The sequence below is a fragment of the Novosphingobium aerophilum genome (genome assembly GCF_014230305.1).
Classification (GTDB): Bacteria; Pseudomonadota; Alphaproteobacteria; order Sphingomonadales; family Sphingomonadaceae; genus Novosphingobium; species Novosphingobium aerophilum.
Genome location: NZ_JACLAU010000016.1, coordinates 1 through 56784, shown reverse-complemented (window position 1 = coordinate 56784; position 56784 = coordinate 1). Strand labels below are relative to the sequence as shown.

47 protein-coding genes and 1 riboswitch (1 of these 48 only partly in view) are annotated in these 56784 nt (G+C 69.0%); of the genes, 22 read left to right on the top strand and 25 right to left on the bottom strand.

The features are described 5' to 3' along the window. Together H7F49_RS11020 and H7F49_RS11015 are read right to left on the bottom strand one after the other, a co-directional pair. On the bottom strand, window positions 1-693 hold the 5' portion of the coding sequence (locus H7F49_RS11020; RefSeq protein ID WP_185683654.1) for an RluA family pseudouridine synthase. Its footprint begins 633 nt before the window's first position; 693 of the gene's 1326 nt are visible here — the first part of the coding sequence; the start codon lies at window positions 691-693; its stop codon lies off the left edge, out of view. Then, window positions 690-1112, bottom strand: a complete 423-nt coding sequence (locus H7F49_RS11015; protein ID WP_185683653.1) for a fluoride efflux transporter FluC — start codon at window positions 1110-1112, stop codon at window positions 690-692. Before H7F49_RS11015 ends, H7F49_RS11020 begins: the two co-directional genes overlap by 4 nt. Before the next feature lie 229 nt (window positions 1113-1341). On the opposite strand from H7F49_RS11015, the gene rpsU reads away from it, so the two are divergent. From rpsU to H7F49_RS10975, 8 genes are all read left to right on the top strand, one after another. After that, window positions 1342-1548, top strand: coding sequence for a 30S ribosomal protein S21 (rpsU, locus tag H7F49_RS11010; RefSeq protein ID WP_008070684.1), 207 nt, complete (start codon window positions 1342-1344; stop codon window positions 1546-1548). A gap of 112 nt (window positions 1549-1660) precedes the next feature. After that, complete coding sequence (locus H7F49_RS11005) at window positions 1661-2194, top strand: FKBP-type peptidyl-prolyl cis-trans isomerase (RefSeq protein WP_185683652.1); 534 nt, start codon at window positions 1661-1663, stop codon at window positions 2192-2194. Window positions 2195-2226: 32 nt separating this feature from the next. Next, complete coding sequence (gene gatC / locus H7F49_RS11000) at window positions 2227-2514, top strand: Asp-tRNA(Asn)/Glu-tRNA(Gln) amidotransferase subunit GatC (protein ID WP_185683651.1); 288 nt, start codon at window positions 2227-2229, stop codon at window positions 2512-2514. Window positions 2515-2671: 157 nt separating this feature from the next. Further along, entirely contained in the window at window positions 2672-4156 is a 1485-nt protein-coding gene (gatA, locus tag H7F49_RS10995) for an Asp-tRNA(Asn)/Glu-tRNA(Gln) amidotransferase subunit GatA (RefSeq protein WP_185683650.1), read from the top strand. A 91-nt stretch (window positions 4157-4247) separates the two neighbouring features. Beyond that, entirely contained in the window at window positions 4248-5750 is a 1503-nt protein-coding gene (gene gatB, locus H7F49_RS10990) for an Asp-tRNA(Asn)/Glu-tRNA(Gln) amidotransferase subunit GatB (RefSeq protein ID WP_185683649.1), read from the top strand. Window positions 5751-5829: 79 nt separating this feature from the next. Next, window positions 5830-6585 carry a hypothetical protein gene (locus H7F49_RS10985; protein ID WP_185683648.1) on the top strand — a complete coding sequence of 252 codons (756 nt, stop codon included), beginning with the start codon at window positions 5830-5832 and terminating at the stop codon, window positions 6583-6585. Next, window positions 6582-7781 carry a M48 family metallopeptidase gene (locus tag H7F49_RS10980; RefSeq protein ID WP_185683647.1) on the top strand — a complete coding sequence of 400 codons (1200 nt, stop codon included), beginning with the start codon at window positions 6582-6584 and terminating at the stop codon, window positions 7779-7781. The genes H7F49_RS10985 and H7F49_RS10980 overlap by 4 nt, the downstream gene beginning before the upstream one ends. Window positions 7782-7831: 50 nt before the next feature. Continuing rightward, window positions 7832-8383: a hypothetical protein gene (locus H7F49_RS10975; protein WP_185683646.1), complete on the top strand. Its 552-nt coding sequence runs from the start codon at window positions 7832-7834 to the stop codon at window positions 8381-8383. Between the two features lie 17 nt (window positions 8384-8400). Here the strand turns inward: H7F49_RS10975 and H7F49_RS10970 are convergent, their stop codons facing one another. The 3 genes from H7F49_RS10970 to H7F49_RS10960 all read right to left on the bottom strand — a co-directional run bounded on the left by H7F49_RS10970 (window position 8401) and on the right by H7F49_RS10960 (window position 13150). After that, the gene (locus tag H7F49_RS10970) at window positions 8401-9801 is read right to left on the bottom strand and encodes an alpha-amylase family glycosyl hydrolase (RefSeq protein WP_185683645.1); all 1401 of its coding nucleotides are present in this window, start codon (window positions 9799-9801) and stop codon (window positions 8401-8403) included. A 100-nt stretch (window positions 9802-9901) separates the two neighbouring features. Then, window positions 9902-10201, bottom strand: a complete 300-nt coding sequence (locus H7F49_RS10965) for a hypothetical protein (RefSeq protein WP_185683644.1) — start codon at window positions 10199-10201, stop codon at window positions 9902-9904. Between the two features lie 36 nt (window positions 10202-10237). Next, window positions 10238-13150, bottom strand: coding sequence for a M16 family metallopeptidase (locus tag H7F49_RS10960; protein ID WP_214647767.1), 2913 nt, complete (start codon window positions 13148-13150; stop codon window positions 10238-10240). A gap of 225 nt (window positions 13151-13375) precedes the next feature. On the opposite strand from H7F49_RS10960, the gene H7F49_RS10955 reads away from it, so the two are divergent. From H7F49_RS10955 to H7F49_RS10945, 3 genes are all read left to right on the top strand, one after another. After that, window positions 13376-14053, top strand: a complete 678-nt coding sequence (locus H7F49_RS10955; protein ID WP_328806677.1) for a DUF4197 family protein — start codon at window positions 13376-13378, stop codon at window positions 14051-14053. A gap of 125 nt (window positions 14054-14178) precedes the next feature. Next, window positions 14179-14808: a hypothetical protein gene (locus H7F49_RS10950; protein ID WP_185683642.1), complete on the top strand. Its 630-nt coding sequence runs from the start codon at window positions 14179-14181 to the stop codon at window positions 14806-14808. A 109-nt stretch (window positions 14809-14917) separates the two neighbouring features. Beyond that, complete coding sequence (locus tag H7F49_RS10945) at window positions 14918-15598, top strand: hypothetical protein (protein WP_185683641.1); 681 nt, start codon at window positions 14918-14920, stop codon at window positions 15596-15598. Window positions 15599-15616: 18 nt separating this feature from the next. Here H7F49_RS10945 and H7F49_RS10940 read toward each other — a convergent pair whose 3' ends face one another. Further along, a complete protein-coding gene (locus H7F49_RS10940; RefSeq protein ID WP_185683640.1) occupies window positions 15617-16174 on the bottom strand; it encodes a DUF7010 family protein in 558 nt (185 codons plus the stop codon). Between the two features lie 163 nt (window positions 16175-16337). Here H7F49_RS10940 and clpB point away from each other — a divergent pair, with 163 nt between their 5' ends. Further along, entirely contained in the window at window positions 16338-18917 is a 2580-nt protein-coding gene (clpB, locus tag H7F49_RS10935) for an ATP-dependent chaperone ClpB (RefSeq protein ID WP_185683639.1), read from the top strand. A gap of 119 nt (window positions 18918-19036) precedes the next feature. Here clpB and H7F49_RS10930 read toward each other — a convergent pair whose 3' ends face one another. After that, complete coding sequence (locus H7F49_RS10930; protein ID WP_235982092.1) at window positions 19037-22303, bottom strand: TonB-dependent receptor domain-containing protein; 3267 nt, start codon at window positions 22301-22303, stop codon at window positions 19037-19039. Window positions 22304-22931: 628 nt separating this feature from the next. On the opposite strand from H7F49_RS10930, the gene H7F49_RS10925 reads away from it, so the two are divergent. The 3 genes from H7F49_RS10925 to H7F49_RS10915 all read left to right on the top strand — a co-directional run bounded on the left by H7F49_RS10925 (window position 22932) and on the right by H7F49_RS10915 (window position 25203). Then, on the top strand, window positions 22932-23600 hold the full coding sequence (locus tag H7F49_RS10925; protein WP_185683638.1) for a TetR family transcriptional regulator: 669 nt from the start codon (window positions 22932-22934) through the stop codon (window positions 23598-23600). A gap of 26 nt (window positions 23601-23626) precedes the next feature. Next, window positions 23627-24514 carry an S-methyl-5'-thioadenosine phosphorylase gene (gene mtnP / locus H7F49_RS10920; RefSeq protein ID WP_185683637.1) on the top strand — a complete coding sequence of 296 codons (888 nt, stop codon included), beginning with the start codon at window positions 23627-23629 and terminating at the stop codon, window positions 24512-24514. A 227-nt stretch (window positions 24515-24741) separates the two neighbouring features. Then, a complete protein-coding gene (locus H7F49_RS10915) occupies window positions 24742-25203 on the top strand; it encodes a MarR family winged helix-turn-helix transcriptional regulator (RefSeq protein ID WP_185683636.1) in 462 nt (153 codons plus the stop codon). Window positions 25204-25250: 47 nt separating this feature from the next. Here H7F49_RS10915 and H7F49_RS10910 read toward each other — a convergent pair whose 3' ends face one another. The 7 genes from H7F49_RS10910 to H7F49_RS10880 all read right to left on the bottom strand — a co-directional run bounded on the left by H7F49_RS10910 (window position 25251) and on the right by H7F49_RS10880 (window position 32551). After that, the gene (locus tag H7F49_RS10910; protein WP_185683635.1) at window positions 25251-26252 is read right to left on the bottom strand and encodes a type II secretion system F family protein; all 1002 of its coding nucleotides are present in this window, start codon (window positions 26250-26252) and stop codon (window positions 25251-25253) included. Window positions 26253-26271: 19 nt separating this feature from the next. Next, on the bottom strand, window positions 26272-27243 hold the full coding sequence (locus tag H7F49_RS10905) for a type II secretion system F family protein (RefSeq protein WP_185683634.1): 972 nt from the start codon (window positions 27241-27243) through the stop codon (window positions 26272-26274). A gap of 38 nt (window positions 27244-27281) precedes the next feature. Beyond that, entirely contained in the window at window positions 27282-28550 is a 1269-nt protein-coding gene (locus tag H7F49_RS10900) for a pilus assembly protein CpaE (RefSeq protein WP_185683633.1), read from the bottom strand. Window positions 28551-28553: 3 nt separating this feature from the next. Continuing rightward, entirely contained in the window at window positions 28554-29195 is a 642-nt protein-coding gene (locus H7F49_RS10895) for a CpaD family pilus assembly protein (protein WP_185683632.1), read from the bottom strand. Between the two features lie 14 nt (window positions 29196-29209). Beyond that, complete coding sequence (locus tag H7F49_RS10890) at window positions 29210-30853, bottom strand: type II and III secretion system protein family protein (RefSeq protein WP_185683631.1); 1644 nt, start codon at window positions 30851-30853, stop codon at window positions 29210-29212. A gap of 100 nt (window positions 30854-30953) precedes the next feature. Continuing rightward, window positions 30954-31991: a Flp pilus assembly protein CpaB gene (gene cpaB, locus H7F49_RS10885; protein ID WP_185683630.1), complete on the bottom strand. Its 1038-nt coding sequence runs from the start codon at window positions 31989-31991 to the stop codon at window positions 30954-30956. 71 nt (window positions 31992-32062) lie between these two features. Beyond that, complete coding sequence (locus H7F49_RS10880; protein ID WP_185683629.1) at window positions 32063-32551, bottom strand: A24 family peptidase; 489 nt, start codon at window positions 32549-32551, stop codon at window positions 32063-32065. A gap of 161 nt (window positions 32552-32712) precedes the next feature. On the opposite strand from H7F49_RS10880, the gene H7F49_RS10875 reads away from it, so the two are divergent. The 3 genes from H7F49_RS10875 to H7F49_RS10865 all read left to right on the top strand — a co-directional run bounded on the left by H7F49_RS10875 (window position 32713) and on the right by H7F49_RS10865 (window position 35297). Beyond that, window positions 32713-33666 carry an alpha/beta hydrolase gene (locus H7F49_RS10875; RefSeq protein ID WP_328806674.1) on the top strand — a complete coding sequence of 318 codons (954 nt, stop codon included), beginning with the start codon at window positions 32713-32715 and terminating at the stop codon, window positions 33664-33666. Window positions 33667-33674: 8 nt separating this feature from the next. Continuing rightward, the gene (locus tag H7F49_RS10870; protein ID WP_185683628.1) at window positions 33675-34760 is read left to right on the top strand and encodes an NAD(P)/FAD-dependent oxidoreductase; all 1086 of its coding nucleotides are present in this window, start codon (window positions 33675-33677) and stop codon (window positions 34758-34760) included. Between the two features lie 141 nt (window positions 34761-34901). Then, window positions 34902-35297 carry a PilZ domain-containing protein gene (locus H7F49_RS10865; RefSeq protein WP_185683627.1) on the top strand — a complete coding sequence of 132 codons (396 nt, stop codon included), beginning with the start codon at window positions 34902-34904 and terminating at the stop codon, window positions 35295-35297. A gap of 50 nt (window positions 35298-35347) precedes the next feature. Here the strand turns inward: H7F49_RS10865 and lpdA are convergent, their stop codons facing one another. From lpdA to H7F49_RS10830, 7 genes are all read right to left on the bottom strand, one after another. Further along, on the bottom strand, window positions 35348-36754 hold the full coding sequence (gene lpdA / locus H7F49_RS10860) for a dihydrolipoyl dehydrogenase (RefSeq protein ID WP_185683626.1): 1407 nt from the start codon (window positions 36752-36754) through the stop codon (window positions 35348-35350). 255 nt (window positions 36755-37009) lie between these two features. Further along, complete coding sequence (odhB, locus tag H7F49_RS10855; protein ID WP_185683625.1) at window positions 37010-38257, bottom strand: 2-oxoglutarate dehydrogenase complex dihydrolipoyllysine-residue succinyltransferase; 1248 nt, start codon at window positions 38255-38257, stop codon at window positions 37010-37012. Between the two features lie 100 nt (window positions 38258-38357). After that, window positions 38358-41201, bottom strand: a complete 2844-nt coding sequence (locus H7F49_RS10850) for a 2-oxoglutarate dehydrogenase E1 component (RefSeq protein ID WP_185683624.1) — start codon at window positions 41199-41201, stop codon at window positions 38358-38360. Window positions 41202-41409: 208 nt separating this feature from the next. Beyond that, on the bottom strand, window positions 41410-42300 hold the full coding sequence (sucD, locus tag H7F49_RS10845) for a succinate--CoA ligase subunit alpha (RefSeq protein ID WP_185683623.1): 891 nt from the start codon (window positions 42298-42300) through the stop codon (window positions 41410-41412). A 41-nt stretch (window positions 42301-42341) separates the two neighbouring features. Continuing rightward, entirely contained in the window at window positions 42342-43304 is a 963-nt protein-coding gene (gene mdh / locus H7F49_RS10840) for a malate dehydrogenase (RefSeq protein WP_185683622.1), read from the bottom strand. Window positions 43305-43642: 338 nt separating this feature from the next. Further along, window positions 43643-43957, bottom strand: coding sequence for a hypothetical protein (locus H7F49_RS10835; protein WP_185683621.1), 315 nt, complete (start codon window positions 43955-43957; stop codon window positions 43643-43645). A 146-nt stretch (window positions 43958-44103) separates the two neighbouring features. Then, window positions 44104-45372 (bottom strand): cell wall hydrolase, encoded by a 1269-nt coding sequence (locus H7F49_RS10830; RefSeq protein ID WP_235982091.1) that lies wholly within the window; start codon window positions 45370-45372, stop codon window positions 44104-44106. A 574-nt stretch (window positions 45373-45946) separates the two neighbouring features. After that, a riboswitch (cobalamin riboswitch) is annotated at window positions 45947-46140 on the top strand. Window positions 46141-46239: 99 nt separating this feature from the next. Here H7F49_RS10830 and H7F49_RS10825 point away from each other — a divergent pair. The 4 genes from H7F49_RS10825 (at window position 46240) to H7F49_RS10810 (ending at window position 50772) form a co-directional block, all read left to right on the top strand. Continuing rightward, window positions 46240-48096: a TonB-dependent receptor plug domain-containing protein gene (locus tag H7F49_RS10825; protein ID WP_185683620.1), complete on the top strand. Its 1857-nt coding sequence runs from the start codon at window positions 46240-46242 to the stop codon at window positions 48094-48096. 98 nt (window positions 48097-48194) lie between these two features. Beyond that, complete coding sequence (locus H7F49_RS10820; protein ID WP_185683619.1) at window positions 48195-49028, top strand: ABC transporter substrate-binding protein; 834 nt, start codon at window positions 48195-48197, stop codon at window positions 49026-49028. Continuing rightward, on the top strand, window positions 49025-50005 hold the full coding sequence (locus tag H7F49_RS10815; RefSeq protein WP_185683618.1) for a FecCD family ABC transporter permease: 981 nt from the start codon (window positions 49025-49027) through the stop codon (window positions 50003-50005). The genes H7F49_RS10820 and H7F49_RS10815 overlap by 4 nt, the downstream gene beginning before the upstream one ends. Beyond that, window positions 50002-50772: an ABC transporter ATP-binding protein gene (locus H7F49_RS10810; RefSeq protein ID WP_185683617.1), complete on the top strand. Its 771-nt coding sequence runs from the start codon at window positions 50002-50004 to the stop codon at window positions 50770-50772. Before H7F49_RS10815 ends, H7F49_RS10810 begins: the two co-directional genes overlap by 4 nt. Window positions 50773-50779: 7 nt before the next feature. On the opposite strand, the gene H7F49_RS10805 is transcribed toward H7F49_RS10810, so the two are convergent. From H7F49_RS10805 to H7F49_RS10790, 4 genes are all read right to left on the bottom strand, one after another. After that, window positions 50780-50977, bottom strand: a complete 198-nt coding sequence (locus H7F49_RS10805) for a Flp family type IVb pilin (RefSeq protein ID WP_214647766.1) — start codon at window positions 50975-50977, stop codon at window positions 50780-50782. After that, window positions 50974-51936 (bottom strand): GGDEF domain-containing protein, encoded by a 963-nt coding sequence (locus tag H7F49_RS10800; RefSeq protein ID WP_214647765.1) that lies wholly within the window; start codon window positions 51934-51936, stop codon window positions 50974-50976. Before H7F49_RS10800 ends, H7F49_RS10805 begins: the two co-directional genes overlap by 4 nt. Before the next feature lie 212 nt (window positions 51937-52148). After that, the gene (locus H7F49_RS10795; protein ID WP_185683615.1) at window positions 52149-52448 is read right to left on the bottom strand and encodes a Flp family type IVb pilin; all 300 of its coding nucleotides are present in this window, start codon (window positions 52446-52448) and stop codon (window positions 52149-52151) included. A gap of 324 nt (window positions 52449-52772) precedes the next feature. Then, complete coding sequence (locus H7F49_RS10790; protein ID WP_185683614.1) at window positions 52773-56156, bottom strand: class I SAM-dependent DNA methyltransferase; 3384 nt, start codon at window positions 56154-56156, stop codon at window positions 52773-52775. Window positions 56157-56784: the final 628 nt, after the last annotated feature.

Genomic DNA, 56784 nt, shown 5'->3' with positions numbered 1-56784 from the left:
GCGGTAGCGGGTGCGGGCGGGCTGGCCGTGCTCGCTTTCGTCGACCATCATCTTCTCGCCGCCGGTCCCGGGCTGCTTGGCCAGCGGCAGTTCGATCAGGCCATCGCCGATCGAGGGCACGCCGACCACCAGCGCCCAGTAGATCTTGCGCGCCGAACGGCCCGAGAACCGCCTGGAGAAGAAGGCCGCACTGCCCGGGGTCGCCGCGATCAGCAGCACGCCCGAGGTGTCCTTGTCGAGCCGGTGGACCAGGCGCGGGCGCGGCCCGTCCTGGACATAGGCGTCCAGCAGGCCGTCGACATGTTCGTAAGTGCCGCTGCCGCCCTGGGTGGCGAGGCCCGGCGGCTTGTTCAGCACGATGGCCGAACGGTCGCGGTGGATCACCATCGAATCGGCCAGCGCGATCTGGTCCTCGGTCAGCTCGCGCTTGGGGCGGGTGCCCGACTTGCTCGCCTCGTTGCCGCCCGGCGGGACGCGCAGGACCTGTCCGGCGCTGAGCCGGTCGGCCGGATCGGCGCGCTTGCCGTCGACCCGGATCTGCCCGGTGCGCGCCCAGCGCGAGACGGTGGCGAAGCCGACCTGGGGCAGGTGGCGCTTGAACCAGCGGTCAAGCCGGACGCCCTCGTCATCGGGCTGGACGGTGAACTGGCGGACCTGGTCCGCGTTGCCGGGGTGAGGGCCGCGCGCGCTCATGCCAGCGTTCCCGTCGCCAGCCAGCGTGTCAGCCACAGGCCCGCAAACAGTGCGGCAAAGCCGGCCACCAGGGACAGCCCGACATAAAGCGCCGCCAGACCGAGGGCGCCACGCTCGACGAACAGGGCGAACTCCAGCGCGAAGGACGAGAAGGTGGTGTAGCCCCCCAGCACGCCGACCCCGAGCAGCAGGCGCCACCCTTCGCCCCCCTGGCCGTGGCGGGCGAGGAGCCCGACCAGCAGGCCCATGGCCAGGCTCCCCAGCACGTTGGCGGTGAGCGTCGCCCAGGGGAAGGCCGTGCTGGCGGCGGGCCCGGCCAGCAGCCAGGCGCGCCCGGTGAGGTAGCGCAGCCAGGCTCCGGCCGCGCCGCCCGAGGCGACCAGCAGGGAGGACAGGGCGAAGGAGGGAGTGGAATTCATCTGCCGGCCCTTAGCGAGGCTTTGCCCAAGATGCCACTTTCTTGGCGTGGCTTGGCCATTTCTCCCGGCGCGCGTGCTTGCCAAGGACCGACTCCCCTGCTAACGGCCCGCTTCTTCGAACCGGTCCCGCGAGGATTCGGGGCGGTTTGTATTGGCATTCACAAGGTGCTCCCCCGCGCGCTGAACCAGCGGGGTTCTCGCCTTCCGATCTGTTGAGGTGTGTCGGTTTATGCAAATTCTCGTTCGCGACAACAATGTCGATCAGGCTCTCCGTGCGCTCAAGAAGAAGCTGCAGCGTGAGGGCGTGTACCGCGAGATGAAGCTGCGCCGTCACTACGAAAAGCCCTCGGAAAAGCGCGCCCGCGAAAAGGCTGCCGCCGTGCGCCGCGCCCGCAAGCTTGAGCGCAAGCGCGCCGAGCGCGACGGGGCGAAGTAAAGAAAAGCGCGCTGGCCGGACTTGTTTCGGCCGCGGCTTTCCGCCAAGAGGGCGCGGATTTTTCCGCGCCCTTTTTGCTGTGCGCGGTCCATTGCACCTTGAGGACGAATCGATGACCGAGATCACCCGCGTTCCGCTCCAGCCCCTGGCGAAGGGCTCGCTCGGCAAGCTCTGGCTGGGTCTGGCCGCCGCCGTGGCGGTGGCCGGCGGCGTGGCCTGGGCGGCGATGCCCCCGCTGGTCTCGGTCAAGGCGCTGAAGGCCGGCAATGGCCCGACCGCGACCGCCGATGACGTGGCGCTGATCGACTACACCGGCCGCCTGGCTGACGGGAAGGTGTTCGACCAGGGCAAGGCCCCGCTCGCCGTGCGCGAGGTGGTGCCCGGCTTCTCGCAGGCGCTGCAGCAGATGCAGGCGGGCGGCAAGTACAAGGTCGTGATCCCGGCCAAGCTCGCTTATGGCGACAAGGCGGTCGGTCCGATCCCGGCCAATTCCGACCTCTATTTCGACATCGAGGTGCTCGGCGTGATGAGCCGCCAGCAGTTCGAGCAGCAGCGCCAACTGATGCAGATGCTGCAGGCCCAGCAGCAGGGCGGTGCCGCCGGTGCCGCGGGCGGGGCCGCTCCGCAGGCGCTGCCGCAGCCCTGATCGTCCCTGTCTTTCAAAAGGTCTGACGCCCCATGTCGGTCGATACCGCCACCGTTGCCAAGATCGCCTCGCTCGCCCGGATCAAGGTGAGCGACGCCGAGGTCGCGGCCATGGTCCCCGAACTCAACGGCATCCTCGCCTGGGTCGAACAACTGGGCGAGGTCGACGTGACCGGGGTCGAGCCGATGACCGCGGTGATCCCCAACCAGTTGCGCCTGCGCGACGATGCGGTGACCGACGGCGGCATCCGCGATGCCGTCCTGGCCAATGCCCCCGCGCCCGAGCACGGCTTCTTCGGCGTGCCGAAGGTGATCGAGTAAAAATGCATGCATTTTTGCTCGATCATCCTGAACAGCGGCTCAAACCAAGTTTGAGCCGCGACCGTTTCAGGATCCAGAAACAAAGACTCAGTGTGTCCATGCGGGGCCTGTGCCTCCAGGCAGAATGGACCCTGAAACAAGTTCAGGGTGACGATTTATGACCGACCTGACCGACCTTGGCATTGCCGACATCCGCAACGGCGTCGCCGCCGGGACCTTCACCGCGGTGGAGGTGGCCGAGGCGTTCAACGCCGCCGTCGCCGCCGCGCAGCCGGCGCTCAACGCCTTCATCGTCACCACGCCGGATGCCGCGCTCGATGCCGCGCGCCGGGTCGATGCGGCGCGGGCGGCGGGCCAGGCGCTCGGCAAGATGGCCGGCGTGCCGATCGGCATGAAGGACCTGTTCGCCACCAAGGGCGTGCAGACCACGGCCGCCAGCAAGATCCTGGCGGGCTTCACCCCCGAGTACGAGAGCACGGTCAGCCAGAACCTGTGGAACGCCGGGGCGGGCATGCTGGGCAAGCTCAACCTCGATCAGTTCGCGATGGGATCGTCGAACGAGACCAGCGCCTTCGGCAATGTGATCTCGCCCTGGCGGCGTCCGAACGACACGGCGCCGCTGGCGCCGGGCGGCTCGTCGGGCGGCTCGTCCGCCGCCATCGCCGCGCGGCTCTGCCCGGCGGCGACGGGGACCGACACCGGCGGGTCGATCCGCCAGCCCGCCGCCTTCACCGGGATCGCCGGGATCAAGCCCACCTACGGCCGCTGCTCGCGCTGGGGCGTGGTCGCCTTCGCCTCGTCGCTCGACCAGGCCGGCCCGATGGCGCGATCGGTGCAGGACTGCGCGATCATGCTGGAGGCCATGGCCGGGTTCGATCCCAAGGATTCGACCAGCCTCGACCTGCCCGTGCCCGAATGGGAAGCGGGGCTGAACCCCAGCATGGCCGGCAAGCGGGTGGGCATTCCGCGCGAATACCGGCTCGACGGGATGGATCCGGACGTCGCGAAGTCCTGGGACGATGGCATCGCCTGGCTCAAGGACGCGGGCGCCGAGATCGTCGAGGTCTCGCTCCCCCACACCAAGTACGCGCTGCCGACCTACTACATCATCGCCCCGGCTGAAGCCTCGTCCAACCTCGCGCGCTATGATGGCGTGCGCTATGGCCTGCGCGACCTGCCGGATGGGGCGGGGCTGCAGGACATGTACGCCGCGACCCGCGCTGCGGGCTTCGGGCCCGAGGTCAAGCGCCGCATCATGATCGGCACCTACGTGCTCTCGGCCGGGTTCTATGACGCCTACTACACCCAGGCGCAGAAGGTCCGCGCCCTGATCGCGCGCGATTTCGAGCTGGCCTTCCAGCATTGCGACGTGATCCTCGCGCCCACCGCGCCGACCGCGGCCTTTGCCCTGGGCGAGAAGAGCGACGATCCGCTGGCCATGTACCTCAACGACGTGTTCTCGGTCCCGGCCAGCCTCGCCGGCCTGCCCGCCATGTCGGTCCCCGCCGGGCTCGACCGCCAGGGCCTGCCGCTCGGCCTGCAGGTGATCGGCCAGGCCTTCGACGAGCAGGGCGTGCTCAACGCGGGGCTGGCGCTGGAGCAACGTGCGGGATTCACGGCCAAGCCCGCCAAGTGGTGGTGATCTCCTTCCTCCGTTCGTCTCGAGCGAAATTGAGAGACGGACGGGCCAGCGCAGGTGTCTCGACTGCGCTCGACACGAACGGTGAATGAACATGACGGAATCCGCGTATCGTATCCAGGGCGCCACGGGCGAGTGGGAGGTCGTGATCGGCCTTGAGGTCCACGCGCAGGTCGTATCCAAGTCCAAGCTGTTCTCGGGCGCGGCGACCGCTTTCGGGGCCGAGCCCAACGCCCAGGTCAGCCTGGTCGATGCGGCCATGCCGGGCATGCTGCCGGTGCCGAACAAGGAATGCATCCGCCAGGCGGTGCGCACCGGCCTGGCCATCGATGCCCAGATCAACAAGTGGTCGCGGTTCGATCGCAAGAACTATTTCTATGCCGATCTGCCGCAGGGCTACCAGATCAGCCAGCTCTATCACCCGCTGGTGGGCGAGGGGCACATCGACATCAGCCTGGATGACAAGAATCCCGATGCCGAGGTCAAGCGCATCGGGATCGAGCGGATCCACGTCGAGCAGGACGCAGGCAAGCTGATGCACGATCAGCACCCGACCATGTCCTATGTCGACCTGAACCGGTCCGGCGTGGCGCTGATGGAGATCGTCAGCCGCCCGGACATGCGCTCGCCCGCCGAAGCCGGGGCCTACCTGCGCAAGCTGCGGGCGATCCTGCGCTATGTCGGTTCGTGCGACGGCAACATGGAGGAAGGCTCGATGCGCGCCGACGTGAACGTCAGCGTGCGCAAGCCGGGGGCCGAATTCGGCACCCGGACCGAGACCAAGAATGTGAACTCGGTGCGCTTCGTCATGCAGGCGATCGAGCACGAGGCGAGCCGTCAGGTCGATGTGCTGGAGAGCGGCGGCAAGGTGGTGCAGGAAACCCGCCTGTTCGATCCCGACACCGGCACGACCCGTTCGATGCGCAGCAAGGAAGATGCGCACGACTATCGCTATTTCCCCGATCCGGACCTGCTGCCGCTGGAACTGGACGACGCCTTCGTCGAAGCCTGCCGCGCCAGCCTGCCCGAACTGCCCGACGCCAAGCGCAAGCGCTATGAGACCGCGCTGGGCCTGACCCCCTATGTGGCCGGCGTGCTCACCGCCGAGGTCGAGACCGCGCGCTGGTTCGAGGCGCTGCTGGCCGAAACCGCGACCAAGCAGGGCAAGGGCGAGGAGGCGGTCGCCAAGCAGGCCGCCAACTGGCTGACCTCCGAACTGTTCGGCGCACTCAACCGGCTGGGCCGCAGCCTCGAGGACAGCCCGGTCAGCCCGGCGCAGGCGGCCGAGCTGCTGGCGCTGGTGGCCGACGGCACGATTTCGGGCACGATCGCCAAGCAGGTGTTCGAGAAGATGCTGGAAAGCGGCGACGGCGCCGCGGCCATCGTCGAGCGCGACGGGCTGAAGCAGGAAAGCGACACCGGCGCGATCGAGGCCGTGGTGGCCAAGGTCCTCGCCGACAATGCCGACAAGGTTGAACAGTACAAGGCCGGCAAGGAAGCGCTGTTCGGGTTCTTCGTCGGCCAGACGATGAAGGCCATGCAGGGCAAGGCTAATCCCCAGGTGGTCAACGAGCTGCTGAAGAAGCAACTGGGGTAGGCCGCTAACCCCACAGGGGAATGGTCCTCGGGATTGATCCGGGTGTAGTCTGACGATCGGGTCGCCGCCTTGCGCGGGGATGCCGATGGGCACGTGGTGGATCACCGGACTGGCCGTGGCTGCACTGGGTGCAGCGCCCCTGGCGGCGCAGGAAAGCGTGGGCATCCGGGCGGACTTTTCCGCCGCCGACCTGCAGGGTGAGGCCATCGTGCTGATCCGGCCCACGGTCTGGGTTGGCGCTCAGTCAACCGGTGGGACGCCCGAACCCAATGCCGAATGGACCGACACCGCTCGCGCCCTGCTCGCGGCCGAACTGCAGCAGCGCGAAGCCCTCCTGGGACGCAAGCTGGTGGCCGAGCCTGAGGTGACCGGCGCCGATGGGACGCTGTTGGCCGGCTATCGGGCGCTGTTCGCCACGGTCGCCCGGGCGGCGATGACTTATCAGTTCTTTCGCGGCAACCGCCTGCCCACGCACAGGCATGCGCCGTTCGCGTGGACGCTCGGCCCCGGGACGCAGCGCATCGCGGCGTTGACCGGCGCGCGCTATGCGCTCTTCGTCGACCTGCGTGACGCCTATGGGTCCACCGGACGGAAGCTGTTCCAGATCGCGGCGGCCGGGCTGGTCGGGCTGAGCATCACCTCGGGATTGCATCGGGGGTTCGCCGGGCTGGTGGACCTGCGAAGCGGCGATCTGGTCTGGCTCCGCGCCGATCAGGCGATGGGTGGTGATGTCCGAACCGCCGAAGGCATGCGCCGGCGCGTGGGGCAACTGCTGGAGCAGATGCCCCAGGCCGGCGCAGCGTCGGTCCCGCCCACCAGGGAGGGATCGCCATGATCGGGAGCCTTTTCGGTCGCGGCATGGGCTTGCTGGCTTGGCTGGGCGGTATCGGCCTGGCGGCCGGGCCAGCGGATGGGGCTGCTGCGGGACCCTTTGTCCGACCGCCCTATGCCGGCGCCTATGAGCCGCAGGGGGTGGACGAGCGCGGGCTCTGGATGGACCTCGACGAATTCGAACGCGATCTCGGCCAGTCGCCCGGCGTCGTCCGCGACCCGGGGCTCAATGCCTTCGTGCGCCAGGTCTTGTGCGACACGGTCGGTGCCGATCGCTGTGGCGCGCTGCGGTGCTACATCGTCGCGGACAGTCGGTTCAACGCCTTCATGGCACCCAATGGGATGACCGTCATCTACACGGGGCTGCTCGCAAGGCTTCATTCACAGGCCGAGCTGGCGGGCGTGCTGGGGCACGAATTCGCCCATTTTGAGCGCAGGCACAGCCTGGCCGGGGCCCTGCGCCAGCGGTCGGCGGGAAACTGGTCAGCCTGGATCTCGCTGCTGGGCGTGCTCACCGCGGTGCGCACCGGTGCGGTGCGCCAAGAGCTGCAGATCGGGCTGATCGCCTTCACCCGGGGACAGGAGGGCGAGGCCGATGCCCTGGCGGCGCGGTTGGTCGAAGGCTCGCGGTTCCGGCTCGCCATGGCCGCGGTGTGGCGCCGCGCGATCGAGGAGGACGACGCGCTGCGGCGCGAGAAGGGGCTGCGCCGCGTTCGTCACGACATCACCTCGCTGGCCGACGATCATCCCGCGGATGGGCAGCGCATGGCCATGTTCGCGGCGGAAGAGCTGCGTGTCGGGTCGCGCGGCCTGGATGGTGGGGCGGAGTATGCCGCGGCCACGGAACCGGAGCTGCCGTTGCTGTTCGCAGCGCTGGTGCGCGGGCGGGACTTTGCCGTTGCCGACTATGTCCTGCGATCGCGTGGCGAGGCGCTGGGCTGGTCCGGCGCCCTGCTGACGTTGCGGGGCGATCTTTTCCGTCTGCGGGGACATCCGCGCGACCTCGTCACCGCAGAGGAGCTGTTCGGCCAGGCGATCGCCGCCGGGCGGGCCCCGCCCGAGGCCTGGCGCGGACTGGGGCTGGTGCAGCTCAGGCGCGGCAACGCGGCCGGCAAGGCTGCTCTGGCCTCCTACCTGACCCTGGCCCCCTCGGCCGCGGACGCCCCGCTGATCCGCAACCTGCTGGACAGCGGACCGTGATGCGTCGGGTCCGGCATTGCGGGCTTTTGTGGATCGTCAGGACCCTGGCCTTGGCAGGCCTGGTCACGGCGAGCCCGGCGCTGGCGGGCTGGACCTTGGTCCCGGCCGGCCAGACGGTGGTGGTGGGTCAGCTCAAGCTGACCCCGCCGACGGCGTGGAACGCGCAAACGGGCAGCACGGCGCGGGGTGTGGCCTGGACGCACGACGGTTTCGAACTCAACCTGCTCGAGGTGACGGTTACCCGGTCCGGCGAGCCGCTCTATCGCGAGCGCCACCGTCGACGGGGAGTGGGGGGCGTCCTTCCCCCGCAATTCGCGCTGATCGATCTGGTCGACCTGTTCGAAAGTGGTTTCCGAGCCGGCTCGGGGGCGACGGTCTTCGTCATCGAGCAGGCATCGCCGGCCAAGCTGGCCGGGCTGCCCGCGGTGGAAATCCGCTATCGCTTCAGTCTGTCCGAAGATGCGCTGCCGTCCCGTGGCCTGGTGCGGCTGGCAATCATCGGGGACGCGGTCCACGCGATCAACTTCACCGCCCCCGCGCTCCACTACTTCGATGCCGGACAGGAGGAGGCGCGCCGGATCATGGACGAAGCGCGGATATGATCGCGCCGGCTGGCGGCCTAGCGTCCGCCGCCCGTCATGATTGACCAGCCCCACGGTTTGAGCGCCAAAGGCCGCCCGGCCAGGGTCATCTTCGCTGAGGTTCCCCGCAGGTTGACCGCCACGGTGACGCGGTCCTTGCCCTTGATCCGGCGGAAGGCGAAGACGTTGGGGGTGCCGGTGTCGAGGATCTCGAGGTTGCCCGGCTCGATCCCGCTGGCGAGGGCGGGGTGGGCGTGCTTGAGCGCCAGCAAGCGGGTGTACAAGGCGGCACGCGGCAGCGGCTGACCGGGCGCGGGCCAGGTCATCGGATCGCGGTCGAAGAACTTCAGCCGCCGGTCGAGCCCAGCCTCCTGCCCGCCATAGACCAGCGGCATGCCCGGCAGGGTCGCGGCGAGCACGGCCATGGCATTGGCGCCTTCGCCATAGAGCTCGCGGTCGGTGCCGTTCCACGAGTTCTCGTCGTGGTTGCTGGTGAAGGTCATGCGGTAGGCGCCGGCCGGGTAGCGGCGCTTGGGCGCGGTGTAGAGTGCGGCCAGATCGCGGGCATCGGCCTCGCCGCGCGCCACCTTGACCAGCAGGTGGAACAGCACCCAGTCATAGGTCATGTCGAAGGCGCGCAGGTGCAGGTCGGGCGTGTCGGCCTCGGCCAGCAGGAACATCGGCTTGATCGCGTCGAGCCGGGCGCGGGCCTCGTCCCAGAAATCGACCGGCAGGGTCCAGGCCACATCGCAGCGGAACCCGTCGATCCCGGTGGTCCGCACCCAATAGGACATGGCCTCGATCATCGCCGCGCGCACCGCGGGCTTGCCGTAGTCCAGCCCGATCACGTCGGACCAGACCTCTTTCTTGCCGGTGCTGAGATCGGTGTAATTGTAGCCTTCCAGCTCCCCGGCGGCGTTGCGCTTGTACCAGTCAGGGTGCTGGTCCACCCAGACGTGGTCCCAGCCGGTGTGGTTCGCCACCCAGTCGAGGATCACCTTGAAGCCCTGGGCATGGGCGGCATCGACCAGGTGGCGAAAATCCTCCAGCGTCCCATACTCGGGATTGACCGCCAGATAGTCACTGACCGCGTAGTACGATCCCAGCGAGCCCTTGCGCTCCTTCCGGCTGATCGGCTGGATCGGCATGATCCACAGCACGTCGACGCCCATCCGGCGCAGGCGGGGCAGGTGTGTCTCGAACGCGCGGAACGTGCCTTCCGGCGTGTACTGCCGGATGTTGACCTCATAGATGGTGGCCTGCCCGGCCCATGCCGGATGGCGCACAGCGCTGACGCCCTCGGCCAGCGGCAAGGGTTGCCCAGCGGCGGTAGCAGGTGCGGCAGGCGATTGTGCGGCCGAGGCGGTTGCGGTGAGGGTCACCGCGGCGAGAGCCCCGCCCATGATCGCCATCCGAACCGTGCGCACCGTCCTGCCCATGCTCTCGTCTCCCTGATCCGGCCCTTCGCGGGGCCGCACCGGACGGGTTAGGCGAGAATGGACGGCACGGGCAGGAGGTATTCGTATGCGCGTCCGCGGTTCAGGCGCGGGTCCCGCTGAGCGCCATCGATCCGAACACCCCGGCCTTGACCTTGCCGGTCATGGTGTCGCCGCTGACCGTGGCCTCCCCGTCCAGCTTCATCGGCATCGGGCTGGTCATGGCCATGGTCCAGGTCAACTGGTCGCCGTCGATCTGCCCGTTCTCGACCGGCAGGGTGCCCATCATCGGGCTGGTGAACGCGCCGCTGAAGGCGCTGCCTTCGATCGTGACCGAAATCGTGCCGGACTGTGCCCCCATCGGGGTCTGCACAGTGACGTTCCAGGTGCCGTTGGCGGACATGGTCTCTCCTTTTGGTTCGGCGGAATGGGGTTGGGTTCAGGGTGCGGGGGAGCCCGCCGGGACGATCTCGACCGGCAGGGGCAGGCCCTTGAGCTGGGGTTCGACCACCTTGCGATCGCCGACCACCACGAAGACCAGACCCTCGGGCTGGAGCCAGGTGGCGGCGGCCTGATTGAGCGCGGCGGCGTCGATCCGGCGATAGCGCTCCGGCAGGCTGCGCTGGTAATCGTCGGGGCGGCCGAGCCGGTCGTTCTGGATCACCGCCTGGAGCACGGCCATGTTCGTTTCGAACCGGTTGGGCAGGCCGCGGATGTTCCCGTCGGTCACCCGGGCCAGCTCGGCCGGCTCGACCCCGCGCTGGGCGGGCAGGGCCTTCATGTCGGCCAGCAGCAGCTTCAGCGAATCGCCGGTGCGGTCGGACTGGACCGGGGCCGAGACCATCAGCGTGCGCGGACCGACCGGGCTGGTGATCTGCGAACGGACGCCATAGGACCAGCCCTTGTCCTCGCGCAGGTCAATGTTGAGCCGTGAGAGGAAGCCGTCCCCCAGCACCTCGTTGGCCAGCTCCAGCGCTTCCTTGTCGGTATCGCGGCCGGTGAGGGGCAGGACCTTGCCGCCCAGGATGAAGGACTGCGGCGAGTTGGGCCGATCCACCAGGAGGATGCGCGGGTGGGCGGCGGGCAGGGCGGCGTCCATCGGCTTGGCCGGAGCCGGGGTGGCGGGCGCCGCCCAGCTTCCGAAGGCCTGTTCGAGCAGCGGCTGGAGCTGGGCCATGGTGACATCGCCGACCACGGTGATCCGCGCCAGGTCGGGACGGAACCAGGTGGCATGGGCCCGGCGCAGCGCGTCGGGGGTGAGTGCCGCCAGGGCTTCGCGCGTTCCCAGTCCGTCGCCCGGCAGGCCATAGGGATGCTGCGCGCCGAACAGGACCGGCGCCATGACCCGCATCGCCCGCGCCCCCGGGCTCGCCTCGGTCTGGGCCAGTTGGGCCAGACGCTGGTCGCGCACCCGTGCCACGTCCTCCGGGGCAAAGCGCGGGTTGCGCACCAGATCGGTCATCAGCGCGAGCGAGGGGGCGAGGTTGGCGGTCAGCGCATCGAGCAGGACCACGCTGGAATCGAGCCCGGCCTGGGCGCTGATCGAGGCGCCGAGCCGCTCCTGCTCCTCGGCGATGGCGGTGGCGCTGCGGGTGGTCGTGCCTTCGTCGAGCACGGCCAGCATGGTGGCCTGGGTGCCGGGCGCGTCGAGCCGGTCGGCGCTGGTCCCGGCGTCGAAGTTCAGGCTGACCAGCACCTTGGGCACGGCGGTGCGCCGCGCCAGGGTGACGCGGATGCCGTTCGACAGGGTGACCCGCTCCACCGCGGGGAAGGCCAGTTCGCCCACCGGGGCGATATCGGGCAGGGCGCGCTTCGGCCCCGGCTTGAGCGCGGGCATGGCTGCCGGCCGGGGCTTGCGCGGGGCCTTGGCGGCGGGCGTCTCGTCACCCCAGCCGCCCATCTGCTCGCCGCGTTCGGTCCGCTCGCCGGGCACCACGGCCAGGGTGAAGGCCGGGCGGCCGAGCCATTGCTGGAGAGCGGCCTTGACGCTCTGCGGGGTCAGCGCGGCCAGCGCGGCCATATCCTCCTTGTACTTGGCCGGATTGCCCGAATAGAGCGCGCCCTCGGCCAGGGTCCCGCCCTTGCCATAGAACCCGCCGACCTGCTCCAGCGCGGCGATCTGCGCGCTGGTCAGGCGCGTGGCGGATCGCCGCACCTCATCCTCGCTCGGCCCCTCGCTCACCAGCCGGTCGATCACCCCGGTGAAGGCGGCCTCGGCAGCGGCGGGATCGGTCCCGGGCTTCACGTCCATCACCGCCATGAGCTGGCTGACCTGCTCGTTTAGGCGGGCCATGGCCGAGACGCTGACCGCCTGCTGGCTGCCGCGCACCAGGGCATTGTCCAGCCGCGAGCTGGCCAGCCCGCCGAGGATGTCCATGCCCACGGCCAGGGCCACGGCCTGGGGATCGTTGAGCCCCGGGGCGCTCCACACCCGGTAGAGCCGGGTGGTCGGCACCTGATCGGCCATCACCCGGCGCACCGGGGCGGGCAGGGTGACCGGGGCCGCCGGGCGCGTCACCACGGCCGGGCCGCGGGGAATGGCGCCGAACCACTTTTCGACCAGCGGCCGCGCGGTCGCCACGTCGACATCCCCGGTCAGCGCCAGGACCACGTTGTTGGGCGCGTAGTTGTCCCGGAACCACTGGCGCACGTCGGCCAGGCTCGCCGCATCGAGATCGGCCATCGATCCGATCACCGAATGGCGATAGGGGTGGCCGACCGGGAACAGCCCGTCGCCGATCGCATATTCGGTCAGGCCATAGGGCTGGTTGTCACCCTGGCGCTTCTCGTTCTGGACCACGCCGCGCTGTTTGTTGAGCTTGTCCTGGGTCACCGCGCCGAGCAGGTGCCCCATCCGGTCGCTCTCCATCATCAGCGCCCGCTCGAGCGCGCCCTTGGGCACGGTCTCGACATAGTTGGTGCGGTCATAGTCGGTCGATCCGTTGGTGGCGGTCGATCCGGCGGCCTCCAGCGGGATGTCGAAGTTGGGCACGTTCTCGGACCCGCCGAAGAACAGGTGCTCGTACAGGTGGGCGAAGCCCGTCTTGCCGCGCGGCTCGTGCTTGGCCCCGACGCGGTAATAGGTGGTGACGCCGACAATCGGCGCCTTGCGATCGGTGTGGACCACCACGGTCAGCCCGTTGGCCAGGGTGAAGGTCTCGAACGGAATGTCGACCTGCCGGACCAGCTCGGCGAGCGGCGCCGGGGCGGGGGCGGGAGCGGGGGGAGCTACCGGCGCCGGTGCGGCGGGCGGGGCGGGGGGCGCCACGGCGACCGGCGGCGGGGTGCCGGCACAACCGGCCAGCAGCAGCGGGACAAGCAGGGCGGCGATCGGGGCGCGGGGCATGGTCATGGCGGCGATCCTAGCCAGCCGTCCCGCCAAAGCCAGTGCAAAACCGGCGCCTGCCCATGGGGCCAGCCCCGGGTTCCTGGCCGGGCACGGGTAAACAAGCGTTTCGCCGATTGGTCGCGCCCCCGCTTCGTGCCACAGTGCGGCAAAGCCAGCGGGAGAGGCACGATGCACGGGTCCGAAACTGACCAACACCTTGATCGTCGGACGATTCTGGCCTCCCTCGGTGTGGCGGCAGCGCTGGGACTGGCCGGCCCGCTGCGCGCCGCCGGACCGGGCGCGAAGGCGCTGGGCCCGGGCCTGCGCGATCTGCTCGGCCGGGCCTCGGACTCCTCGCTCGATGCGCTCGGCCAGCCCGGAGCCTTCTACAACGATCCGGCGGTGCGGATTGCCCTGCCGCTGGTCGGCAAGGCCGCCGGTGGTGCCAGCGGCGGACTGGGTGGGACTCTTCTGGGCCTGCTCGACAAAGGGCAGCAACTGGGCCTGACCGACAACCTGGTGCGCAAGCTCAACGATGCCGCGGGCGCCGCCGCGCGCGAGGCCAAGCCGATCTTCCGCAGCGCCATCGGCCGGCTCAGCCTGGCCGACGTGCCCGGCATCGCCACCCGCCGTGACGGGGCCACGCAATACCTGCGCAGCACGGCCGGGACCGACCTGGGGCTCAGGTTGCGTCCGCTCGTCGACAAGGGCCTTGCCTCGGTCGGCGCGCTGCAGGAGCTGGACCGCCTCTCGGCCCGCTCGTCCCTGTTGCAGACCGCCGGACTGACTCGCGACCGGATCGGCGGATCGGTGACCGAACAGGCACTCAACGGCATCTTCCGCTACATCGGCAACGAAGAGGGCCGCCTGCGCGACAATCCGGCCGGGGCGCTCGGCGGGGTGCTCAAGGGCTTGCTGGGTCAGTAAGGCGCCGTTGTCCTGAAAGCGGACGGTGTCGGCGCCCCGCTTGGCCCCTAAGCGGTTTCTGTTAGGGAACCCTCCAGCGCGGTGCGAGTAGGGCCGCAGACAGTCACCGGACCGGGATACCGAGCATGAACGGCAAGCTGCAGAGCCTGATCAACCTGGCCAGGTTCCTCTATGTCCAGCGCATTCAGGGCTTCGGTCCCCCGGGTGACGAGCCGCTGATGGATGAGGCCGGGGTGGCCCGGTTCAAGCGCGAACTGGCGCGTGCCCGGCGGTACGTGGAGTTCGGCTCCGGTGGCAGCACGGTGCTGGTCGATCGGGCCGGTATTCCCGCGGTCAGCGTGGAGAATGACCGTTACTACGCCCGCGCCGTCGCCACGCGGCTGGGTCAGGGTGCTGTCCGGCAGATCGTGGTGCCCATGGGCATAACCCGCGAATGGGGCTATCCCCTGTTCCGCAGCCCGCGCGCGGCCTGGCGCTATGTCTCGGCACCATGGGAAGAGGGTTCGTTTCCCGACCTGGTGCTGGTCGACGGGCGCTACCGGGTCGCCTGCGCCCTCGAAAGCGCCCGGCGCGCTCATGCGGCTGGCGTCAGTGCCGTCCTGATGTTCGACGACTACACCCCGCGCCCCCACTATCGGGTCGTAGAGGACTATCTGGGCAAACCCGAACTCGACGGCCGGGCCGCGCTGTTCACGATCGGCCAGGCGGCCGTGCCCGAATCCGCGGTGGCGCGCGGGCTTCAGGATCCGTCCTGAATCTTGCCGGCCGCTTAACCCTGGTCCTTGAAACGCCGGTGACGGTTTTCGACTAGCCCGCAGGCAAAGTCCGGATCGCATCCTGCGGTTCGCCCTGCGGAGTCCGTCAATGAAGCTCGCCCCTCTTGCGGCCAGTGCCGCGCTGGTTCTTGCCCTGCCCACCGCGGCCCAGGCCCAGAGCGCAGAGGACAAGGCCCCGCCGCGGATCGAGGCGGCGCTGACGCTCGGCTCGCTCGGCGCCGGGCCGGAGTTCACCTTCCGTCCGTCGCCCTACCTGGGTCTGCGCGCCAGCGCCGGGTTCCTCTCGGTCAACCACACCTTCGGGGTGAACGACATCGACTATCGCGGCGGGCTGCGGCTGGCCTCCTATGGCGGGACGATCGATCTCTACCCGTTCCGCAAGGGGCTGCGCCTGTCGGCCGGGCTGCGCGTCAACCGCAACAAGGTACGCCTGACGGCCACGCCGAACGGTCCGGTATCGGTCGGCCAGCTCACCTTCACCCCGGACCAGATCGGCACGCTTTCGGGCACGGTCACCGTCGCCGATCTCGCCCCGACCTTCACGCTGGGCTACCACACCGGCAAGGCCCGCGGCCTGACCTTCGCGATCGACGGCGGGGTGATGCTGCAGGGCACCCCGCGCGTGAACGACCTGACCGCCAATGGCACCCTGGCCGCCGACCCCACGTTCCAGGCCCAGCTTGCCGACGAACAGACCCAGGTCAACGCCAAGATCGACCAGTACAAGGTCTACCCGATCCTGCAGGTGTCGATCGGGTACGGGTTCTGAGGAAAGCCCGCCCGCCGTTCAGTGCAGCGTGGGCGGCCGCAGCCGGTCGCGCCGCACCTCGCCCAGCGTGATCGCCAGGCCGAAGCCCAGCTCGACCAGGCTCACCGCCACGGGAACCAGCGCGCGGAACGGCGGCAGGAAGGCCCCGGCCAGCCCCGCCCCGGTGACGGCAGCTGCCAGCAGCCAGTAGGTGCGGTCGCCATAGGCGCTCTGGAACACGAAGTAGCGGGTGCCGACGGCCAGGGCGGCGAGCGGGAACACCAGCTCGGGGCGCTGCGGCAGGATCACCCAGGCGGCGAACAGCCCCGCGATCAGCGCGGCGGTGCTTTCCAGCACGATGGTCCCACCGGGGTTGCCGGGCATCTCGCTGGCGCGCCGGAAGAGCAGGCGGCAGACCAGCTTGGACAGCGGGAAGATCAGCACCCCGCCGATGAACAGGTGGGCGAACCCGGCCCCCGTGCCATACCGCAGCATCGCAACGGCGGCGACCAGCCAGACCAGCCCCGACACCACCGCCCCCGGACCGCCACCGACATAGGCGCGCCGAAGATCGTCCTGAACATCGGTGATGATCATACCCGCTCCCCACTGGATGGCCCCAAGCTGGCTTGGGCGCACCGGACTGGCAAGTGCGCGGCTGGTCATGCCGGTGCGCAACAACGCCACAAATTTTGATCCACCTCCTTGTGTTGCCCAAACGCAACACTACCTTCGCGGGGTACAGGAGGTGCATTCACCCATGAATCTCGAAAAGTTCACCGATCGCGCCAAGGGGTTCCTGCAGGCCGCGCAGACCGTCGCCATTCGGCTCAGCCATCAGCGGATCACGCCCGAGCACGTGCTGAAGGCGCTGCTCGACGATGATCAGGGCATGGCCGCCGGGCTGATCCAGCGGGCCGGGGGGAACCCGGGGATTGTGGTCCAGGCGCTCGATGCGGCGCTGGGCAAGGTGCCTGCGGTGTCGGGCTCGGGGGCGCAGCAGACCCCGGGGCTCGACAACGATGCGGTCCGCGTGCTCGACCAGGCCGAGCAGATCGCGGCGAAGTCCGGCGATAGCTATGTCACGGTGGAACGCCTGCTGGTCGCGCTGACGCTGGCCACCACCACGGCGGCGGGGCAGGCGCTGAAGGCGGGCAATGTCACCGCCCAGGCGCTGGAAGCCGCGATCACCGAGCTGCGCGGCGGGCGCACGGCGGATTCCGCCTCGGCCGAGGAAAGCTATGACGCGCTCAAGAAGTACGCCCGCGACCTGACCCAGGCGGCGCGCGACGGCAAGCTCGATCCCGTGATCGGCCGCGACGAGGAAATCCGCCGCACCGTGCAGATCCTGGCCCGGCGGACCAAGAACAACCCGGCGCTGATCGGCGAGCCGGGCGTGGGCAAGACCGCGATCGCGGAAGGGCTGGCGCTGCGCATCGCCAATGGCGATGTGCCCGACAGTCTGAAGCACCGCAAGCTGATGGCGCTCGACATGGGCAGCCTGATCGCGGGGGCCAAGTATCGCGGCGAGTTCGAGGAGCGGCTCAAGGCCGTGCTCGACGAGGTGAAGGGCGCCGAGGGCGACATCATCCTGTTCATCGACGAGATGCACACCCTGATCGGCGCGGGCAAGTCCGAGGGCGCGATGGATGCGGGCAACCTGCTCAAGCCCGCGCTGGCCCGGGGCGAGCTGCACTGCATCGGCGCGACCACGCTGGACGAGTACCAGAAGTACGTCGAGAAGGACCCCGCCCTGCAGCGCCGGTTCCAGCCGGTCTTCGTGGGCGAGCCGACCGTCGAGGACACGATCTCGATCCTGCGCGGGCTGAAGGACCGTTACGAGCTGCACCACGGGGTGCGGATCACCGATGGTGCGATCGTGGCCGCGGCGACGCTGAGCAACCGCTACATCGCCGACCGCTTCCTGCCCGACAAGGCGATCGACCTGATGGACGAGGCCGCCAGCCGCATCCGCATGGAGGTGGAAAGCAAGCCCGAGGAGATCGAGAAGCTCGACCGCCGGATCATCCAGCTCAAGATCGAGGAAATGGCGCTCGGCAAGGAGAGCGATCAGGCCAGCAAGGACCGGCTTGAGGCGCTGCGGGCCGAGCTGGCCAACCTGGAGCAGCAGTCGGCCGAGCTGACCACCCGCTGGCAGGGCGAGCGCGACAAGATCGCCGCCGAGGGCAAGCTCAAGGAAGCGCTCGACGCCGCGCGGGTCGAGCTGGAACAGGCGCAGCGCCAGGGCGACTATGCCAAGGCGGGCGAGCTGTCCTACGGCCGTATCCCCGATCTGGAGCGCCAGCTCGCCGAGGCCCAGGGGGCGACCACCAATGCCCTGCTGCGCGAGGAGGTGACCGCCGACGACATCGCCGGAGTGGTCAGCCGCTGGACCGGCGTGCCGGTCGACCGGATGCTGGAAGGTGAGCGCGAGAAGCTGCTCCGCATGGAAGAGGTGCTGGGCCAGCGGGTGATCGGCCAGCGCGATGCCGTGGTGGCCGTCAGCAAGGCGGTGCGCCGGGCGCGGGCGGGCTTGCAGGACCCGAACCGGCCGCTGGGCTCGTTCCTGTTCCTCGGCCCGACGGGCGTGGGCAAGACCGAGCTGACCAAGGCCCTGGCGACCTTCCTGTTCGACGATGACAACGCGATGGTGCGGATCGACATGTCGGAGTTCATGGAGAAGCATTCGGTCAGCCGCCTGATCGGCGCGCCTCCGGGCTATGTTGGTTATGATGAGGGTGGTGTTCTAACCGAAGCGGTTCGTCGGCGCCCCTATCAGGTGGTCCTGTTCGACGAGGTCGAGAAGGCCCATGCCGACGTGTTCAACGTGCTGCTGCAGGTGCTCGACGACGGGCGGCTGACGGACGGGCAGGGCCGGCAGGTGGACTTCACCAACACCCTGATCATCCTGACCAGCAACCTCGGCAGCCAGTACCTCGCCGGGCTCGAGGAAGGGCAGGATGTCTCGGCGGTCGAGCCGCAGGTGATGGACGTGGTGCGGGCGCACTTCCGGCCGGAATTCCTCAACCGCCTGGACGAGATCATCCTGTTCCACCGTCTGGGGCAGGAACACATGGCGCCGATCGTCGATCTGCAGGTGGCGCGGGTGCAGAAGCTGCTCAAGGATCGCAAGATCGTGCTCGACCTGACCGAAAGCGCGCGCAAGTGGCTGGGGCGGGTCGGCTACGATCCGGTCTATGGCGCGCGGCCGCTGAAGCGGGCGGTGCAGCGCTATCTGCAGGATCCGCTGGCGGAAAGGCTGCTGGCGGGGGAGATCCCCGATGGCAGCACGGTCAAGATCGACGAGGGCGATGGTTCCCTGGCCATGGCCGTGGAGTGAGCCGGGGCGGGGGGCGGGCGCGGCCCGTTCGGGCTGAGCCGCGCGCCCTCGTCCCCGCGGACGAAACGAAAAGGGCCCCGGTCTCCCGGGGCCCTTTCCTGTTTCGCAGAGCCGCCGCGTCAGATCTTGGCGCGGAAACCGGCGTAGAAGTTGCGCCCGCGCACGGCGTAGATCGCGCTGCCAGAGCCGGTCGCCGTGGTCCCCAGCGGGGGCAGCTTGTTGCTCAGGTTGTCGACGCCGAAGTACAGGTTGAAGTCGCGGCCCGACTCCGGAGTGCGGATGTTCCACTCGATCCGGGCGTTGTGATAGAACACTCCCGGATAGCGCTTCGGATCGACCGCGTCGGCATTGAGCGGCGGACACACGGTGGTCGTGCCGCTCACGGTGCACGCTGACGGCAGCGGGTTGAACGCCTCGTAGGTCGAGGTGAACATCGAGCCGATGTAGCGCAGCGTGTAGCCGAAGCTCACCGGGCCAACGCTGAGGTTGGTGTCCCAGCGCCATTCGTCCTGCGGATCGCCGAGTTCCGACATGATCCGGTTTTCGAAGTTCGGCAGGGTCGGGTTCTCGAAGTTGCTGTTGGTCAGCTGGTGCGTGTAGATCAGCTTCGTGGTCAGGTTGACCTTGTCCGACAGCGCGCGGCGATAGCTGGCCTCGAAGTCGATGCCTTCGCGGATGCGCTTGGCGAAGTTCTGCGGACCCGCGACCAGGCTGTTGAACAGGATCTGGCCCGACAGCTCGCCCAGCGGCCCCGCAGTCGAGCCGGTGTTGCGCTTGAACACGCTGCAGAGCGGGCTCGACAGGTTGGCCGAGTCATAGCACGAGTTGACGATCGTCTGGGCCGACAGCGTGACGATCGTGTTCTTGACCTTGATCTTGTAATAGTCGGCCGCGAACGAGAACCCGGGGATGAATTCCGGCGTGAACACGACGCCCAGGGTTAGCGAGTCCGAGGTTTCCTGCTGCAGGTTGGCGTTGCTGCCCGAGATGATCCCGATCGAGTAGCCGGCCGGGGGCAGGTTGGCGATCTGGGCGGCGCTCAGCACCGAATTGCAGTTGGTCGAACGGATCGCGTTGTTGCCGATCGCATTGGTGTTGCAGGGATCGATGAACCCGTTGGCGAAGTTCGGGACGTTGGGGAACAGGCTTTCCGAGGCGTTGGGCGCGCGGATGGCGCGGCCGACGTTGGCGCGGAAGCGCAGGCCCTTGAACGGTGCGTATTCGCCGCCGTAGTTGTAGGTGTAGACCGTTCCGACCGCCGTGTTGTAGTTCGACACGCGGCCCGACGCGCCCAGCGTTAGTTCGCGGATCATCGGCAGATCGGCCAGCAGCGGCACCCGGATTTCGGCGTAGCCTTCCTTCACGATCATCGCCCGGGGGCTGACGTCACCCAGGAAGACCGAGTTCGAGATGCCGTTGTCGGCCGCGGGATCGCTGTCGTTGGCGGCGCGTTCGGCGCGGTACTCCCCACCCACCGCGAAGCTGATCGGTCCGCCGGGCAGCTTGAAGAAGCCGCTGGTGTCGCCCGAGACGAAGCCCGACACGTCGAACTGGTCCATCCATGCGCGGTTGATGATGTTCTGCTTGAAATAGGCCACCGCGGCGCGGTTGTCGGTCGATCCGAACGGGTTGTAGGGCACGCAGGCCGCGATGTCGGCGGCCAGGGTGGCGGCGGAGTCGGTGTAGGCGGACAGGCCGCGGGCCGAGGCCGGATCGAACTTCGCACGGCATTCGATCGCGCCGGTCAGCGGGTTACGGCCCGCATCGAGCGACAGCAGGAAGCGCTGGCGGTTGACGAAGCCGCGCATGTCGGCGGTCTCGTTGAACTTGCCGTAGTTCACCGAAAGCTCGTAGCGCCAGTCGTCGTTGAACTGGCCGCGCAGACCGGCGACGATGCGGAAGGTGTCGCGGGTGAAGCGCTCGTCGCGGTCTTCCGAATCGGTCAGGGTCCGGGCGAACAGGAAGCGGTAGCTGCCATCGGCGATGGCGGTGCGTTCGGCGGCGGTCAGCGCGCGGCAGGTCACCGTGCCCAGGGCCGTGCCCAGCGCATAGCCGCAGCCCGACGCCAGAATGCCGTTGGTGATCGTGGTGCGGGCGGCGGCGTTGAGGAACGGGTTGTCGAGCCGCGGATCGATGCGGTTGTCGTTGCCGAGCGAACCGGTCGAGTTGTTGAGGAACGTCGGCCCGAGCTGGTTGCCGACCGCCTTCACGCGGACGTACTTGGCCTCGATGAAGGCTTCCACCGCCGGGCTGAATTCGAACCGGGCGAGCAGGTTGCCGCTGTAGCGCTCATTGAAGGGCAGGATCGAGAGCAGCGTGCCCTCACGACCGGTCTGGCCGTTGCCGCCGAGCATGGTGCCCCCCGGCCCGGTGCCGACGCGCGTCCCGGTCTGCGGCACCAGCGTGCCATCCGCGTTGAAGATGAAGTTGCAGTGATAGGCCGTGCCGAGGTTGTTGGCCGGGCCGTTGTTGGCCAGCGTTCCGCGGCCGCAACCCGCCGCGGCCGAGTTCGGCTGCGGGATCGCCACCAGGCCGAAGCGGTGCGTGGTCGAGCTGCGGATGTCCTCGAGGTAGATCGAGTCGGCGAAACCGTCGGTCGCGTTCGGCGTGTCGGGACTGTCGGCGTCCACCGTCACCAGGCCATTGGCCTGACGATACCACGGAATGTCCGAAGCGTAGACGCGCTGCTGGCGCGAGTACTCGCCCTGCAGGATCACGTTGCCACGGCCGTCGGCGAAGTTCTTGCCGACCATGCCCGAGACGTACTGGTTCCCGCCGAAGCCCTTCTGGGCCACGCCCGCGTTGCCGCGGATCTGGATGCCGTCGAAGTTGCGGCGCAGCACGAAGTTGACCACGCCCGCGATCGCGTCCGAGCCGTAGACCGCCGAATTGCCGCCGGTGACGATGTCGACGCGCTCGATCAGGTCGGTGGCGATCGTGTTGACGTCGGGCGAAACCGCGTTGTTGAGGATGTCGGCGCCGACATGGCGGCGGCCGTTGACCAGCACCAGGGTGCGGACGGTTCCCAGGCCGCGCAGGTCGAGCAGGTTGAGGCCGGCGATGCCGACGCCCGCGCCTGGGTTCTGCTGGGCAAAGGTGCTGCGCAGTTGGGGCAGGTCGTTCAGCGTGTCACCGATGCTGGTCTGGCCCTGCTTGATGAACTCCTCGCGGTCGACCGTCGCAATCGGAATGGCCGAGCGCAGGTTGGGGCGGACGATGCGCGAGCCGGTGACGATGATGTCGGCAATGCGATCGTCCTCGGTCGCCTTGGTCGGCGTGGCCGGCGCGGGCGCGGCTTCCTGGGCCATGGCCGTAGCGGCCAGGGTCGGAGCAATCAGTCCCGCTGTTGCGCAGGCCCAGAGGAGAGTGGTGCGACGCAGTTTCATCAAGTGCCCCCTTGATTGAAGTTGTTGTTTTAAAAACAAAAAATCTCAGGGAGCGACAGGAAAAATCACGCACGCGCAATCTTCTGAGCAACCCCAAAGACCGGTTGGCTAACCGTTCGTTCATCTGCCAGCAAGGTTCCCCTTAGGGATTCGTGAATGATTCATGTCGGATTTATGACGGCGTGTTTTTTTGGTAACAGTTGATACCGCATGCCCATCCAGGCTGGTTGATGGCAGCCAAGTGTCGAATTTTTCGACGGAAAATTGGCAAGGTAACCGATTGCATGGGCCGCTCTGGCGCAAGCAACCCGGGCGGGGCAGGTTATCGGCGACGCCATCGCGACCAAGTCATGGCGTTCCTGCCGTCGTCACCACGGGCGCCAAATCCGCTCCCATGGGCTCCCCAGAAGATGCCCTCATTCGTGTTGTCGTTTTTGGTCATGCGCCACCGTCAGCGCGCCACGGCCGCGGCGCACCGCCTCACGTCGCTTCATGAAGCGAATTAAGTATCTGGTTTTACAAGAAACATAGACGCTCAGCCGGGGTGGCGGTTCCACCTCCCGAGCCAATTTCGCGCTCTGGTCGAGGGTGGGCTGACCTCCGGCCCGGACTGGGCTAAGGAGCGCCCATGTCATTCGAGAGCACCGACCGAGCCGATCGCCTGCCGGAGGCTGAGGGCAGCCCCGCCAGCGGGGTCGACGCGCGCACCCAGTTGCTCGATACGGCCAGCGCGATCATGCGCCGCGGTGACATCGACGATGTCTCGCTGTCCGAACTGTCGCGGCGGTCGGGGCTGAACTCCGCGCTGGTCAAATACTACTTCGGCAACAAGGCCGGGCTGCTGCGGGCGCTGATCGATCGCGAATGGTCGGTGCGCGTCCAGGCGATGGAGGTGCTGCTGGCGCGGGACTACGATCCCGAGACCAAGCTGCGCATCCACATGGCCCAGGTGGTCGAGAACTTCTTTCGCACGCCCTACACGCACCGGCTGCTGCTGCGCCTGATCCGCGACAGCGTTCCGGCCGAGGCGCAGCGGCTGGCCGATAGCTACCTCAAGCCGATGTTCGCCGCTTACGAGGCGCTGATCGGGCAGGGGGTGGCGGCCGGGGTGTTCCGGCCGGTCGATCCGCAGCTGTTCTACTTCACTGTGATCGGCGCGGCGGACCGGTTCTTCACCGCCCAACTGGTGCTGCGCTACTGCTCGGCCACCAACGTGCTCGACGAGGCGCTGCGCGACCGCTACCGCGCCCACCTCGACGAATTCGTCGTCGCCGGCATCCTGGTGCCGCGCGGCTGAGGCGGCCGGGGCAAGGGGGAACCACCATGGCGCAGGGCTGGCACATCGGAGTGATCGGCGGGTCGGGACTGGCCGACGGGATCGGGCTGGAGGACGCGCAGGACATCACCGTGCGATCGCCCTTCGGCGAGCCGTCGGGACCGGTCACCACCGGCCGCATCGGCGCGGTGCGCTTCAGCTTCGTGGCGCGCCACGGGGCCGGGCACCGGATCCCGCCCTCGGCGGTCAACTACCGCGCCAACATCGACGTGCTGAAGCGCTGCGGGGTGACCGACCTGCTCTCGCTGAGCGCCATCGGTTCGCTGCGCGAGGAGCTGGCGCCGGGGCACATGATCACGATCGACCAACTGATCGACCGCACCGAGGGGCGGGCGCGATCGTTCTTCGGTCCCGGTCTGGTCGCCCATGTCAGCCTGGCCGATCCGGTCTGCCCGCGGCTGGCCGGGCTGGTGGGGGAGGCCGCCCGGGCCGCGGGGGCCACGGTCCATCCGCGCGGATGCTACATCGCCATCGAGGGGCCACAGTTCTCCACCCGCGCCGAAAGCGCCATGTATCGCGCCTGGGGTGCCGACGTGATCGGCATGACGGCCATGCCCGAGGCGCGCCTCGCCCGCGAGGCCGAACTGCCCTATGCCCTGCTCGGCATGGTCACCGACTACGACGCCTGGCGCGAGAGCGAGGCCGGGGTCGAGGCGGCCGAGGTCTTCGCGGTGATGAAGGCCAATGCCGATCGCGCCCGCGCCGCGGTCCGCCAGCTTGCCGCCCTCCTGCCGGCCGACCGGGTGGCCAGTCCGATCGATCGCGCGCTCGACCATGCCCTTGCGACCGCCCCTTCGGCACAGGATCCGGCGCTGGTCGCGCGGCTTGACGCGGTGGCCGGCCGGGTCCTGCGGGGAACCCGCTCAGCGGGCTGATTTGTAATAATATTACGAATTTGCGGCGGAACGAGTGATCTTGCGGCTCATTCGTGCCCGTTGCCGTTGAAAAATTATCTATCCTGAGGCAAAGGAATTCCCGGGCCGTGGTCGTGCGATGATGCCTGCCGGTGCTTGCATTCGTCGCGCGACTTGGGCAGCGCGGGGCTGGGGCCGGGTATCCCGACAGCCCCACCTGACGATGGAACGAACCCGCGGAGCCGATCATGCCGACCCGCCATTCTCGCCTGGCCAACTTCCTGCCCTATCTGCTGGCGATCACCGCTGAATCGGTGAGCGACGTCTGCGCCGAGGTGTACCGTGAGCGGTTCGATCTCCGTCTGCCGGAGTGGCGCGTGCTCGCCGTGCTCGGCGACGCCGGGGCGCTGACCCAGCGTGACCTGGCGCGTTCGACCGGCATGGACAAGGTGGCGGTCAACCGGGCGTGCAAGGCGCTGGAGGATCGCGGGCTGGTGCGGCGCAGCCCCAATGACCGCGATGGGCGGTCCCACCACCTCGAACTGAGCGAGCAGGGCCTGGCCATCCATCGCGAAATGATGCCGACGGCCTTCGCGATCGAGCGCCGGGTCTTTGCCGATCTCAGCGAGACCGAGCGCCTGCAACTGCGCCACCTGCTGGCCCGGGTGCGCACCACCGTGGAATGGATGGACAGCCCTCAGGCGGCCTGACCCGCCCGGTCAGGCCGCCCCTGGCTATTGGCCCCTACTTCGGGCCCTTACTTCTGCGCGGCGAAGGCGTCGGCGATCGAGCAGCCGGCCGGACCCAGGATCACGATGAACAGCACCGGCAGGATGAACAGGATCAGCGGCACGGTCATGATCGCCGGCAGCCGCGCGGCCTTTTCTTCGGCCCGCATCATGCGTTCGTTGCGGAATTCGGCCGACAGCACGCGCAGCGCCGAGGCCAGCGGGGTGCCGTAGCGCTCGGTCTGGATCATGGTCGTCACCACCCCGCGCACCGCCTCCAGGTTGATCCGGTAGGACAGGTTCTCGAAGGCCTGGCGCCGCTCGGTGAGGAACGACAGCTCGATCGCGGTCAGGGTGAACTCGTCGCCCAGTTCGGGGAAGGCGCGGCCCAGTTCCTTGGCCACGCGCGAAAACGAGGCGTCGACGGTGAGACCGGCTTCGGCGCAGATCACCATCAGGTCGAGCGCGTCGGGCAGGCCCTTGCGGATCGCATCGGTGCGCTTCTTGGCGATGTTGTCGATGTACAGCTCGGGCGCCTTGTAGCCCCCGATCACGCCGCCCGCGAACAGGCCGAAGCGCTTGATGCTGCTCCAGTCGGGGAAGGCATCGGTCCAGTAGACCAGTGTCGCGGCGATCAGGCCCAGGACGATCGGCAGGACCATGCGGCCGAAGATCACGGCAACCGCATATTCCTTCTTGCGAATGCCGGCGAAGGCCAGCTTGCGCTGGATATCGCTGATCTGGCTGTCCTGCAGCACCTTGAGCTTGGACAGCATCGACTGCAGGCTGTCGGTGGTCTGGTTCTTGCGGACCAGGCTCTGCCGCCGCCGGGCCGGGCCGACGATGATCCCGGCCTTGAGCTGTTCGCGCCGCTCGTTCAGCGCCTTGACCCGCTTGGCCATCGGATCGCGCACGGTCAGCGCGGCGTAGATCGCCAGGACGACCGCCAGTGCGGCGACGACCGCGAGCAGCGTGCCGACCCAGACCACGTCGACGCCCATCAGGGTGGGATGAGGTGCATCGGAGTTCATAACCTGCGCCTTTCCCGCCTCAGATCTCGAAACTGACCATCTTGGTCATGACGAACGCGCCGATCGACATCCAGACCAGCCCGAATCCGCCGGCCACCATCAGTCGTTCGTCGATGAAGAACTTGTGGGCGTAGTCCGGGTTGAGCATCCAGATCAGGCCGAACACCGCGAACGGCAGGACGCCGACGATATAGGCCGAGGCCTTCGATTCCGAGCTCATCGCCCGGATCTTCAGCTTCATCTGGGCGCGCTTGCGCAGCACGTCAGCCAGGTTCGACAGCGTTTCGGCGAGGTTGCCGCCGGTCTCGCGCTGGATCGCCAGGGTGATGCAGAAGAACTGGAACTCGGGCGTGCCCAGCCGGTTGGCGGTATCCTGGAGCGCGTCCTCCATGGTCTTGCCGATCTTGATCCGTTCGGACACGAGCTTGAATTCCTCGCCGACGGGCCCCGGCACCTCGCTCGAGACGATGCCCAGCGTTTCGGTCACCGGCAGGCCGGACCGCAGGCCGCGGACCAGCAGTTCGATCGCGTCGGGAAAGCGGTTGTTGAAGTTGCCGACCCGCTTCTTGACGAAGTGGCCGACAACCATGTGCGGCAGGCCCAGGCCGATCACCAGTCCGACGCCCAGCGAGATGAGCGGCACGCCGGATTTCATGAACACCAGAAACGCAATGAAGGCCGACAGGCCGAGCGAAAAGGTCATGTACTGCTGGACGGTCCAATCCATCCCGGTGCGGTGGAGCCGTAGCGCCAGCGCCTCGGAACGCGATGCCGAGCCGGCCACCCGCTGGGGCGGCGGGCGACGCGCCGCGACCGCCTTCTTGAGCTGGGCCTCGACCCGGTCGACCTCGTTGTCGGAATGCCGGAACCGGACCGCCTGCAACCGTCGCGTGCTGGCCTTGGCCGTGTTGGGTCCGGCGAAGGCGGCCGCCGCCATCCCGAACACCAGCAGGACGCCGACGCCGATGATGATCATGGAGGACAGGTTCATCGTCAGGTCACCGCCTCAACGCGATCCGGCGGCCGGGCTCATGCCGGCGCCTTGTCTTTCTTGGCGAGCAGGCTCTTGAGGTCGAACTTGCCGAGCAGCGACTTCTTGGCCTTGCCATCCCCGTTCTCCGCCGCGTCGGTCACCCCGACGATGGCCTGGGCGATCTCGCGGATCACCGCGCTGCCCTTGGCGGTGCGGTTCGCCTCGGCGAAGGTCTGGCCCAGCTTGGCGGCATTGGTCGCCGCCTTGACGTCGTAGGGGATCGAATAGCTGACCTTGCGCTCGATCGAGGCCTCGAAATCGGCCTTGCTGATTTCCTGGCTGGCCGGCTGCACCTTGTTGGCGACCACGAAGGTCTGGCAATGCGAGGCATTGGCCTTCAGCCACGACAGGATGCGGATGGCGTCGCGGGCCGAAGCCAGCGTGTATTCGGTCGCCAGGACCACGCAGTTCACGTCCGCCAGCAGATGCGGGAAGTTGATCAGCATGTTGCGGGGCATGTCGATCACGGTCATCTCGAACACCTGGCGGAATTCCTCCTCCAGTTGCACGAAGCCCGAACCGTCGGTCATCAGCGGGGTGTTGATCGGCGCTTCGGCCGACAGGATCGCGAGATTGTCGTTGGCCCGGATCATCGCGCGTTCGATGAACAGGCCGTCGATGCGGCTGGGGTTCTCGATCGCATCGGTCAGGCCGCGACCCGGTTCGAGATCGAGCGTCAGCGCGCCGGTTCCGAAATGCACGTCCAGATCGAGCAGCGCGGTCGGCAGCTTGTGCTCGGTCGAGAAGGCCCAGCCGAGCGAGGTGGCCAGCATCGATGCCCCCACGCCGCCGCGGGTGCCGACGATCGCGGTCGAGATGTGCCGCTTGGCGCCGGCGCCGTCCTGGTGCCGCGGTGCGGTGAACACCGCCTGGGCCTGGGCCAGGGCATCGCGCACCTGGTTGGCGGTCAGCGGCTTGAGCAGGTAGTCCTGGATGCCGCTGGCGATCAGGTCGCGATAGAGCCTCACGTCGTTGACCTGGCCGATCGCGATCACCACCGTGCCGGGTTCGCAAACCTCGGCCAGGGCGTTGATGTCGTTCAGCGGATCGCCGCTTTCCGACAGGTCGACCATCAGGATGTTGGGGCTGGCGGTGATCGACAGCGACTGGACCGCGTTGCGCAGCCCGCCCTTGTGGCACTTTTCCGGCTGCCAACCGAGTTCGACCACCAGCGGGCGCAGCACGTCGAGCGCCGCATCGTCGCAGATGAAGGCCGCGAAGGGATCGCGGCTGCCGGGCGTATTGGCTTTCCAGGGAGCGTTCATGGCTCAGTTGCCCTTGGTGGAAGTTGTGGTCACTTCTCCGGCCCTGGCCGGACGCTCGCGGAACACGTCGATCGCCTTGACCGCGCGGTTGATATCGCCGCCGGCCTGGCCCTGGACGCCCTTGGTCAGGTCCGCCGGATCGGCCATCATCGCCGCCAGGTTGCTGTTGACCGCACAGCCGAAGTTGCGGCTGGTAGCATTGGCGATGTTGGTGTCCGAATTGTTGTTCCAGTTGGGGCAATTGGGAACGCTGGCGGTCGAACGGACCACCACGACCCGGGCCGTGCCGGCGTTGACGTAGCCCTGGGTCATCGGGGCGCCTTCGCCGACCAGCATGCCATAACGCGCCGCCACGGCCTCGATCGCCGCACGGGTGCCGCCGCTGGCCAGCGGATCGTCGATGTAGACCTTGTCGCCATACCGCAGGCCCATGGCATCGAACCACCCGGCCAGGCGGCGCTGCTCGGGCAGCGACAGGCCACCGGGGCCGGTGTTCAGATCGAACACGTAATTGGTCTTCTCCACCACCGGCTGGTTGATGCTCTCCAGCGAGCGGTTGGTGGGCATCCCGCCGCAGCCGGCGAGCAGGCCGGCAAGCGACAGCGCGAGAAGGGCAGGAGCCTGCTTGAGCATCGTCGTGCGCATGGTCGGGTCCTCTCTCACTTCAGGCTGAAGCCGGGCTGGACCGCGCTTTCGCCGCCCTTGTCCCGCTTGCGGTTGTCATTGCTGCCCGCGCTGGCCAGGGCCGGTGCGGCATCGCGGCCGGCCGGCTCGTCCGCCGCGCCGATCGAGGGCCGCGGCGCCTTGCCGGCGGGGACCGCCGACTGGCCCGGCGGGGCTTCGCTGGGCATCGGCCGTTTGGCCCCGGTGACGCCGTCGCTCTGCATGTTGCCCAGGATGCGCTGCAGTTCGTTGGCGGCCTGATAGCCATCGGTCGGCAGCTTGATGGCCGAGGAATCGACTGGCTTGACCAGATAGGGGGTGACCACGATCACCAGTTCGGATTCGCCGCGTTCGAAGCGGGTCGAGCGGAACAGCGAGCCCAGGATCGGGATATCGCCCGCGCCCGGCATCTTCGTGATGGTGTTCTTGGTCGAGTTCTTGAGCAGTCCGGCGATCATGAAGCTCTGGCCCGAGCCGAGCTCGATGGTGGTTTCCGCACGCCGCACCGTCAGGGCGGGCACGGTGAAGCCGTTCAGCGAGACCGCGCCGTCGGTCGACAGTTCCGAGACCTCGGGCCGCACCCTCAGCGAGATCCGGCCGCTGGCCATCACCGTGGGGGTGTAGCTCAGGCTGACACCGTACCGCTTGAATTCGACCTGGGTCGTGCCGAGGCCCTGGCTGCTGAGCACCGGAAACTCGCCGCCGGCCAGGAAGTCTGCGGTCTCGCCGGAAATCGCGGTCAGGTTGGGCTGGGCCAGGGTGGTGACCAGACCCACGGTCTCGCCCGCGTCGAGCGTGCCCAGGATGTCGAGCCCGAACAGGTTGCCCAGGCCGCCCAGGGTGGTGACGCCGTTCAGCGGCGTGATGACGCTGCCCGGGCGCTGCACCCAACCTTGCGGGTTGGTGGCGGTGATCGCGTTGAAATCGCGGGTCCAGCCCTGAACCTGGTTGCCCATGCCGAGCGGCAGGTTGGGGTCGGTGGTGATGAACGAGCTTGCGCTGCGGCCCTGGCTGATGCCGAACTTGACCCCGCCGGTGCCGTCGATCGTGGTCAGGTTGGCGCCCAGCGACTTGACCAGCGACCGGGCCACTTCGGCGATGCGCACCTGCAGGTTGACCTGCAGCGGCGTGGCCGTGCGCAACCGGGTGATCACGTTGGTGGTCTTGCCCATGAAGGCCTGGACCAGCCGCTGCGCTTCCGAGGCATCCTCGGGCGAGGCGATGGTGCCGGTCAGGAGGACCGTGTCCGAGGCGAACGTGGAAACGGCGATCTGCGCATCGGGCATGGCGACGCGCAACATCTGGTCGACCGTGTCGATGTTCGACCCCACCCGCACCGTGGTCGAGAAGATCACCGCGCCGCTGGCGTCACTGGCATAGATCGTGGTCACGCCGGCGGCCTTGGCCATGACGTAGAGCTGGTTGGTCGACTTGATCTGGATGTCGGCGACCTTGTCGTCGGCGACGAACACGTCGGTCATCTTGCCGGGCACGTTGATCAGTTGGCCACGCCCGATCGACAGGACCATTTCCTGCTTCGGCTTGGTGACGACCTGCGCAGCTGCCGGGGCGGGCGCGGCGGCCAGGGGCAGCAGCACCGCCAGGGCGGGCAACAGCGAAGAGCGGAGACGCAGTGTCATCGGATTACCCTTTGCGGCGACAGGCCGGGGAACGGTGAGCCGGCGAAGCGCCGACGAGCGCGGCTTTGCGGAGCGCGACTGTTCTGGGCGCAGCATCGGATCAGTTCCTCGCCTGTTCGACGGTGGTGGTCTGGCCCCGGGTGACGCGCACGGTCGGGCCGCTGGGGGTCGGCGGACCGGACGGGGGCAACAGCGGGCTCATGCTGGGTCGCGGTGTGCCGCCGCTGGCCGGCCCGGGCTTCATCATCGCCTTGGTCGAGAAGCGCGAGACGTCGCCGCCGGTCTGGTACGTGGTGTTGCTGTCGATCGGCCGGTTCAGCGCGGCGGTGAGCAGCCGGTTTTCCTCCTCGCGGCTGGCACCGGGGGGCAGCTTGACCTGGCCGCTGGCGACGGCGCGCTCCAGTTCGGACTGGTTGTCGGCGATCGAGCGCAGCGACAGGCTGAGCGTGCCGAGCTTGTCGGCGACGGCGATCTTTTCGGCCAGCTTGGGGCTGACTTCCAGAGTGACCGTGCCGAAGGTCTTGACCACGGTCTTGCCATCGACCTGTTCCGTGTCGGTCGACTGGTCAGTGGCCAGGACGCGCAGGTTGCGGATGATCGTTTCGGCCACGTTGAGCGTGGGCAGGGTCTTGTTGTCGCCCGAGTTGTTGATCGGGGTGACCGTCTGGGTCAGGACCAGGTCGACGTGGTCGCCCGGGAAGACGAAGCCGGCCACGCCGGTACGCGCCGACACGGTGATCGTCACCGCGCGCATGCCGGGGCCCAGCGCCGCGGCGAGGAAGCCGCGGTCGCCCGGACGGACCAGAGCGCCCTGGGTGAGCGGCTGGCCGGCGGTGATCGGAAAGCGCACCACCGTGCCGAGCAGCTTGTTGGTATCGACCTTGCCTTCGACGAAGTAGGCGTCCTTGACCATTTCCTGGGGCCAGGCCTGGAACTTCAGCGCATCCTGGGTGATGATCGTGCCGGTGGGGAGAGCGCGCTGCGCCACCATCACCTTGGGTCCCTGCGGCGCGACCGGGACGATCGCCTGGGCCACCGGGGTGGGCGCTCCGCCGCTCAGCATGCTCCGGGCAGCGAGGGCCGTGCCGATCGCAATGACCAGCGCCCCCATCAGCAACATGAGCTTCCGCTTGTCCATGGCTCGTTCAGCCCCCTTGGCAATTGACCGCGATAACGGCCGTAAATTCGGTGAAATTGGTTAAGATCGGGTCAACCGGCGGATAGGGCCTGCAAGGCGGGCAGCGACTTGCCGAACATGGTCAGCAAACCGGCCGCGCAGATCGCCACGCCATAGGGAATCGCGATCCGTCCGGATTGGCGCCGGGCGACGTGCCAGGCCCCGAACACGATCGTCAGCAGGCCGCCGAGAACGGACATCACCAGCACCAGCCAGAGGAAGTGATCGGGGCGGATCCAGAGCGCCAGCGCGGCGAGCAGCTTCACGTCGCCGCCACCCATCACGCGCAGCGCGAAGAGTCCGGCCAGGACGACGAAGGCGGCCAGTCCGAGCCCCGCCTGGATCGCCATGCCGGGCCACAGGCTCAGCCCGCTGGCCCACCAGAACGCGGGGGCAGCCAGGGCAATGCCGGCGTTGAGCCAGTTGTCGATCTGCCGGCGGCGCAGGTCGGTGAAGGCGGCCGTCAGCAGCCCGATTGCCAAGGCTGCCAGCAGTCCATAAGTAACGATTTCGCTGCGCAAGAGACGGTTCCCGCTATGCCCATTAAGCCTGGATGCGGGTGTGCCACGAAGCACTTACCAAATGGTAACCACGCGGTTGCGCGCTGAGCTAGGGGTTGGGCCGGGATAACGATGGTAAGGACCGCGGGCGTGAGCAGGGCAGGCAGCAGGGTAGGGCGGGCGTGAGCGAAACCGGGTTCGACCGGCGCGCCATGCCCCGGCATTGTCAGGAACAGGTCTGGACGGCGGCCGATGGCTGGCCGATCCGCCGGGTCGACTGGCCGGTGCCCGCCGCGCCGCGCGGATCGATCCTGTTCGCGCCGGGGCGGGGCGATTGCCTGGAGAAGTATCTCGAGACGCTGGAGGGCTGGTGGGCCCGGGGCTGGGCGGTCACCGCGATCGATTGGCGCGGCCAGGCCCTGTCCGGGCGGCTCGGTCGCGATGCGACCAGCGGCCATGTCGAGGATTTCGCGATCTGGGTCGACGATCTCGCCGCATTCTGGCGCCAGTGGGCCGCCACCCGGCCGGGGCCGCGGGTGCTGGCGGCCCATTCGATGGGCGGCCACATCGCGCTGCGCAGCCTGGCCGAGGGGCGGGTGGATCCGGATGCTCTGGTCCTGTCCGCGCCGATGCTGGGCTTCCTGCCCGACTGGATGCCGCGCTGGGCCTTCCGGCTGGCAGCGGCGATCATGTGCACGATCGGCGATCCGCTCCGCCCGGCCTGGAAAGGCAACGAAAAGCCGCAGGCCGGCCGGCTCGAACGGGCCCACCTGCTGACACACGACGGCGCGCGCTATGCCGACGAGCTGGCCTGGCGCGAACAGCGGCCCGAACTGGCGATGGGCCCGGCCACCTGGGGCTGGCTGCGCGCCGCCGTGGCCTCGACCCAGCGGATCGACCGGGCCGAGGTGCTCGGCCGGGTGACCACGCCGGTGTTCCTCGCCGCGACACGGGCCGATGCCCTGGTCTCGCCCGCGGCGATCCTGCGCGCGGCGCGGTGGCTGCCGCAGGCCGAACTGCTCGCCTTCGGGCCCGAGGCCCGTCACGAGCTGCTGCGCGAGATCGATCCGATCCGCGACCGACTGCTTCAGGCGATCGACGATTTCCTTGACCGCGTGGCACCCGCCCGGAACTGACGACAGCCATGGGTGAGCGATTCGATCTGGCCGTGGTGGGCGCGGGCATGGCCGGCGCCAGCCTCGCCGCGCAGCTGGTGGCGGGCGGTGGCCGGGTGGTCCTGCTCGAGGCCGAGGAATCCCCCGGTTACCACGCCACCGGGCGCTCGGCCGCCTTCTGGACCGAAAGCTATGGCGGCCCGGCGGTCCAGCCGCTGACCACTGCGTCCGGTCCCGCCCTGCACGAGGGGGGCTACCTGACGCCGCGCGGCGCGCTGACCCTGGCCCGCGCCGGGCAGGAGGCCGCGCTCGACCGGTTCGCCCGCAGCTTCACCGCGCTCGGCGTCCGGGTCGAGCCGCTCGACCGCGCGGCGATCGTTGCACGGGTGCCCGGGCTGAGAGCCGATTGGGTGGCCGGCGCGCTCGAACCGGACTGCTGCGACATCGACGTCGCCGCGTTGCACCAGGACAGCCTCGCCCGGGCCCGGCGGGGCGGGGCCGAGCTGTGGACCTCGGCCCGCCTGATCGCGGCGGAGCGGCAGGGCGCGGACTGGGCGCTGACCCTGGCCGACGGGCGGGAGCTGCGTGCCGGACTGCTGGTCAACGCCGCCGGAGCCTGGGCCGACGGCATTGCCAGCCTGGCCGGGGTCCGCCCGATCGGCCTGCAGCCCTACCGTCGCACGGTCGCGCAGTTGCGGGTCAGCCCGGCGGTCCCCGCGAACCTGCCGCTGGTGCTCGACCTGGACGAGCGGTTCTACTTCAAGCCGCAGGGCGAGCGGCTGTGGCTCAGTCCGCACGACGAGACCCCCAGTCCGCCCTGCGACGCGGCGCCGGAGGAGGTCGACGTGGCCCTGGCGATCGATCGGCTGGAGGGCGTGGTCGACTGGACGGTCGAGCGGGTCGAGCATCGCTGGGCCGGACTGCGTTCCTTCGCGCCCGATCGCCTGCCGGTCTATGGCTTTGCGCCCGATCAGCCCGGCTTCTTCTGGTTTGCCGGGCAGGGCGGCTTCGGCATCCAGACCGCGCCGGCGGCAGCGGCGCTGGGCGCGGCTCTGCTCGGGCACGGCATCAGCCCGGTCGATCCGGCGCCCTTCGCTCCCACCCGCCTGGGCTGATCCCGTGCTCGGGCAGAGCCGCCCGGCTCGGGGCAAGCCCGGAGATCGCGGCACCGAGGTGTTTACCCTGCCGCTTAGCCCCCGCTTCAGCCGGCCGTGGCATGGTTCGGCCGGGAACACACGCAAGCGAACGGAGACACGATGGCCAAGGCCGGAACGGGGCAGGGTCTGCTGGTCAGCGAAGCGGGGAACCGGCAGCAGAGCCGGCTCAGCGTCCTCGTGCCCGTCATCGTCACGACGGCCGAGGGGACACGGCGCGGCACGCTGGAGGATCTCTCGTTGCGGGGCGCCCGGCTGATCGGCTCGACCGGGCTTGGCCTGGATCAGCAGGTCGTGCTGCAATGGCACCGCTTCCACGCCCTGGGCAAGGTCCGCTGGATCGAGGACGATGTCTGCGGCGTGGGCTTTTTCCGGTCCCTGCCGGTGCGCGACCTGCTCGAGACCCGCGAACTGCCCCCACACGTCGAGGCCGAACTTGACCGCGACGTGGTCCGGCGGACCGCCGATGCCTTCGTTCAGGGGCGGGTGAAGCTCTAGAGCCTGGCCGGCAGGGGTGACCGGCCGGCCTATGGATCAGATGTTGCGGATCAGATGTGGATCGGCTTGCCGGTCACCGCCATGGCCGCTTCCTTGATCGCCTCGCTGTGCGTCGGATGGGCGTGGCAGGTGTAGGCGATGTCCTCGCTGGTCGCGCCGAATTCCATCGCCTGGGCGGCCTGGGCGATCATCGTCCCCGCCACCGAGGCGATGCACCACACGCCCAGCACCTTGTCGGTCTGGGCATCGGCGATCACCTTCACGAAGCCGTCGGGCTGGTGATTGGTCTTCGCGCGGCTGTTGGCCAGCATCGGGAACTTGCCGACCTTGATCTCGCCCCCGGTTTCCTTGGCCTTTTCGCGGGCCTGTTCCTCGGTCAGCCCGACGCCGGCGAATTCGGGCATGGTGTAGACCACGCCCGGGATCACGTCGTGGTTCACGATGCCGGTCAGCCCGGCGATGTTCTCGGCCACGGCGATGCCTTCGTCCTCGGCCTTGTGCGCCAGCATCGGACCGGGGATCACGTCGCCGATCGCCCAGACGCTGGGAACCTTGGTGGCGAAATCGTGGTCGGTCTCGATCTGGCCGCGGGCATTGACCGCAAGGCCGATTGCGTCGAGGCCGAGGCCTTCGGTGTTGGGCCGGCGGCCGATCGCCACCAGCACCACATCGGCCTCCAGCGTCTCGCCCGCACCGCCGGCGGCGGGTTCCACCGCCACGGTGGCCTTGCCGCCCTTGACGGTCACACCGGTGACCTTGGTCGCCAGCTTCAGGGTCATGCCCTGCTTCTTGAAGATCTTGGCGGCTTCCTTGCGCACGTCGCCGTCCATGCCGGGGAGCAGCTGGTCGAGGTATTCGACCACGGTCACCTGCGCACCCAGCCGGCCCCAGACCGAGCCGAGCTCCAGCCCGATCACGCCGCCGCCGATCACCACCATCTTGCCCGGAACCTTGTCCAGTTCCAGCGCGCCGGTGCTGTCGACCACCACCTTCTGGTCCACGGTCACGCCCGGCAGCGGGGTGACCGACGATCCGGTGGCGATGACCACGTTCTTCGCGGTGACGGTGCGGTCGCCCACCTTGACGCTGTGCGCGTCCTGGAAGGTGGCGCGGCCCTTGATCCAGTCGACCTTGTTCTTCTTGAACAGGAACTCGATCCCGCCGGTCAGCTGCTTGACCGAATCCCGGCGCTGGCCATGCATCGCCTCGAGATCGAGCTCGGGAGTGACCTTCACCCCCAGCTTCGCCATCTCGCCCGAGGCGGCGGCGTAGAAGTACTCCGAGGCGTGGAGCATGGCCTTCGACGGGATGCACCCGACGTTCAGGCAGGTGCCGCCCAGCGTCTCGCGGCTTTCCGCGCAGGCGGTCTTCAGCCCGAGCTGCGCCGCGCGGATCGCCGCGACATAGCCGCCGGGGCCGGCACCGATCACCAGAACGTCGTAGTCGTATTCAGCCATTTGGGCCTCCGTTCCGCGAGGGCTTCGACAAGCTCAGCCTGAGCGGACCTTGGTTTGGTCAGGTCTTGCATCACGCACGGGCTTCGACAGGCTCGGCCCGAGCGGGTCTTGGTTCAACATGTCATCTGTCGCGCGTGGCCTTCGACAGGCTCAGGCCGAGCGGACCTTGGTATTTGGGGTTAGGTACAACATCCGCTCATCCTGAGCTCATCCTGAGCCAGTCGAAGGACGAAGGATGCTGCGCCAACCTTTCCCTTACAGATCGATCAGCAACCGCGTCGGGTTCTCGATCGCTTCCTTGATGGTCTTCAGTGCCGTGACCGCCTCGCGTCCGTCAATCAGACGGTGGTCGTACGACAAGGCGATATACATCATCGGCCGGATCACGATCTGCCCGTCGCGGACCACCGGGCGGTCCTCGATGCGGTGCAGGCCGAGCACGGCCGACTGCGGGGGGTTGATGATCGGGGTGGACATCAGCCCGCCGAACACGCCGCCGTTGGAGATGGTGAAGGTGCCGCCCTTCATGTCCTCCATGGTCAGCGTGCCTTCGCGCGCCTTCTTGCCATAGGCGACGATCGCCTTTTCGATCCCGGCGAAGGACAGCTTGTCGCAATCGCGCACCACCGGCACGACCAGCCCGTTCGGGGCCGAGACCGCGATCGAGATGTCGACATAGTCGAAGTAGACAATCTCATCGCCCTGGATCTGGGCGTTGACCGCGGGGATGTCCTTGAGCGCGAGCACCGCGGCCTTGGCGAAGAAGCTCATGAAGCCCAGCTTGACGCCGTGCTTCTTCTCGAAGGCATCCTTGTACGCATCGCGCGCGGCCATCACGGCCGACATGTCGACATCGTTGAAGGTGGTAAGGAGAGCAGCGGTCTCCTGCGCCGACTTCAGCCGCTTGGCCACGGTCTGGCGCAGGCGGGTCATCTTGACGCGCTCCTCGTTGCGACCGCCTGCGGCGGGGGCAGCCGGAGCGGCGGCAGGGGCCGAGGCCGCCGGGGCCGGGCTTGCGGCCTTGGCCTGAGCCGCGGCGATCACGTCTTCCTTGGTCAGGCGGCCGTCCTTGCCGGTGCCCTTCACCGAGGCCGGATCGATCCCGTATTCCAGCACCGCGCGGCGCACGGCCGGAGACAGCGCGACCGGATCGCCGCTCTCGGCCGGAGCGGCCGCCGGAGCAGCGGCGACCGGAGCCGGGGCCGGGGCGGGCGCGCTGGCTGGGGCCGGGGGAGCCGCAGCAGCAGGGGCGGCTGCGCCCGCGGCGCCTTCCTCGATCAGGGCCAGCAAGGCGCCGACCGAGACGTTGTCACCCACCTGGAACAACTGCTGGCCCATGGTGCCGGCAGCCGGGGCGTTGACCTCGATCGCGACCTTGTCGGTCTCGAGGCTGGCGATCGGCTCGTCGAGCTTGACCGGCTCGCCGGGCTGCTTGAGCCACTGGCCGATCGTCGCTTCGGTCACGGATTCGCCCAGCACGGGCACCTTCACTTCAGTCGCCATCTTCAACGTTCCCATGTCTGTCGCGCCCGTCTGGGCCGAGCCTGCCTAAGCCCCCGCGCATCACCCTTGGACAGGCTCAGGGTGAGCGGGCGATGGAGTTCTAACCCTTGGACTTGCGGCGGATTTCGCCCCGCACCGACAGCCCCAGCGCGTTGCTGACCAGCGCGGTCTGCTCGGCGGTGTGGCGCTTGGCGAGGCCGGTCGCGGGCGAGGCGCTGGCGGTGCGACCGGCATAGCGGGCGCGCTTGACCTTGCACTTCGCTGCGGCGAGCGCCTCCTCGATCAGCGGTTCGACGAAGAACCACGAACCGTTGTTGCGCGGCTCTTCCTGGCACCAGACCACCTCTTCCAGGTTGGTCATCCGCGCGATGCGGGTGGCCAGCGGATCGCCCGGGAAGGGGTAGAGCTGCTCGATCCGGACAATCTGCGTGTCGGTGATTTCGGCCGCATCGCGCGCCTCGAACAGGTCATACGCAACCTTGCCCGAACACAGCACCAGCCGCTTGGTGTCCTTGTCGGCCGCCGGCTTCATGTCCGAAAGGATGCGCATGAAGTGGCTTTCGCCCTGGAACTCGCTCGCCTTGGACTTGGCCAGCGGGTGCCGCAGCAGGCTCTTGGGCGTCATGATGATCAGCGGCTTGCGGAACGGGCGGTGCATCTGCCGGCGCAGCACGTGGAAGTAGTTGGCCGGGGTGGTGATGTTGCACACCTGCATGTTGTCCTGCGCGCAGAGCTGCAGGTAGCGTTCCAGGCGGGCGGAGGAGTGTTCCGGGCCCTGGCCTTCGTAGCCGTGGGGCAGCAGCATCACCAGGCCGTTCGCGCGCAGCCACTTGGCTTCGGACGCGGCGACGTACTGGTCGATCATGATCTGCGCGCCGTTGGCGAAATCGCCGAACTGCGCTTCCCACAGCACCAGCGTCTTGGGATCGGCGCTGGCGAAGCCGTATTCGAAGCCCAGCACGCCATATTCGGACAGCGGGCTGTCATGCACCTCGAAGCGGCCGTGGGGCACCGTAGCGAGCGGCACGTACTTGTGCTCGTCGGTCTGGTCGACCCACACCGCGTGGCGCTGGCTGAAGGTGCCGCGGCCCGAATCCTGGCCCGACAGGCGCACCGCATAGCCTTCCGACAGCAGCGAGCCATAGGCCAGGGCCTCGCCGGTGGCCCAGTCGAAGCCTTCGCCGCTGGCGAACATCTCGCGCTTGGCGTCCAGCACGCGGCCCAGCGTCTTGTGGATGGTCAGCCCCTCGGGCACCGTGGTCAGCGTGCGGCCCAGGCTGTCGAACAGCTTGGTCTCGATCCCGGTGGCGACGTTGCGGCGGGCGGTTTCCGGATCGGCGGGCTTGTTGAACCCGCTCCAGCGGCCGCCGAACCAGTCGGCTTCGTTGGCCTTGTAGTCCTTGGCGGCGGAGAAGTGTTCCTCCAGCAGGCCGACGAAGGCGCCTTCGGTTTCGGCCAGGAAGGCCTCGTCGACCACGCCCTCGGCCTTGAGGCGGCTGGCATAGATCTGGCTGACCGGCGGATGCTGCCGGATCTTGGCGTACATCAGCGGCTGGGTGAAGCCGGGCTCGTCGCCCTCGTTGTGGCCGAAGCGGCGATAGCACCACATGTCGACCACCACGTCGCGGCCGAAGGTCTGGCGATAATCGACCGCCAACTTGCAGGCGAAGGTCACGGCCTCCGGATCATCGCCGTTGACGTGGATGATCGGCGCCTGCACGCCCTTGGCGACGTCCGACGGATAGGGCGACCCGCGCGAGAACTGCGGGCTGGTGGTGAAGCCGATCTGGTTGTTGATCACGAAGTGGATGCAACCGCCGGTGTTGTAGCCCTTCACGCCCGAAAAGCCGAAGCATTCCCAGACGATGCCCTGGCCGGCGAAGGCCGCATCGCCGTGGATCAGCACCGGCAGCACCTGCTTGTGCTTGCCCGGGCCGATATCGTCGCGCTCCTGCTGATAGGCGCGGACCTTGCCCAGCACCACCGGGTCCACCGTTTCCAGGTGGCTGGGGTTGGGCATCAGGCTCATGTGCACCTTGATTCCGTCGAACTCGCGGTCGGTCGAGGTGCCGAGGTGATACTTCACGTCGCCCGAACCGCCGACATCGTCGGGGTTGGCCGTGCCGCCCGAGAATTCGTGGAAGATCACCTTGTACGGCTTGCCCATCACGTTGGCGAGGACGTTCAGGCGGCCGCGGTGGGCCATGCCGTAGACGATCTCGCGCACGCCGCGCTGGCCGCCGTACTTGATCACCGCTTCCAGGGCCGGGATCATGGATTCGCCGCCGTCCAGGCCGAAGCGCTTGGTTCCGACGTACTTCTTGCCCAGGAACTTCTCGTACTGCTCGCCGCGCACCACGGCGGCCAGGATCGCCTTCTTGCCCTCGGGGGTGAAGTCGATCGTTTTGTCGGCACCCTCCATCCGGTCCTGCAGGAAGCGGCGCTCCTCCAGGTCGGTGATGTGCATGTATTCCAGGCCAACCTTGCCGCAGTAGTTCTTGCGCAGGGTGGCCACGATCTCGCGCAGCGACGCCCATTCGACGCCCAGATAGCCGCCGAGGTAGATCTTGCGGTCGAAGTCGGCCGCGGTGAAGCCGTGGTACTCGGGCGTCAGGTCGGCCGGCAGATCGCGCTTCGACAGGCCGAGCGGATCGAGATCGGCGGCGAGGTGCCCGCGCACGCGGTAGGTGCGGATCAGCAGGACGGCGCGGAAGCTGTCGGTGATCATCGCCTGGACCGCGGCCTCGTCCATGCCGTTCGACGCGCCGGTCTTGGCGGCGGACTTCTTGATCGCCTCGCGCAGGGCCAGGGGATCGAGCGCCTGGGTCAGGTCATCTTCCGCCGCGCCGCCGACCAGCGGCCAGTTGCTGCGGGCCCAGCTGGGTCCCTGCTGAACCTCATCCTGGCCGATGTCGGGAAGAAAATCGTGCAATTCCTGGCCCATGGCATTCATCCTTGGCTCCGGTTCGGAGCAGTCTCGCAAGCGCCGGAGCCATCCTGGGGAGGAGCGGCCGGCCTGAGCAATCCGGACCCGGGGCGCGGCTCGCCGCAGGGTCGGGGGAACCTAGCACCGGTATGGTTAGCCAGACCTTCCCGGAGGCTAAGTATTTTTCAGGAGGGCCGGCACGCGCGGCGCCGGCCCTCCCGCGCGATCAGACGCGTTCCTTCAGCACTTCGGCGAGGGTCTCGCCGAGCAGCGAGGGCGAGGGGCTGACGCGGATGCCGGCCTCTTCCATCGCCGCGATCTTCTCCTCGGCGCCGCCCTGGCCGCCCGAGACGATTGCCCCGGCGTGGCCCATGCGGCGGCCCGGAGGGGCGGTGCGCCCGGCGATGAAGCCGACCATCGGCTTCTTGCGCCCGCGCTTGGCCTCGTCCTTGAGGAACTGGGCCGCCTCTTCCTCGGCGCTGCCGCCGATCTCGCCGATCATGATGATCGACTTGGTCTCGTCATCGGCCAGGAACAGCTCCAGCACGTCGATGAAGTTGGTGCCGTTGACCGGATCGCCGCCGATGCCGACCGCGGTGGTCTGGCCGAGGCCGATGTTGCTGGTCTGGAACACCGCTTCATAGGTCAGCGTTCCCGAGCGCGAGACCACGCCGACCGAACCCTTCTTGAAGATGTTCGCGGGCATGATGCCGATCTTGCACTCTTCCGGGGTCAGCACGCCGGGGCAGTTCGGCCCGATCAGACGCGACTTGGAGCCCGAGAGGGCGCGCTTGACGCGGACCATGTCGAGCACCGGAATGCCCTCGGTGATGCAGATGATCAGCTCGACCTGGGCGTCGATCGCTTCCAGGATGGCGTCGGCCGCGCCCGGAGGCGGCACGTAGATGCACGAGGCGGTCGCGCCGGTCGCGGCCTTGGCCTCGGCCACGGTGTTGAACTGGGGCAGGCCGATGTGGGTCGTGCCGCCCTTGCCGGGGGTCACGCCGGCAACCATCTGGGTGCCGTAATCAAGCGCCGCCTGGGTGTGGAAGGCGCCGGTCTTGCCGGTCATCCCCTGGGTGATGACCTTGGTGTGCTTGTTGACGAGAATGGACATTCAGATGCTCCTGGGGAGGCTGGAACTTGGGCGGTATGCGATCAGGCCAGCGAGCCGTCGATCGCCTTGCAGGCGACCAGCAGTTCCTTGACCGCGTCGACCGAGACCTGGAAGTTGCCCTTGGCCTCGTCGTCGAGCGCGATCTCGATCACTTCCTCGGCGCCGCCTGCGCCGATCACCACCGGCACGCCGACATAGAGCCCGTCGAGCCCGTACTTGCCATCGACATAGACCGCGCAGGGCAGGATGCGCTTCTGGTCGCCCAGATAGGCCTCGGCCATGGCGATCGCGCTGGTGGCCGGGGCATAGTAGGCCGAACCGGTCTTGAGCAGGCCGACGATCTCGCCGCCGCCGGCGCGGGTGCGCGCGACGATCGCGTCGATCGCCTCCTTGCTCGACTTGCCCATCTTGACGAGGTCGTCGACCGGGATGCCCGAGACGGTGGTGTAGCTGGTGACCGGCACCATGGTGTCGCCGTGGCCGCCGAGGACGAAGGCGTTCACGTCCTTGACCGAGACGCCGAACTCCCAGGCGAGGAAGGTGGCGAAGCGCGCCGAATCGAGCACACCGGCCATGCCGACCACCTTGTTGTGCGGCAGGCCCGAGAATTCGCGCAGGGCCCAGACCATGGCGTCGAGCGGGTTGGTGATGCAGATCACGAAGGCGTCGGGGCAGTGGTTCTTGATGCCTTCGCCGACCGCCTTCATCACCTTCAGGTTGATGCCGAGTAGGTCGTCGCGGCTCATGCCGGGCTTGCGCGGCACGCCGGCGGTGACGATCACCACGTCGGCACCGGCCAGGTCGGCATAGTCGTTGGTCCCGGTGATCTTCGCGTCGAAGCCCTCGATCGGGCCGCACTGCGACAGGTCGAGCGCCTTGCCCTGCGGCATGCCTTCGGCGATGTCGAACAGGACGATGTCGCCCAGTTCCTTCTTCGCGGCGAGGTGGGCCAGCGTGCCGCCGATCATGCCGGCGCCGATAAGGGCGATCTTCTTGCGAGCCATCGAGTACCTTCCCTGACGCGGGACCTGTGTTTCTCGCCGGGGGCCGCCCGCTGGTGTCCCGCGCGAGTTGTGTGTCGCGGTGGCCCATGCTGATGCGCCCGCCCTAGGCGCGCGACGACGCGAATGCAACCGGGAAAATGGCCGGAAACCGGGATTTATCGATAACAGTTCTCAATAGCAATAATGCCCGCAGGGCGCTGCCGATGAGGCGCGAGATCGCATCCGGCCTGAGCGCAAGGCATCCATGGCTGGCCCACACCCGCTCAGGCTCAGCTGGAGCGGGTGTGGTCAGTCGAAGGCGTGTCCGGAGTACGGCGGGGCAGGGCCCGCACCCGCCGTCAGTCGTTGCTGCGCGGTCCCAGGCGGCCGGCCATGCGGCGGTCGAGCAGGCGGCAGACGGCCATCCAGTGGCGGAAGCTGTCGGCATCCTCGGACAGGAAGGCGTCCTCGGCCTGGGTGCGGGCCAGGGCCGCGGCAGCCAGGCCATGCGTGGCGAAGTGTTCCAGTGTGGCGCGGAGCAGCGGGTTGTCGATCACCGCACGCGCGCCCTGACCGTAGTTGTCGTTCACCGCCTGCATCGACCGCGGTGCCGACAGGTGCCGGGCCACGGCGGAGGTCGGAAGGCGGCGGGAGGCGGCGAAATGGATCGACATCGGGGCAGGATTCCCTGGCTTATGAACGCTTGCCCACCTTCTCGCACGATCCGCCTAAGGGTTCGTGTCGCAGCATGGTTTCACATTTGTTTGGAATTTCGCCGCTGCCGCGGAGACTGTCGGCGAAGCCCGGAAAACCGCGGGTGTCAGCTACCCGGGCGGGCGATCCACTGGCCCGATCCGGCATATTCGGGCCGCACGCCCTGGCCCTCGGGCAGGGTCTGGGCGGTGTAGAGCGCATCGCCGCCGCGGGCCTGCAGGGCCGGGGCATAGGCCGGCGCAGGATGGTTGGCCGGCGGCGCGCCGAAGCCCCCGATGCGGCTCATCGGCACCGTGTTGACCGGGGCCAGGGCAGCGGCCTGGGCCGCGTTGTAGCCCTGGGCATAGGCCCGTTCGATCGCCAGCGGATCGAGCGCGGCGTCGGGGCTGGTCAGCCCGGCCGCGCGCGGCGGCGGCGCGGCGACGGGCTCGCCGCCGCGATAGGCCGCGACGTTAAAGGTCGCCGGGGCCCCGGCCGGGCCGCCGAAGCGATAGAACCGGTGCGCGCCGATCGTGCCCACGTAGGACAGGCTGTCCGCCCAGTAGGGATGGACCGCGATGGTGTGGTAATGGGTCGACAGCCCGACCGGGGCATAGACGAAACCGGCCAGCGCGGCGCGCGCGACCGTTTCCGCGCGCTGCCAGAACAGGCGGTTGGGCACGCGGGCCAGGGCGCCGTCGCAGGTGAAGGTGAATTGGCACCCGGTGGTCCGTTCCGCCCCCTGGTACACCACCCCGCACACGGTCTTGGGATAGGCCGGGTGGGCCACGCGGTTGAGCACCACCTGCGCCACGGCCCGCTGCCCGGCGTCGGGCTCGCTCGCCGCCTCGTAGTAGATCGCCTGGGTCAGGCAGGTGAGGGCGCGCGTGCGGTCGAGCGCCGTGCCCCCGGCGCGCAGCGCCCGGGCGGCCGGGCCGGCAAAGCTATCGCCCTCCCAGTGCGCGCCATCGGCCAGCGGCTGGCCCGCGGCAGCATCGGGCGCCAGGTAGTAAAACGCCGAACCGGGGAAGCTCTGCCCGGCCTGCTCGAACGGCATCGGCTCGATCGCGGTCTCCCCGCCGATCACCCCGACCGCGTTGCCGATCCGGAACAGCGCCATGTCCGGTCCCCAGGCCTGGGCCGCGGCGAGGGCGGGCACGGCACAGAGCGCCAGCACCGGCAGGACCGGCCGGGCTCGGGCGATCCGCAGCCCCGACCGGATCCTGCGGCGGGCGGCGTGCCACAGCCTAGCGACCGGCCCGAACGTCGCCCGCAGGCGCTCCCGCCGGTCCTGCCGGGCGACGGGCACACGCCGGCGCAGTCCAGCCAGAGCCGGCACGGGCTGGTCGGACGGCAAGGCGTCGAGCGGGAAGGGGGCGGGCGGGAGGTCGGTCAATCAGGTCCTTTCGGGCGCCACCACCACCGCGGACCGGGGGCCGCGGCCGGGCGAAACGGCGCGCTTCGCGCGTAGCCCGGATCGGACCCGCCCGCAGCCGTCGAATCCGGGCTGTCCCGTCACGGGACGCCGCCCGGTGTGGAGGTGAACCGGTTAACGGAGCGCGAACCTGCGCCATCCGGCCTGAGATCGCGGTTTGCATCGGGATGACGATGGATTGGGGCGGCTTGGGCGAGTGGACGGGTCCTGATGGCGGATTTCGCCCAGGATCGGACCTTTGTTTCCTCCCCCGACGGGGGAGGGGGACCATGCGAAGCATGGTGGAGGGGCACCCTGTCTGGACGAGAGGCCTTGCCCCAAGGAGGGCGCCCCTCCACCACCTGCGGTGGTCCCCCTCCCCGTGCCGGGGAGGAGAGTATGGCAGCTCTCCACCCCATGCGGGCGTTCCGCCGAAGACTGGGCCGAAGACTGGATAGGCTCGCACAGCCCAGGGGGACGATCGCCCCGCGGCGCTACTCTAATGCCCCTCAGGACAGGTTGCCTCTTGCGAAGCCAGTTCAACCCGCCTAAGCGCGGTTCCACGTCACGGGTTGTCCGGGAAACCGGGCCTAAGAGGGAAGCGGGTGTTCAATCCCGCGCTGCCCCCGCAACTGTGACCGGGGAGCGTTCCGCCGCTCACGCCACTGGCATCAGCCCTTCGGGGCCGCTGGGAAGGCAGGCGGGCCGTGTTGATCCGGGAGCCAGGAGACCTGCCCACTGACGGTCGTTCCGCGCCGGGCGGGGTGTACCGGAATGCAGCGTGGTCCCGCGAATTCGCGCGGGGTCTCTCGCCATGAACGGCATACGTTCATGACGGGAGTATTGTGCGTGAAATTCCAGCTTTTGCTTTCCGCCGCGGCGCTGGCCGCGGTCGTTCCGGGCGTGGTGCAGGCCGCCGAGGCCGCGCCGGAGGAGATCGTCGTCCTGGCCAGCGGCTTCGCCCAGCGCGCTGACCGCACCGGTCAGGCGATCACTGTGGTCAGCCGCGACCGGATCGAGACGCTGCAGGCCGTGACCATCGGCGATGCCCTGCGTGCGCTGCCCTCGCTCAGTGTCGCCCAGCGTGGCCCGGTCGGCACCCAGTCGAGCGTGTTCGTGCGCGGCGGGAACTCGTCGCAGACCCTGGTGCTGATCGACGGGGTGCGGGTCAACGATCCGTCGAGCCCGAACGCGGCCTTCGATTTCGGCGGGCTGCTGGCGGGCAACACCGACCGGATCGAGGTGCTGCGCGGGCCCAATTCGATCGTCTGGGGCAGCCAGGCCATCGGCGGGGTGATCAACATCGAAACCGCCAAGCCCACCGGCCCGCTCGCCCTGCGCGGATCGGCCGAGTACGGCGCCTACAACACCGCGAACGCCCGGCTCAACCTGTCGGGCAGCCAGGGCGCGGTCGGCTACAGCCTGGGCGGGACGGTCTATCGCACCGATGGCTTCTCGGTCTTCGCCGCGCCCGGGGCCGAGGCCGATGGCGGGCGCCAGGCGGCGCTCAACGGACGGGTCACCGTGGCGCTGGCCCCGGGGCTCAGCCTGGATCTGCGCGGCAACTGGAGCCGGGTCCGGTCGAGCTACGATTCGGCCTTCAGCGGCGGCGCCAACTCGCTGGCCGAGGCGCGCAACACCCAGTGGTACGCTTATGCCGGGCTCAACCTCGAGGCGCTCGGCGGCCGTCTGCGCAGCCGCGTCGCTTATACCCGCGCCGATATCGACCGGCGCGGGACCGATCCGGTGGTGTTCAGCTTCAACACCTATCTGGCCACCGGCCTGACCGAACGGATCGAATGGCGCAGCGTGTTCGACCTGACCCCGCGCGTGCAGATCGCCGCCGGGCTCGAGCATGAGGCGATCCGGGCCAGCACGTCCTTCGAGGGCGCCAGGCCCGATCGCGCCAGCAACCGCGTCAACGGGGGCTATCTGCAGCTCAGCCTGCGGCCGCTGGAGGGCCTGACCCTGACCGGCGGGTTGCGGCACGATGTCTATTCCGATTATGGCGCCCACACCACGCTGGGCGGCAACCTGGCCTACACCCCCAACGGCGGCCGCACCGTGCTGCGCGCCACCTACGCCGAGGGCTTTCGGGCGCCCAGCCTGAGTGAGGGCCAGCCGCCCTACGGCAATCCGCTGCTCAAGCCGGAAACCGCGCAGAACGTGGACATCGGCATCGAACAGGCGCTGCTCGGCGATGCGCTGAGCGCCACGGTGACATGGTATCACCGGCGCAGCACAAATCTGATTGTCTTTTCGGCCACGACCTTCCGGTCCCAGAACATCGGTCGCGCCGAGGCGAACGGGATCGAAGCCGCGCTGGTGCTGCGGCCCAGCCGGACCCTGCGGGTCGAGGCCAGCTATGCCCTGGTCGATGCGTTCGACCGGTCGTTTCCCAACGCCAACCAGCGCCTGCCGCTGCGCCCGCAGCACAGCGCCAGCATCAGCCTGGACTGGCAGAGCCCGGTCGGGCTGCGCCTCGGCACCTCGCTGTTCCTGGTCGGTGACAGCTTCGACAATGCTGCCAACACGGTGCGGATCGATGGCTGGCGCCGGGTCGACCTGCGCGCCAGCCTGCCGCTGCCGCATGGGCTGGAGCTGTTCGGCCGGGTGGAAAACCTGACCGACGAGCGCTACCAGACCGTTGCCGGGTACAACACCCCGGGCCGCTCGGCCTTCGTCGGCGCCCGGTTCAGGGTCTAGCGCGCATGCAGATCGTCCGGGTCGCGGAGCGATGGGAAGGGGGGAGCCGGCGCTGGAGGAGAGCGCCGGTCTCCCTCCTCCTTGCTGCGACCTGGGCGATGGGGCTGGCCGGTTGCGCCGCGGCTCCGGGCTCTGCCCCCGCGCCGGCGCGATCCGGCATCGTCAGCCTCAATCCCTGCACCGACGCGGTGCTGGCCGAAGTGGCCGATCCGCGCCAGATCCGCGGCCTTTCCGCCTACAGCAGCGAGCCGGGCTCGAGCTCGATGGACCTGGCCGTGGCGCGGCGCTTTCCCGCGGTGAGCGGCACGGTCGAGGAGATCGCCGCCCTACGCCCCGCGCTGGTCATCGGGGGGACCTTCACCCCCCCGGCGACCCGGGCCGCACTGGCCCGCCTGGGGATTGCCCTGTTCGAACTGCCGATCGCCCGGGACGTGCCCGAAAGCCTGGCCCAGGTCCGCCGGATCGCGGCCCTGGCCGGGCAGCCGGCACGGGGCGAGGCGCTGGCGGCCCGGATCGCTGCGGCGCTGGCAGCGGCGCGGCCGGCGGACGGGCGCGCGGTGTCGGCGCTGGTCTGGCAATCGGGCGGGATCGTGCCCGGCGAGGCCTCGCTGATTGCCGATCTGCTGCGCCGCACCGGTTTCAGCAACGCCGCCGCGGCGCGCGGGCTGGGGCAGGCCGACTACCTGCCGCTCGAACGCGTGCTGGTCGATCCGCCCGAGGTGATCCTGTCGGCCGGAGGGCGGGATGGCGCGGACAGGCTGCTGAATCATCCGGTCCTGGCCGGCCTGACCGCCACCCGCCGCGTGCCGTTCGATTCCGCGCTGCTGTGGTGCGGCGGACCGACGATCATCCGCGCGGCGGCCCGCCTGGCGGAGGTGCGGCGCATGGCGGAGGGGGCGGGCAGCGCCAGCCCAAGGCTCGACACCCCATGACCCGCCTCAATCTCACCCTCATCACCGCCCTGCTGGTCGCCGTGCCCTTGTCGCTGCTGGCCGGGCGGGTGTGGATCGATCCGTTCCATCCGGCCCTGCCCAATGCCACGCTGATCGTGCTGGGGCTGCGGCTGCCGCGCGCCGTGCTGGCGGTGACGCTGGGCGCGGGGCTGGGGGCGGCTGGGGCCGCGATGCAGGGCTATCTTCGCAATCCGCTGGCCGATCCGGGGCTGTTCGGGATCGCCCCGGCGGCGGCGCTGGGGGCGGTCCTGTCGTTCTGGCTCGGCCTCGCCGCCCAGGCCTGGGCCCTGCCGCTGTTCGCCCTGGTGGGATCGGGCGGGGCCATGGCGCTGCTCGGGCTCATCGCCGGGCGGAGTGACGGCGGGGTGGCGCTGTTCACCCTGGCGGGGATGATGATCGCCAGCCTGGCCGGGGCGCTGATGAGCCTGGTGATCAGCCTGGCGCCCAATGCCTTCGCCCAGTCCGAGATCGTCACCTGGCTGATGGGCGCGCTGACCGATCGCGGCTGGGCCGAGGTGCGGCTGGCGCTGCCGCCGACGCTGGCGGGGATCGTCCTGCTGCGGCTGGCCGGGCCGGGGCTCGACGCGCTGGTGCTGGGCGAGGCGACCGCGCGCTCGCTGGGGCTCGATCCGCGCCGCTTGCAGGCGCTGCTGATCGCGGGTGTCGGGCTGACGGTCGGAGCCGGCGTGGCCGTGGCGGGGATCATCGGCTTCGTCGGGCTGGTCGTGCCGCATCTGGTCCGCCCCCTGACCGACCGGCGCCCGTCGCGCCTGATCGTTCCGGCGGCGCTGGCCGGGGGGCTGCTGCTGCTGCTGGCCGACAGCCTGTGCCGCCTGGTCCCGCTGGTCACCGAACTGCGCCTGGGGATCGCGCTGAGCCTGATCGGCGCGCCGTTCTTCCTGTGGCTGCTGCTGCGGCTGCGGCGCCGCGGCGTGCGTGACGGAGGGCTGGGATGACCGCGCTGCGCGCCACCGACCTGACCCTGCCCGGGCGCCTGACCGGGGTGGACCTGACGCTGCGCCCGGGGGAGGTCACCGCGATTGTCGGGCCCAATGGCGCGGGCAAGTCCTCGCTGCTGGCCTGCCTTGCCGGGCTGCTCGCGCTGGAGACGGGTGCGGTGACCTGCGGGGGAGAGGCGCTCGCCGCGCTGCCCCCGCGCGAACGGGCGCGGCGCATCGGCTATCTGCCGCAGACGCCCGAGATCGCCTGGGACGTCAGCGTCGAGACGCTGGTGTCGCTGGGCCGCCTGCCGTGGCAGGGCGCGGCGCGCCATCCCGCGCGGACCACCCCGGCGGAGGACGCCGCGGCGGTCGATCGCGCGCTGGCGGCGATGGACCTCTCGGCGCTGCGGCACCGCCCGGTCTCGCACCTGTCGGGCGGCGAGCGGGCGCGGGCGCTGGCGGCGCGGGTCCTGGCGGGAGAGCCTGCCTGGCTGCTCGCCGACGAGCCGCTGGCCAACCTCGATCTGGCCCATGCCGCGGCGCTGGTCGCCCTGCTGCGCGCCCAGGCGGGCGAGGGCCGCGGGGTGGTGCTGGTCCTGCACGATCTGGCCATGGCGATGAACCGGGCCGACCGGGTGGTGGTGTTGGAGCGCGGCCGGATCGTGGCGGACGGACCGCCGGAACAGGCGCTGGAGGCCGCGCTGGTGTCGCGCGTGTGGCAGGTTCAGGCGTGCTGGTGGGGCGGACCCGGCACGCGGGCCCTCGCGCTGGGCCAGCCCTAGCGCAGGCTTACTGGATCACCGGCGGGCTTGTGCCACCTGAGCGGGCGAGCCCGGACGAGGTGCGGCTGAAGGTCGTGTTCAACTGGCTGCCCATGCCGGACAGGATCGTCATCGCGGCCACGGCGATCAGCGCAGCGATCAGCCCGTATTCCATGGCGGTGGCTCCGCGCCGGTCGCGGCGGAGCCGGATGAACCAGCGGATCATTCCGGCGCTTCCATCACGCCCTTGACCACGCGGTTGCCGCCTTCGGCCTTGGCGCGGTGGAGCGCGACGTCGGCGGCGCGCAGGGCGAGGCGCGGGTCGCCGTCAACGGCGATCTGGGCCAGGCCGCAGGCGATCCCCGGGCCTTCGCCCTCGACCGCGAACTCCTTGCGATCGGCCACGGTGCGGCGGATCTGGTCGAGCGCCTTGGCCACCACGTCGGCATCGGCATTGCGCAGCAGCAGGACGAATTCCAGCCCGCGGTTGCGCGACAGGTGGCGGTGGCAGCCGGGCAGGCTGGCCAGCTCGTCGGCGATCAGGGTGATCAGCTTGTCGCCATGATCCAGCCCCTGGGCGCGGTTGAGCTTGTCCATGCGGTCCGGATCGACGAAGGCGATCACCAGCGGCAGGCCATGCTCGCGCGCGTTGCGGCATTCGGCCTCGAACACGGCTTCGAAAGTGCCGCGCCCGGGCAGGCCGGTCAGCTTGTCGCAGTCGCGCGGATCGGCCGGAGCGGCACCATCGAGCGGCTCTGGCGGCCCGGCCGGGACCGCGAAGGCCTCGATCCCCGGCTGCTTGGGCTTGAGCGGAGTGCGGCGGAACTTGCGCTTGCGCGAATCCCGCAGGGCCAGGCTGCTTTCGGGATCGTTGACCCCGTTGTCGGCCTTGATCTGCTCCATGTAGGCTTCCACCTCGGGCTCGGTCTCGAGATGGTCGATCGGAAAGCGCGCGACGACGAAATCGTTGCGGGTGTCGATCAGGTAGAGAAACGGCTTCTCCATGCCCTGATAGACGCTGAGCAGGTTGAAGCCCTCGGCCAGGTGCCAGGCCTTCTTGTCCCACGAGATGATCGGGCGGTCACAATGCCGGCAATCGCTGCGGAACACGCCTTCCGCGTTCTTCCGCCCGGGATAGGCGGGCACGTGGGTGCTCGTGAACCAGCATTGGGTAAGGGCCAGCATCGATCGTTCGTCCACTCGCGCGAGTTCAGTCAGCCTTCGCCTTAGCATTGTGAAGTCGACGAAAACCTTGTCGCGACCATGCGGGGAAACGGAGGGGGGCTGGTGAGGGTTCGGTAAGGATTGGCCCCGCCCGCAGGCTCGGCGCGAGGCAGCCGTTGACGCCGTGGTAGGCATGATTGCGACGATCGCACCAGGCACCGTCGCGGCGAGGCTCACGGAGGTGCGGGGGCGCCGCCCCAGGTCGGCAGGGGCATGCGCTCTGGCTCTGGCTCTGGCTCGGGCTCTGGCTCGGGGGCGCCCTGCGGCGCCGATCCCAAAGCAGGCGTCCGGCCGACCGGGGGCGCCTCGCCCGACAGCGTGGTGTCGATCTTCGCGAAGGTGTTGGCGCTGCTCTTGCCGGTGTCGAGCAGCAGGGCGAAGCACCCGACCGCCATCAGCAAGGTGACCAGCCCATATTCGACCGCGGTGGCTCCGGCGACATTGTTGAGCACCACGGCGGTAAGACCGCGCATGGTCCACAGCCTGGCCCAGCCGCGCCGTTTCGGCATTCCGATGAGCCGATGCCATCGCGCACCCAGCCTGATGATCCACCGCGCCACGTCCTGCCGCTGCCTCCGCTCCGGGCTGATACCGCAAGCGCAATTAGCGGAGTGCGATGACGCAAAGGTTTGCCGGACCCGCGGGGTCCGCGCGAGGGAAGCGCTAACGCGGCGCTAGGCATGATCGCGGAGCCGGAATGAAACACGCGGCCAGAACCGGCAGAGACCCGGCAGAGACCTGGCGCAGAACCGCCAACGGACCGGTGCGGTCGGGGGCAGGATGGGCACGGGGGGCGATCAGGCGGCGCGGCGCAGGGCATAGCCTTCGGGGGTGCGCGCGACGTGGCCCAGCCGCTCCAGCGCGTCGAGCGTGCGCTGCACCCGCTGGGCCACCTTCAGCCCCTGGGCATGGGCGCGGGCGATGGTCGCGGCATCGCCCGCGCCGCCGCGCAACGCGGCCAGCACCGCGGCGGTCTGGCCGATCGCGTCGCGCGGAAACTGCGGCTTGCGGGCGGCGGGCAGGGCCAGCTCGGCCTCGACCTGCACCGGCGCGCGCAGGCTGCCCAGTTCGGTCAGCCCGGCCCGCGCGATCTGGTAGTCCGGGCGCAGCCAGCGCACCCGCCCGGCGCGCTCCTCGGCGTGGCGTTCGGCGTTGAGCGCCACCAGCCGGGCGACAATGTCCGCCTCGGGCAGGTCCGCCGGCCAGCCATAGGCCGCCGCCACTGCCGCATCGATCCGGTCATGCAGATCGCCGATCAGGTCGACCAGCCCGCGCTGGCGCTGGTCCTGCGCCGCGGGATCGAGCGGATCGCCCTGCCGCAGCCGTTCGCGCAGGTTGTAAAGCCCGGTCAGGGTCAGGTCGGCATGGCGCGCCAGCACGTCCTTGCGCACGGCGTCCAGTTCCTCGGCCAGCGCGCCGATGGCTTCGCGCTGGGCGGGCAAGGCATCGGGGAAGGGGAAGGGGTCGAAGGTCTTGGTCTTGACGTAGACCGAGTCATTTCCGGCGCCGAGCCACCCGCCCGCTTTAAGGCTCCAGGCAACGTGAACCGAACTTGACATTACGCCAAGGACAAAACCTTCAGCAGCCCCGATCAAGAGCAGCTTGTTATCCGGCAGAATGGCGGCATCGAGGAACTGGAACACCCTGTGCTTGGCGGTTTCGACAGTGGCGATGTATCTTGGTAGTCCAGCGCTGTAGTCCCGAAACGTTGGCGCTAGCTCCCCGAATAGCCACCAATTCTCTTTTCGCGTTGCCCGCCTATTTGCATCCCGTTCAGGTTTCACCGCCACCAGCAAATGCTGGTAGACGTCGGGATAGCGCTGACGCACTTCGGTTTCGCTCAGGCCGAACAGGTCGATCACCAGCACCCCACGCGCCCGCGCCATCAGGTCGCGGCCGTTGCGGTAAGGGCGGATATGCCGCTCCAGCCCTGGACGCTGGCCGAGCCCCAGCTCTCCGGCCTTGGCTGGCGTCACGATGAACCCGGCCCCATGCAAGGCCATGCCGCGCGAACAGAGCCCGTCGTTTGCCCGCAGCGGCTTTGCCTGCCCGACATCCGCCCCCACGGTCAGGTCGGCATGAACCTCACCGGTCGCCGTGGCAAAGTCGATTTCCGGCGTGTCGGTATCCAGCCCGGCTTCGCGGCATACGGTCAGGACCAGCCCGTCGCACCGGCCCGCCGCCGCCACGGTCATGGCGATCCGCACCGCCGCCGTATCGCGGGTGGCGCGGGTCCACGGATGGTCGGGGATGGCCAGCAGCAGGCTGATCGGCAGGCGCCCCTCCAGATGGCGGGCGATCACCCGGCGGCTGAATTCCTGCGTGATCGAATTGGTGGTGACAAAGCCGAAGCGTTGCAGCCGCGTGCCCTTGCGGGCCAGCAGCTCGGCCGCCCGGTCCCACCAGTGCATGACGAAATCGGCGCTTTTCGGCACCTTGGGATTGGCCCGCCACAGGGCCGTGGCATAGGCATCGCCCAGCCGGCCACGCAGGTCCTTGCCCCCGATGAACGGCGGGTTGCCCACGATGAAGTCCGCCTCGGGCCAGTCGGGTCGGCGCGGGTTGACCAGTTCGGTGCCGCTCCGGTCGGCGGTGGGCCGTTCGCCATCGTGCCTCAGCACCGCATCCATGGCGGTGATGTTGGTCAGCGTTTCCAGCACGGGATCGCTGATCCCGCTGCCGTTGCGCAGTTGCCATTGCAGATAGCCCAGCCACAGAACCAGTTCGGCGATCGCCGCCGCGCGCGGGTTCACCTCCAGCCCCAGGAAGTTGCGCGGGTGGACCGTGGCGGTTTCCAGCGCGAGCGCTTCCTGCCCGCCCAGGTCCAGCAGCACTTCCAGCACATCGCCTTCCAGCCGCTTCATCAGCTCCAGCGCCACGTACAGGAAATTGCCGGTGCCGCAGGCCGGATCGAGCACCCGGGTGGCGGCCAGCTTCTCATGGAAATCGTGGACCAGCCGGATCGCCGCCTCGGGATCGGTGGCCCGCTCGCGCTCGACCGAACCCAGCACCAGGGCCTGCCATTCGGCCTGCAACGGATCGATCAGGGTGGCGTTGACCAGCCGTTCGACATAGGCCCGCGGGGTGTAATGCGCGCCCAGCCGCTTGCGCTCGTCCTTGTCCAGCGCCTGTTCCAGCAGGGTGCCGAAGATCGCCGGTTCCACCTGCGTCCAGTCATGCTTGGCCGCTTCGTACAGTTCGCCAATCTCCTCGCGCTGCAAGGGGATGGTGCTGCGCTGGGCGAACAGGCCGCCGTTGAAGCGGCGCACCGGCTTGCGCAGCACCGGGCTGAACCCGCCCGTGTCCATCGTGCGCCACAGGTCCTCCAGCAGCGGGGCGAAACTGGCGGGATCGTCGCGGGCATTGCCCAGCACCTCCTGAAAGCTGCCGCGCTCGAGCAGGCCGGTGTCCTCGGCAAACATCGTGAACAGGCAGCGCATCAGGAAATGGGCGACCGGCTCGGGCCGATAGCCGCGATCCTCCAGCAGCTTGCTCACGCTGGCCAGCCGCCGCGCAATGTCGCGCGTCACCGCCGCCGATCGCCGCGCCGGGTCCAGGCTGTGCGGATCGGTCCAGATCGCGCGCAGGCGGGCCTGGATGTCCGGCAGGCGCAGGTCGTCCAGATAGATGCGGAAGCCGGCCCGGTCGGGGAACTGGCAGTAGTTCTTCCCCTGGCCGGAAAAGTCGGCGAAGACCTCGATCGCGTGGCCCACGTCGCAGACCAGGATGAACGGCGGCCAGCCGTGCTCGGTCGGCAGGGCGCGGGCATACTGTTCGGCCTGTTCGCGCGCGTTGCGCATCAGCACGTCCCAGCCGCGGTGCGCGCTGCGCCGTCCGCGCGGGGCGGCCGTGGCATCGGGATCGAACCCGGGGAAGGCGCTCTGCCCGGCGGGCAGCGCCAGTTCCTTGGCCCCGCCGCGTTCACGGCTCTGCTTGGCCTCCAGCACGAAGCAGCCGCGCTTGTACAGATCGATCCGGCGGTTGCTGCGCCTTCCGGCATGGTCGATTTCCACCACCGCACGCTCGAACACGTAATCGTTGTGGGCGTGGTTGGCGCTGGCCGGATCGGGCCGGGGCAGGCCGAGCACCTGCGCCAGCTCGGTCAGGAACAGGGGGAAATTGGCCCGTTCGGCTCCGCCCTCGTTGCTGCGCCAGCGCGTGATGAAGCCATCGATATCCAAGCGGGCCTCCCCCGCCGGGAACCTTGGCGAAGCCCCTGCCGCCGCGCAGTAATCATTAAGTCAGTCCGCTAAGCTTTTGGATTAAGTGGGAATGCGGGGCTGGGGCGGTCGGCATCGGACCTGGCAGGGCCCCCATCCGGGAAGGCACCCCCGATCCGGGACGGCGCCCCCGATCCGGGACCACGCTTTGCCAAGCGCCGCACCGCCTGCCCCCCGGTTCTAACGTCCGAAACGCGTCCGCACCCAATGCGGACAACCGATGATGCAAGCGGCCCGGGCGCCTGTCATGGGGCGTGCGCCCGGTGCCCACGCCCCCTCCTGACACGTCCGCGACGATTCCCGTTATGAGCGGGCTGGTCGATGCCGTGGGCCCGTCCAACCTATCGGGGATAACCCGCTCCGCAATAATCCGATCGCCAGTCCGCTACCCCGGTCGCCGGGTCGGCTAGACGACCGGACCGGGGGGCGGGGACGCTGCCGCTCGACAGGACCTGTATGGGGGGGGAGCAACCGTCTTGTTACGCGGCCCATGTTTGTTGATTTTTGATCATGGCGTTGAGTGTTGCGATTAGCTTTCGCATTATGGCGACGAGGATGACCTTTGGCGGTTTTCCGGCGTCGGCGAGGC

What these genes read in the sequence shown, in the direction of transcription:
- H7F49_RS11015 (WP_185683653.1), bottom strand. Translation starts at nt 1,112, where the DNA reads ATGAATTCCACTCCCTCCTTCGCCCTGTCCTCCCTGCTGGTCGCCTCG.
- rpsU (WP_008070684.1), top strand. Translation starts at nt 1,342, where the DNA reads ATGCAAATTCTCGTTCGCGACAACAATGTCGATCAGGCTCTCCGTGCG.
- H7F49_RS11005 (WP_185683652.1), top strand. Translation starts at nt 1,661, where the DNA reads ATGACCGAGATCACCCGCGTTCCGCTCCAGCCCCTGGCGAAGGGCTCG.
- gatC (WP_185683651.1), top strand. Translation starts at nt 2,227, where the DNA reads ATGTCGGTCGATACCGCCACCGTTGCCAAGATCGCCTCGCTCGCCCGG.
- gatA (WP_185683650.1), top strand. Translation starts at nt 2,672, where the DNA reads ATGACCGACCTGACCGACCTTGGCATTGCCGACATCCGCAACGGCGTC.
- gatB (WP_185683649.1), top strand. Translation starts at nt 4,248, where the DNA reads ATGACGGAATCCGCGTATCGTATCCAGGGCGCCACGGGCGAGTGGGAG.
- H7F49_RS10985 (WP_185683648.1), top strand. Translation starts at nt 5,830, where the DNA reads ATGCCGATGGGCACGTGGTGGATCACCGGACTGGCCGTGGCTGCACTG.
- H7F49_RS10980 (WP_185683647.1), top strand. Translation starts at nt 6,582, where the DNA reads ATGATCGGGAGCCTTTTCGGTCGCGGCATGGGCTTGCTGGCTTGGCTG.
- H7F49_RS10970 (WP_185683645.1), bottom strand. Translation starts at nt 9,801, where the DNA reads ATGGGCAGGACGGTGCGCACGGTTCGGATGGCGATCATGGGCGGGGCT.
- H7F49_RS10965 (WP_185683644.1), bottom strand. Translation starts at nt 10,201, where the DNA reads ATGTCCGCCAACGGCACCTGGAACGTCACTGTGCAGACCCCGATGGGG.
- H7F49_RS10960 (WP_214647767.1), bottom strand. Translation starts at nt 13,150, where the DNA reads ATGACCATGCCCCGCGCCCCGATCGCCGCCCTGCTTGTCCCGCTGCTG.
- H7F49_RS10950 (WP_185683642.1), top strand. Translation starts at nt 14,179, where the DNA reads ATGAACGGCAAGCTGCAGAGCCTGATCAACCTGGCCAGGTTCCTCTAT.
- H7F49_RS10945 (WP_185683641.1), top strand. Translation starts at nt 14,918, where the DNA reads ATGAAGCTCGCCCCTCTTGCGGCCAGTGCCGCGCTGGTTCTTGCCCTG.
- H7F49_RS10940 (WP_185683640.1), bottom strand. Translation starts at nt 16,174, where the DNA reads ATGATCATCACCGATGTTCAGGACGATCTTCGGCGCGCCTATGTCGGT.
- clpB (WP_185683639.1), top strand. Translation starts at nt 16,338, where the DNA reads ATGAATCTCGAAAAGTTCACCGATCGCGCCAAGGGGTTCCTGCAGGCC.
- H7F49_RS10930 (WP_235982092.1), bottom strand. Translation starts at nt 22,303, where the DNA reads ATGAAACTGCGTCGCACCACTCTCCTCTGGGCCTGCGCAACAGCGGGA.
- H7F49_RS10925 (WP_185683638.1), top strand. Translation starts at nt 22,932, where the DNA reads ATGTCATTCGAGAGCACCGACCGAGCCGATCGCCTGCCGGAGGCTGAG.
- mtnP (WP_185683637.1), top strand. Translation starts at nt 23,627, where the DNA reads ATGGCGCAGGGCTGGCACATCGGAGTGATCGGCGGGTCGGGACTGGCC.
- H7F49_RS10915 (WP_185683636.1), top strand. Translation starts at nt 24,742, where the DNA reads ATGCCGACCCGCCATTCTCGCCTGGCCAACTTCCTGCCCTATCTGCTG.
- H7F49_RS10910 (WP_185683635.1), bottom strand. Translation starts at nt 26,252, where the DNA reads ATGAACTCCGATGCACCTCATCCCACCCTGATGGGCGTCGACGTGGTC.
- H7F49_RS10905 (WP_185683634.1), bottom strand. Translation starts at nt 27,243, where the DNA reads ATGAACCTGTCCTCCATGATCATCATCGGCGTCGGCGTCCTGCTGGTG.
- H7F49_RS10900 (WP_185683633.1), bottom strand. Translation starts at nt 28,550, where the DNA reads ATGAACGCTCCCTGGAAAGCCAATACGCCCGGCAGCCGCGATCCCTTC.
- H7F49_RS10895 (WP_185683632.1), bottom strand. Translation starts at nt 29,195, where the DNA reads ATGCGCACGACGATGCTCAAGCAGGCTCCTGCCCTTCTCGCGCTGTCG.
- H7F49_RS10890 (WP_185683631.1), bottom strand. Translation starts at nt 30,853, where the DNA reads ATGACACTGCGTCTCCGCTCTTCGCTGTTGCCCGCCCTGGCGGTGCTG.
- cpaB (WP_185683630.1), bottom strand. Translation starts at nt 31,991, where the DNA reads ATGGACAAGCGGAAGCTCATGTTGCTGATGGGGGCGCTGGTCATTGCG.
- H7F49_RS10870 (WP_185683628.1), top strand. Translation starts at nt 33,675, where the DNA reads ATGGGTGAGCGATTCGATCTGGCCGTGGTGGGCGCGGGCATGGCCGGC.
- H7F49_RS10865 (WP_185683627.1), top strand. Translation starts at nt 34,902, where the DNA reads ATGGCCAAGGCCGGAACGGGGCAGGGTCTGCTGGTCAGCGAAGCGGGG.
- lpdA (WP_185683626.1), bottom strand. Translation starts at nt 36,754, where the DNA reads ATGGCTGAATACGACTACGACGTTCTGGTGATCGGTGCCGGCCCCGGC.
- odhB (WP_185683625.1), bottom strand. Translation starts at nt 38,257, where the DNA reads ATGGCGACTGAAGTGAAGGTGCCCGTGCTGGGCGAATCCGTGACCGAA.
- H7F49_RS10850 (WP_185683624.1), bottom strand. Translation starts at nt 41,201, where the DNA reads ATGGGCCAGGAATTGCACGATTTTCTTCCCGACATCGGCCAGGATGAG.
- sucD (WP_185683623.1), bottom strand. Translation starts at nt 42,300, where the DNA reads ATGTCCATTCTCGTCAACAAGCACACCAAGGTCATCACCCAGGGGATG.
- mdh (WP_185683622.1), bottom strand. Translation starts at nt 43,304, where the DNA reads ATGGCTCGCAAGAAGATCGCCCTTATCGGCGCCGGCATGATCGGCGGC.
- H7F49_RS10835 (WP_185683621.1), bottom strand. Translation starts at nt 43,957, where the DNA reads ATGTCGATCCATTTCGCCGCCTCCCGCCGCCTTCCGACCTCCGCCGTG.
- H7F49_RS10820 (WP_185683619.1), top strand. Translation starts at nt 48,195, where the DNA reads ATGGGGCTGGCCGGTTGCGCCGCGGCTCCGGGCTCTGCCCCCGCGCCG.
- H7F49_RS10815 (WP_185683618.1), top strand. Translation starts at nt 49,025, where the DNA reads ATGACCCGCCTCAATCTCACCCTCATCACCGCCCTGCTGGTCGCCGTG.
- H7F49_RS10810 (WP_185683617.1), top strand. Translation starts at nt 50,002, where the DNA reads ATGACCGCGCTGCGCGCCACCGACCTGACCCTGCCCGGGCGCCTGACC.
- H7F49_RS10805 (WP_214647766.1), bottom strand. Translation starts at nt 50,977, where the DNA reads ATGATCCGCTGGTTCATCCGGCTCCGCCGCGACCGGCGCGGAGCCACC.
- H7F49_RS10800 (WP_214647765.1), bottom strand. Translation starts at nt 51,936, where the DNA reads ATGCTGGCCCTTACCCAATGCTGGTTCACGAGCACCCACGTGCCCGCC.
- H7F49_RS10795 (WP_185683615.1), bottom strand. Translation starts at nt 52,448, where the DNA reads ATGCGCGGTCTTACCGCCGTGGTGCTCAACAATGTCGCCGGAGCCACC.